The organism is Tatumella sp. UCD-D_suzukii, from assembly GCF_000611875.2.
In the GTDB taxonomy this organism is placed as follows: domain Bacteria; phylum Pseudomonadota; class Gammaproteobacteria; order Enterobacterales; family Enterobacteriaceae; genus Tatumella; species Tatumella ptyseos.
On sequence record NZ_JFJX01000053.1, the window covers coordinates 1 to 57,671 of the forward strand.

The 57,671-nt window shown below is 51.0% G+C and carries 47 protein-coding genes and 3 tRNA genes (1 of these 50 running past the window's edge); 20 read left to right on the top strand and 30 right to left on the bottom strand.

Going from position 1 to position 57,671, the window contains the following annotated elements; genetic code table 11:
- The 4 genes from CG67_RS17485 to uvrC form a co-directional block, all read right to left on the bottom strand.
- The coding region (locus CG67_RS17485; protein WP_200910039.1) for a transposase at positions 1-145 on the bottom strand (145 nt) is incomplete at its 3' end.
- A gap of 209 nt (positions 146-354) precedes the next feature.
- Positions 355-430: transfer RNA gene (locus CG67_RS09945), tRNA-Gly, on the bottom strand.
- 135 nt (positions 431-565) lie between these two features.
- The gene (gene pgsA, locus CG67_RS09950; RefSeq protein WP_025902800.1) at positions 566-1,114 is read right to left on the bottom strand and encodes a CDP-diacylglycerol--glycerol-3-phosphate 3-phosphatidyltransferase; all 549 of its coding nucleotides are present in this window, start codon (positions 1,112-1,114) and stop codon (positions 566-568) included.
- 69 nt (positions 1,115-1,183) lie between these two features.
- Positions 1,184-3,016: an excinuclease ABC subunit UvrC gene (gene uvrC, locus CG67_RS09955; RefSeq protein ID WP_025902801.1), complete on the bottom strand. Its 1,833-nt coding sequence runs from the start codon at positions 3,014-3,016 to the stop codon at positions 1,184-1,186.
- A gap of 551 nt (positions 3,017-3,567) precedes the next feature.
- Here uvrC and CG67_RS09960 point away from each other — a divergent pair.
- The gene (locus CG67_RS09960) at positions 3,568-3,792 is read left to right on the top strand and encodes a DUF2594 family protein (protein WP_025902802.1); all 225 of its coding nucleotides are present in this window, start codon (positions 3,568-3,570) and stop codon (positions 3,790-3,792) included.
- Between the two features lie 303 nt (positions 3,793-4,095).
- Positions 4,096-5,487: a D-serine/D-alanine/glycine transporter gene (gene cycA / locus CG67_RS09965; protein ID WP_025902803.1), complete on the top strand. Its 1,392-nt coding sequence runs from the start codon at positions 4,096-4,098 to the stop codon at positions 5,485-5,487.
- 53 nt (positions 5,488-5,540) lie between these two features.
- On the opposite strand, the gene CG67_RS09970 is transcribed toward cycA, so the two are convergent.
- From CG67_RS09970 to CG67_RS09985, 4 genes are all read right to left on the bottom strand, one after another.
- Entirely contained in the window at positions 5,541-6,449 is a 909-nt protein-coding gene (locus tag CG67_RS09970) for a DMT family transporter (RefSeq protein ID WP_025902804.1), read from the bottom strand.
- 199 nt (positions 6,450-6,648) lie between these two features.
- Complete coding sequence (gene agp, locus CG67_RS09975) at positions 6,649-8,151, bottom strand: bifunctional glucose-1-phosphatase/inositol phosphatase (protein WP_025902805.1); 1,503 nt, start codon at positions 8,149-8,151, stop codon at positions 6,649-6,651.
- Between the two features lie 252 nt (positions 8,152-8,403).
- Positions 8,404-8,491 (bottom strand) — tRNA-Ser (locus CG67_RS09980).
- Positions 8,492-8,553: 62 nt separating this feature from the next.
- A tRNA-Ser gene (locus CG67_RS09985) sits at positions 8,554-8,641 on the bottom strand.
- Positions 8,642-8,869: 228 nt separating this feature from the next.
- On the opposite strand from CG67_RS09985, the gene yccA reads away from it, so the two are divergent.
- Together yccA and CG67_RS09995 are read left to right on the top strand one after the other, a co-directional pair.
- Entirely contained in the window at positions 8,870-9,526 is a 657-nt protein-coding gene (yccA, locus tag CG67_RS09990) for an FtsH protease modulator YccA (protein WP_025902806.1), read from the top strand.
- Positions 9,527-9,677: 151 nt separating this feature from the next.
- Positions 9,678-10,004, top strand: a complete 327-nt coding sequence (locus tag CG67_RS09995) for a TusE/DsrC/DsvC family sulfur relay protein (protein WP_025902807.1) — start codon at positions 9,678-9,680, stop codon at positions 10,002-10,004.
- Between the two features lie 6 nt (positions 10,005-10,010).
- Here CG67_RS09995 and CG67_RS10000 read toward each other — a convergent pair whose 3' ends face one another.
- The gene (locus CG67_RS10000) at positions 10,011-10,286 is read right to left on the bottom strand and encodes an acylphosphatase (RefSeq protein WP_025902808.1); all 276 of its coding nucleotides are present in this window, start codon (positions 10,284-10,286) and stop codon (positions 10,011-10,013) included.
- Between the two features lie 84 nt (positions 10,287-10,370).
- Between CG67_RS10000 and rlmI the strand changes: the two genes are divergently transcribed.
- From rlmI to CG67_RS10020, 4 genes are all read left to right on the top strand, one after another.
- Positions 10,371-11,561: a 23S rRNA (cytosine(1962)-C(5))-methyltransferase RlmI gene (gene rlmI / locus CG67_RS10005; RefSeq protein ID WP_025902809.1), complete on the top strand. Its 1,191-nt coding sequence runs from the start codon at positions 10,371-10,373 to the stop codon at positions 11,559-11,561.
- A gap of 63 nt (positions 11,562-11,624) precedes the next feature.
- Entirely contained in the window at positions 11,625-11,939 is a 315-nt protein-coding gene (hspQ, locus tag CG67_RS10010; protein WP_025902810.1) for a heat shock protein HspQ, read from the top strand.
- A gap of 440 nt (positions 11,940-12,379) precedes the next feature.
- A complete protein-coding gene (locus tag CG67_RS10015) occupies positions 12,380-12,961 on the top strand; it encodes a DUF2057 family protein (protein ID WP_025902811.1) in 582 nt (193 codons plus the stop codon).
- 68 nt (positions 12,962-13,029) lie between these two features.
- The gene (locus CG67_RS10020) at positions 13,030-13,509 is read left to right on the top strand and encodes a methylglyoxal synthase (protein WP_025902812.1); all 480 of its coding nucleotides are present in this window, start codon (positions 13,030-13,032) and stop codon (positions 13,507-13,509) included.
- Between the two features lie 4 nt (positions 13,510-13,513).
- On the opposite strand, the gene helD is transcribed toward CG67_RS10020, so the two are convergent.
- The gene (gene helD / locus CG67_RS10025) at positions 13,514-15,568 is read right to left on the bottom strand and encodes a DNA helicase IV (protein ID WP_025902813.1); all 2,055 of its coding nucleotides are present in this window, start codon (positions 15,566-15,568) and stop codon (positions 13,514-13,516) included.
- Between the two features lie 123 nt (positions 15,569-15,691).
- Between helD and CG67_RS10030 the strand changes: the two genes are divergently transcribed.
- A complete protein-coding gene (locus CG67_RS10030) occupies positions 15,692-16,135 on the top strand; it encodes a YccF domain-containing protein (protein WP_025902814.1) in 444 nt (147 codons plus the stop codon).
- A 14-nt stretch (positions 16,136-16,149) separates the two neighbouring features.
- Positions 16,150-18,294 (top strand): YccS family putative transporter, encoded by a 2,145-nt coding sequence (yccS, locus tag CG67_RS10035; RefSeq protein ID WP_038024771.1) that lies wholly within the window; start codon positions 16,150-16,152, stop codon positions 18,292-18,294.
- Here the strand turns inward: yccS and CG67_RS10040 are convergent.
- The gene (locus CG67_RS10040; protein ID WP_025902816.1) at positions 18,291-18,929 is read right to left on the bottom strand and encodes a TfoX/Sxy family DNA transformation protein; all 639 of its coding nucleotides are present in this window, start codon (positions 18,927-18,929) and stop codon (positions 18,291-18,293) included. The genes yccS and CG67_RS10040 overlap by 4 nt on opposite strands.
- A gap of 206 nt (positions 18,930-19,135) precedes the next feature.
- On the opposite strand from CG67_RS10040, the gene sulA reads away from it, so the two are divergent.
- Both sulA and ompA read left to right on the top strand, forming a co-directional pair.
- Positions 19,136-19,639, top strand: coding sequence for an SOS-induced cell division inhibitor SulA (sulA, locus tag CG67_RS10045; protein ID WP_235501126.1), 504 nt, complete (start codon positions 19,136-19,138; stop codon positions 19,637-19,639).
- A 347-nt stretch (positions 19,640-19,986) separates the two neighbouring features.
- Positions 19,987-21,042 (top strand): porin OmpA, encoded by a 1,056-nt coding sequence (gene ompA, locus CG67_RS10050; RefSeq protein ID WP_025902818.1) that lies wholly within the window; start codon positions 19,987-19,989, stop codon positions 21,040-21,042.
- A gap of 88 nt (positions 21,043-21,130) precedes the next feature.
- On the opposite strand, the gene matP is transcribed toward ompA, so the two are convergent.
- The gene (matP, locus tag CG67_RS10055) at positions 21,131-21,592 is read right to left on the bottom strand and encodes a macrodomain Ter protein MatP (protein ID WP_025902819.1); all 462 of its coding nucleotides are present in this window, start codon (positions 21,590-21,592) and stop codon (positions 21,131-21,133) included.
- 170 nt (positions 21,593-21,762) lie between these two features.
- Here matP and CG67_RS10060 point away from each other — a divergent pair, with 170 nt between their 5' ends.
- Complete coding sequence (locus CG67_RS10060) at positions 21,763-23,511, top strand: Lon protease family protein (protein WP_152975055.1); 1,749 nt, start codon at positions 21,763-21,765, stop codon at positions 23,509-23,511.
- A gap of 69 nt (positions 23,512-23,580) precedes the next feature.
- Positions 23,581-24,099 (top strand): bifunctional 3-hydroxydecanoyl-ACP dehydratase/trans-2-decenoyl-ACP isomerase, encoded by a 519-nt coding sequence (fabA, locus tag CG67_RS10065; RefSeq protein WP_025902821.1) that lies wholly within the window; start codon positions 23,581-23,583, stop codon positions 24,097-24,099.
- Between the two features lie 35 nt (positions 24,100-24,134).
- Here the strand turns inward: fabA and CG67_RS10070 are convergent, their stop codons facing one another.
- From CG67_RS10070 to rlmKL, 7 genes are all read right to left on the bottom strand, one after another.
- The gene (locus tag CG67_RS10070) at positions 24,135-25,454 is read right to left on the bottom strand and encodes an IS4 family transposase (RefSeq protein WP_371190683.1); all 1,320 of its coding nucleotides are present in this window, start codon (positions 25,452-25,454) and stop codon (positions 24,135-24,137) included.
- 348 nt (positions 25,455-25,802) lie between these two features.
- The gene (gene rmf / locus CG67_RS17495) at positions 25,803-25,970 is read right to left on the bottom strand and encodes a ribosome modulation factor (RefSeq protein ID WP_071780140.1); all 168 of its coding nucleotides are present in this window, start codon (positions 25,968-25,970) and stop codon (positions 25,803-25,805) included.
- Positions 25,971-26,260: 290 nt separating this feature from the next.
- Entirely contained in the window at positions 26,261-26,836 is a 576-nt protein-coding gene (gene pqiC / locus CG67_RS10075; RefSeq protein WP_025902822.1) for a membrane integrity-associated transporter subunit PqiC, read from the bottom strand.
- Complete coding sequence (gene pqiB, locus CG67_RS10080) at positions 26,833-28,476, bottom strand: intermembrane transport protein PqiB (protein WP_025902823.1); 1,644 nt, start codon at positions 28,474-28,476, stop codon at positions 26,833-26,835. The genes pqiC and pqiB overlap by 4 nt, the downstream gene beginning before the upstream one ends.
- Entirely contained in the window at positions 28,463-29,746 is a 1,284-nt protein-coding gene (gene pqiA / locus CG67_RS10085) for a membrane integrity-associated transporter subunit PqiA (RefSeq protein WP_025902824.1), read from the bottom strand. The genes pqiB and pqiA overlap by 14 nt, the downstream gene beginning before the upstream one ends.
- Positions 29,747-29,751: 5 nt before the next feature.
- Positions 29,752-31,668: an ABC transporter ATP-binding protein gene (locus tag CG67_RS10090; RefSeq protein WP_025902825.1), complete on the bottom strand. Its 1,917-nt coding sequence runs from the start codon at positions 31,666-31,668 to the stop codon at positions 29,752-29,754.
- Positions 31,669-31,674: 6 nt separating this feature from the next.
- Positions 31,675-33,789, bottom strand: coding sequence for a bifunctional 23S rRNA (guanine(2069)-N(7))-methyltransferase RlmK/23S rRNA (guanine(2445)-N(2))-methyltransferase RlmL (gene rlmKL / locus CG67_RS10095; RefSeq protein ID WP_025902826.1), 2,115 nt, complete (start codon positions 33,787-33,789; stop codon positions 31,675-31,677).
- A 105-nt stretch (positions 33,790-33,894) separates the two neighbouring features.
- Between rlmKL and CG67_RS10100 the strand changes: the two genes are divergently transcribed.
- Positions 33,895-35,013, top strand: a complete 1,119-nt coding sequence (locus CG67_RS10100; RefSeq protein ID WP_025902827.1) for a YcbX family protein — start codon at positions 33,895-33,897, stop codon at positions 35,011-35,013.
- Here the strand turns inward: CG67_RS10100 and CG67_RS10105 are convergent.
- From CG67_RS10105 to pepN, 3 genes are all read right to left on the bottom strand, one after another.
- Positions 35,010-35,552 carry a cell division protein ZapC gene (locus tag CG67_RS10105; RefSeq protein WP_025902828.1) on the bottom strand — a complete coding sequence of 181 codons (543 nt, stop codon included), beginning with the start codon at positions 35,550-35,552 and terminating at the stop codon, positions 35,010-35,012. The genes CG67_RS10100 and CG67_RS10105 overlap by 4 nt on opposite strands.
- Positions 35,553-35,715: 163 nt before the next feature.
- Entirely contained in the window at positions 35,716-36,726 is a 1,011-nt protein-coding gene (gene pyrD / locus CG67_RS10110; RefSeq protein WP_025902829.1) for a quinone-dependent dihydroorotate dehydrogenase, read from the bottom strand.
- A 190-nt stretch (positions 36,727-36,916) separates the two neighbouring features.
- A complete protein-coding gene (pepN, locus tag CG67_RS10115) occupies positions 36,917-39,532 on the bottom strand; it encodes an aminopeptidase N (RefSeq protein ID WP_025902830.1) in 2,616 nt (871 codons plus the stop codon).
- A 267-nt stretch (positions 39,533-39,799) separates the two neighbouring features.
- Between pepN and pncB the strand changes: the two genes are divergently transcribed.
- From pncB to CG67_RS10135, 4 genes are all read left to right on the top strand, one after another.
- On the top strand, positions 39,800-41,005 hold the full coding sequence (pncB, locus tag CG67_RS10120; RefSeq protein ID WP_025902831.1) for a nicotinate phosphoribosyltransferase: 1,206 nt from the start codon (positions 39,800-39,802) through the stop codon (positions 41,003-41,005).
- Between the two features lie 151 nt (positions 41,006-41,156).
- Positions 41,157-42,557 carry an asparagine--tRNA ligase gene (asnS, locus tag CG67_RS10125; RefSeq protein ID WP_025902832.1) on the top strand — a complete coding sequence of 467 codons (1,401 nt, stop codon included), beginning with the start codon at positions 41,157-41,159 and terminating at the stop codon, positions 42,555-42,557.
- A gap of 296 nt (positions 42,558-42,853) precedes the next feature.
- The gene (gene ompC, locus CG67_RS10130; RefSeq protein WP_025902833.1) at positions 42,854-43,933 is read left to right on the top strand and encodes a porin OmpC; all 1,080 of its coding nucleotides are present in this window, start codon (positions 42,854-42,856) and stop codon (positions 43,931-43,933) included.
- Positions 43,934-44,169: 236 nt separating this feature from the next.
- Entirely contained in the window at positions 44,170-45,360 is a 1,191-nt protein-coding gene (locus tag CG67_RS10135) for an amino acid aminotransferase (RefSeq protein ID WP_025902834.1), read from the top strand.
- 86 nt (positions 45,361-45,446) lie between these two features.
- Here the strand turns inward: CG67_RS10135 and CG67_RS10140 are convergent, their stop codons facing one another.
- From CG67_RS10140 to cmoM, 7 genes are all read right to left on the bottom strand, one after another.
- Complete coding sequence (locus CG67_RS10140) at positions 45,447-46,076, bottom strand: MBL fold metallo-hydrolase (RefSeq protein WP_025902835.1); 630 nt, start codon at positions 46,074-46,076, stop codon at positions 45,447-45,449.
- A gap of 38 nt (positions 46,077-46,114) precedes the next feature.
- On the bottom strand, positions 46,115-46,666 hold the full coding sequence (locus CG67_RS10145; RefSeq protein ID WP_025902836.1) for a YcbK family protein: 552 nt from the start codon (positions 46,664-46,666) through the stop codon (positions 46,115-46,117).
- A 171-nt stretch (positions 46,667-46,837) separates the two neighbouring features.
- Positions 46,838-48,679 carry a L,D-transpeptidase gene (ldtD, locus tag CG67_RS10150; RefSeq protein WP_025902837.1) on the bottom strand — a complete coding sequence of 614 codons (1,842 nt, stop codon included), beginning with the start codon at positions 48,677-48,679 and terminating at the stop codon, positions 46,838-46,840.
- A 145-nt stretch (positions 48,680-48,824) separates the two neighbouring features.
- The gene (mukB, locus tag CG67_RS10155) at positions 48,825-53,279 is read right to left on the bottom strand and encodes a chromosome partition protein MukB (RefSeq protein WP_025902838.1); all 4,455 of its coding nucleotides are present in this window, start codon (positions 53,277-53,279) and stop codon (positions 48,825-48,827) included.
- Positions 53,276-54,016, bottom strand: coding sequence for a chromosome partition protein MukE (gene mukE / locus CG67_RS10160; RefSeq protein ID WP_025902839.1), 741 nt, complete (start codon positions 54,014-54,016; stop codon positions 53,276-53,278). Before mukE ends, mukB begins: the two co-directional genes overlap by 4 nt.
- Positions 53,997-55,319, bottom strand: coding sequence for a chromosome partition protein MukF (gene mukF, locus CG67_RS10165; RefSeq protein WP_025902840.1), 1,323 nt, complete (start codon positions 55,317-55,319; stop codon positions 53,997-53,999). The genes mukE and mukF overlap by 20 nt, the downstream gene beginning before the upstream one ends.
- Positions 55,316-56,101 (bottom strand): tRNA uridine 5-oxyacetic acid(34) methyltransferase CmoM, encoded by a 786-nt coding sequence (gene cmoM, locus CG67_RS10170; RefSeq protein ID WP_025902841.1) that lies wholly within the window; start codon positions 56,099-56,101, stop codon positions 55,316-55,318. Before cmoM ends, mukF begins: the two co-directional genes overlap by 4 nt.
- A 124-nt stretch (positions 56,102-56,225) precedes the next feature.
- Here cmoM and elyC point away from each other — a divergent pair, with 124 nt between their 5' ends.
- A complete protein-coding gene (gene elyC / locus CG67_RS10175; RefSeq protein ID WP_029991128.1) occupies positions 56,226-56,981 on the top strand; it encodes an envelope biogenesis factor ElyC in 756 nt (251 codons plus the stop codon).
- Between the two features lie 15 nt (positions 56,982-56,996).
- On the opposite strand, the gene CG67_RS10180 is transcribed toward elyC, so the two are convergent.
- Positions 56,997-57,671, bottom strand: the 3' portion of a protein-coding gene (locus tag CG67_RS10180; RefSeq protein WP_025902842.1) for a phosphotransferase. Its footprint extends 219 nt past the window's final position; 675 of the gene's 894 nt are visible here — the last part of the coding sequence; its start codon lies off the right edge, out of view; it ends in the stop codon at positions 56,997-56,999.

Genomic DNA, 57,671 nt, shown 5'->3' on the forward strand with positions numbered 1-57,671 from the left:
TTTTCCATTCACACAGCTTTCTTAAAATGCTCCCTATTGCCCTTCGCCGCTCTCCATAAAAGACCTGCCTTCGGTACTTAGGTGCGAAAACTATGTGATATTTACAGTTCCATCGGGTATGCGCTAAGCTCTTTTCGTCCCTCATTGGGACCCCCTTTTGATTTCCTGTTGAACCTTTGCAGTTGCCAGACCGCAAGGTGTTTTAACAAATCAAAAGGGGTTTTTATATACGGCCCAAAGCTGAAAGCTTTACGGAACCCCCAGCCTAGCTGGGGGTTTTCTGGATACAACAAAAAAAGGACCCGGAGGTCCTTTTCTGATAGGCAGATAACCTGAGAGTTACCGGCCTGAAACTGGAGCGGGAAACGAGACTCGAACTCGCGACCCCGACCTTGGCAAGGTCGTGCTCTACCAACTGAGCTATTCCCGCAATGCATTTCCTGCTTTCTGTAAGCACTGAACCACAGGTAATGTCTTGATGTGCAGCATTTTACTGTCCCGCACGTATCCGTCAACCTGTTTATGCCGGGGGACGGTGCGATTGCTGATATTTACGCCGCTTTGCTTACTGATCGAACAAATCTTTACGCGCAGCACTCAGATACTGGAACATCGACCAGAAAGTCAGTACCGCTGCAATATACAGTGCCAGGAAACCAGCCACTTCCACCAGATGATTAGGCCGCCATAACAATGCCACCAGCGCCATCATCTGTGCCGTTGTTTTAACTTTACCTATCCAGGAAACCGCGACACTACTGCGCTTACCGATTTCGGCCATCCATTCACGCAATGCAGAAATAATAATTTCACGGGCAATCATGGTTGCCGCCGGCAGCGTGATCCACCAGGAATGAAAATGTTCAGCCACCAGCACTAATGCGATAGCCACCATCACCTTATCTGCTACCGGGTCGAGGAAGGCACCGAACGCCGTGGTTTGTTTCCAGCGACGCGCCAGGAAGCCATCAAACCAGTCGGTAATGGCCGCAATCACAAAAAGTAATGCGCAACACGCCGGTGCCCACTGAAAGGGCAGATAAAATGCCAGCACGAAAAAAGGGATCAGCACAACCCTGAATAACGTGAGGTATATCGGTATATTAAATTGCATAGGGCATTAACAGCCTGGAAAGGGTGATGTTTGACACTATGTTCCTACATTGCCCCCCCCGTTTCAATGCTACTGTTTGAGAGAATGGAATATTTTTTCTGCCAGCGCCCGCGATATGCCAGGAACTTTGGCAATTTCATCGGCCGTGGCATTTTTCAGTGGCTGTAATCCTCCCATATATTTTAGTAACTGCTGACGCCGTTTAGGGCCGACACCTTCAATCCCTTCCAGGCTGCTCGCCGATTTTACCTTCGCCCGTTTCTGCCGGTGACCGGTTATTGCATGATTATGAGATTCATCACGGATATGCTGAATAACATGCAATGCCGGTGAGTCAGGGGGTAAGGACATCCCTTCACCTTCAGGCTCCAGAAACAGCGTTTCCAGCCCGGCCTTGCGGTCACTGCCCTTGGCGATCCCCAGTAATAAAGGATGTGCTTTATTCCAGTCAACCTGCAACGAGGCAAATACCTCTTTAGCCTGCCCCAGTTGCCCTTTACCTCCGTCGATAATAATGACATCCGGGATATTCTTTTCTTCCAGTGCTTTTCCATAGCGCCGTTCGAGAACCTGATGCATCGCTGCATAGTCATCGCCGGGCGTGATCCCATTGATATTATAACGACGGTATTCCGCCCTCACCGGACCATTGGCATCAAACACGACGCAGGAAGCCACCGTCTGTTCGCCCATGGTATGGCTGATATCGAAGCATTCCATTCGCCGGATCTCCGGCAGATGCAGAAACCCCGCCAGTGCTTTCATTCGCTGATGCACGGTAGATTGCTGTGCCAACCGGGAGGTCAGGGCCGTTGCCGCATTGGTCCGGGCGAGCTTCAGGTAACGCGCCCTGTCCCCGCGGGGCTTACTTTGCAACGCAATCTTGCGCCCTGCCAGCCCGGACAGAGATTCACTCAGCAAACCGGTTTCAGGCAGTTCAAAATCCAGCAGGATATCGCCGGGTAAGGTACGTAATTCACTGCCCTGCAGATAAAACTGCCCGACAAAGGTCTGGATAACCTCGGCCAGTTCAGTATTTGCAGGCACTTTAGGAAAATAGCTGCGGCTTCCCAGCACTTTCCCCTGGCGGATAAACAACACATGCACACAGGCCATCCCGGAATCATAGGCAATACTGATGGCATCAAGGTCATCACCCTGATTCGAGACAAACTGTTTCTCGGTGATCCGTCTGACCGCCTGAATTTGATCCCTGAGAAGTGCTGCCTCTTCAAAATTAAGGTCGGCACTCGCCTGCTCCATACGGGCGACCAACTGACGCAGTACCTGGTCATCTTTTCCGGAAAGAAACAGCCGCACATAATCTGTCTGTTGCCGGTAATCCTCTTCTGAAACCAGCCCGCTGACACAGGGGCCGAGACAGCGCCCTATCTGGTATTGCAGGCAGGGACGCGAACGGTTCCGGTAAACATTGTTTTCACATTGCCGGATAGGAAAGACCTTCTGTAATAACGCCAGAGTTTCCCGTACCGCTCCTCCGTTCGGAAAAGGCCCGAAATACTCCCCTTTCGCGTGTTTAGCCCCCCGGTGGTAAGCCAGCCGCGGATGCTTATCACCGCTGAGAAAGATAAACGGGTAGGACTTATCATCACGCAATAACACGTTATAGCGCGGCTGATAAAGTTTGATGTAGTTGTGTTCAAGCAGCAGTGCTTCTGTCTCACTGTGGGTCACTGTGACATCGATGTGTACAATGTTCGCTACCAGCGCTTCGGTTTTACGGCTGCTGACCTGTTTGCGGAAATAGCTGGTCAGACGTTTTTTCAGGTCTTTCGCTTTACCGACATAGATCACCTCATCGGCGGTGCCATACATTCTGTAGACGCCGGGCTGATGGGTCACGGTGCGGAGAAAATCCGCTGGGTCGAACGTATTATTCACTTCATTCACTGCGCGTTACCGGGTTGAGTAGACAGAAAAAGTGCCTTGCGGAAGGATACTCTCCCGGCAAGTGGCAAACTGCAAATACCACAGGAAGTCTGTGATCTTCCACGACATCTCTGATATTGAATTGTGATTCACTGCCGTTATTTCAAGTATCCTGGCCGGGGATAACAAAAAAAGAAACCTATGGAGGCTGCAGGACTCTGTGACTTCTTTACGGCAGAGAGAAAGACTCAACGTTCCGGAAGTCCTGTCCTCCGGCCCCTGCCGGAAGATGACGGCACCGGTGGGTCGGGCTGCAAAAATCATACGAGTGGCCGGGCAGTTAAGTATAAGCGATTCTGTGCAGAAAGCCGGTTTCCTGGCGGAACAGGGCACAAACCGCGATGTCCTCTGTTTTCAGCGACTTCACCCTCTGCTCCTTTGCTGATGGCTGTTCTGATACTAATTATCCGGTCAGAGGTCTGAAAATAATGAACCCTGTATTATGATTCTGATATAATCTGCGCATTATGGCGATAAAATGCCGTTTAACGGAGTCGGAAACAATGAACTACGCAGAATTTTCTACTGAAAAAAGCCCTGAAGCGTTATCCCGTGAAGTCACTTGTCTGAAAATGATGGTGACCATGATCCTGCAGTCCATGAGCCAGGTAGATTCAGGCAAAGCTATCTTAAAAATGGAACGTTATCTGGCGACGGCCGGTGACAATGAGGATACCGCATTACTGGCTGAAACACTGCGCCAGATTAAATCAGGGTATCTGCAATAACGTTGAGTTGTTCTGCCTCAGCCTGAGGCAGAACGATGCTATCCCCGAAGTTCCCCGGCCATACTTCCCTTTGCTTTTGTCCGCAATAATATTGCCAACCACAACAGGGTTTTCCGGTAATTCCGCTGAAAAAAGTGCGGTTGGCAGGCATTTCCGGCAAGCGGTTTCTCCGGCAACGCAGAGTATGATAAAAGAGGCCTGAACTATTAACAGATCCTGACACGGGTAGCCCGTTCATCAGGCTGTCAGGAAACAACTTTCAGATAACAACAATAAAGCTACTGCAATCACAGGAACAGATGCATGACACAACATTCTGACAATGATGTGACCAGTGAAGGTTCACACAAGCTGCGACGAAACCTTCATAATCGTCATATACAGTTAATCGCTATCGGCGGTGCTATCGGTACCGGATTATTTATGGGATCCGGAAAGACAATCAGTCTGGCCGGTCCGTCCATCGTCTTTGTCTATATGCTGATAGGCTTTGTCCTTTTTTTCGTCATGCGGGCAATGGGTGAAATCTTACTCTCTAATCTGAACTATAAATCGTTCAGTGACTTTGCTGCCGAATTACTGGGGCCCTGGGCGGGATACTTTACCGGCTGGACCTACTGGTTCTGCTGGGTAGTTACCGGCATCGCAGATATCGTCGCCATCACTTCTTATCTTCAGTTCTGGTTGCCGGATTTCTCCGTCTGGATGAGCGCATTGTTGTGCATCGCTACCTTCCTGATCCTGAATATCGCGACCGTTAAGCTGTTCGGTGAAATGGAGTTCTGGTTCGCTATCATCAAGATAGTCGCCATTATTGCCTTAATTATGATTGGGATCGTACTGGTTGCCGTGCATTATCATGCCCCGGGACGACCGGAAGCCGCCCTGAGTAATATATGGACCCATGGGGGTCTGTTCCCGAAAGGTCTGAGTGGTTTCTTTGCCGGCTTCCAGATTGCCGTCTTTGCCTTTGTGGGTATCGAACTGGTGGGCACGACGGCCGCAGAAACACGCAATCCGCAGAAGGTATTACCCAGGGCGATTAACGCGATCCCCCTGCGCATCATCATGTTTTATGTCTGTTCTTTACTGGTGATCATGGCCGTCACCCCGTGGAACGAGGTCGTCCCTTCGCGTAGTCCGTTTGTCGAGATGTTTGTACTGATTGGTTTACCTGCTGCCGCCGGCATTATTAATTTTGTGGTTCTGACCTCAGCGGCGTCTTCAGCCAATAGCGGCATCTTTTCTACCAGCCGTATGCTGTACGGTCTGGCAGGTCAGGGGGTAGCGCATAAGCGATTTTCGCGGCTTTCTGCACGTGCAGTCCCGGTGAATGGCTTACTGTTTTCCTGCTTTTGTCTGCTGGCGGGCATAGCGCTGATTTACCTGATCCCGAATGTGATGACAGTATTTACGCTGGTCACGACAGTATCAGCCATACTGTTTATGTTCGTCTGGTCAATTATTCTGTGCAGTTATCTGGTCTATCGTAAAAAACATCCGGAACTGCATGCCGCCTCTGTCTTCAAAATGCCGGCCGGAAAACTGATGAGCTGGGTGGGACTGCTGTTTTTCGCCTTTGTGCTGGTTCTGCTGAGTCTGCAACCGGATACACGACAGGCTCTGATGGTGACCCCGATCTGGTTTATCCTGCTGGCTATCGGCTGGAAATTCCGGCAGCGTAAATCATCTTAACGCCATAACATCGGGTACGACATCTCCGCTTTCCGGTGTCGTACCCGGGCTTGTCAGGCGTCCGCCTCCGTCTGTTTTTTCTTTTTCCAGCGCAGTTCACTGATCAAAACCGCACAGACAATCAGGCAGCCCCCGGCAAGTGCCGATAAAGGGAGCCTTTCTCCGGCAATTCTGCCAACAATACCCGCCCATACAGGCTCTCCCGCATAGATAATGGTGGCTTTTGTCGGTGATACACTCCGCTGTGCCCAGTTCATCGTCAGCTGGATCACCGCACTGGCAAGCCCCAGACCACAGGCACTCGCGAGCACCGTCATATTCATCTCCGGAACACCCTCTCCGGCAGGCAGCATAAACAGAAACGAAAAAAGTGAGGCCATCAAAAGCTGGATCAGTGTCAGACGCCGGGTTTCGGTATTCCCTGCAAAATAGCCTATCAGTAAAATCTCAGCCGCAATCGCCAGCGTACTGATCAGCGTCACTATTTCGCCGGTCGAAAACCCTGCCGTGGAATGGGCTGAAACGCCGGACAGCAGTAATAGTCCGATAAACGCCAGCACAATGCCGCACCAGGACATAATACCCGGCGGGCGGCGGAAGAATAACCATTGCAGTAACGGCACCAAAGGCACATACATCGCTGTGATAAAAGCGGACTGGCTGCTGCTAATCGTTTTCATCCCCAGGGTCTGTAACCCATAGCCTATCGCTATCGCCAGCCCGATACTGCCCCCGGCTATCCAGTCTCTGAGGCTGGCCCCACGCAGTGTTTTCAGGGAAAACAGTGAAAGGATCAGCGCTGCGGTACCAAAGCGTAAGCCAACAAAAAAGAATGCACCGGACACCTGAACCGCATGGTGGACAATAAGAAATGTCCCTCCCCACAACATAGTAATAAAAATTAATATCAGTACAGGCTTTGAGAACAACGGGTCAGAAGTATTGTTTGCAACAGATGACATAATTGGAATAACCAGTAGCAAATAAAGGATAGAGACCGGCCGCGTTATTGCCGGGAGAACTGCTTATACCGCGCCCGGGGAAAAGCTCTGCAGAAAAGCGCCGGGGTCTCAGAAAAAAAACAGCTCTGCATCACTGCAAAGCTGTTTACATACTCATGGGCGATCCCGCACAGCAAAATCGCACGATGCTGATAACAGATTACCGGCTGGCCGAATGACCTGCGCCTGCCCCGTCACCGTTCTTATCTCCTGACGGGGAATGCCCGTTATCTTCCGCAGATTTCCCCTTTGAAGATGACGCTGCCGCATCCGGGGCTGCCGGGGCTACGTCTTTTGGACCCGATGACGCGGCGTTACCTGCGACGGCTGATCCTGACGTTGCAGGGGCTGCGGCTGCCGGAGGGGTATTTGCCGCGGCAACAGGTTCTGTCGGGGCCATATGCGGCTGCATTACGGTACCCAGTAATGCATCGTTCAATACATTGGTAAAATCACTCCAGGAACAATAGCCGTTACTGTCGATCGGACAACCGGTTAACTGCAGGGTGACCCGCTCTGGCGGATGCGCAAGGCTCAGAATATCCGCCTGACGAAGCTGCTCTGTGCTCTGATAGACATATTCCATCTTCAGCAGATCTTTATTCGTTTTATTGTCATGCCAGCGTTCAAAAACCACCTGACCACCAATGGGTGTTTGCTCATACTGTCCGGGGAGCTGATATGGCTTCACTTTCAGTGCCGCCAGTAACGAGGCGATATTCGAATCGTGCCCCACCATAAAGGTAAAGGCTGGCGCGGCCGATTTATCCTGATCAATTAACTGACTGCGAATGTAGTCGACCAGCGGCGCTGCCACGTCGTGTGCCACTGCCGGTGTGGTAAATAACACATCCTGGTAGGCATTTTTAATCGCTGATAATGCTTTCCATTGGTCCGGTGTGGTGATTTTCCCCCACGCAACCTGGTCTGCAGGGAACCCCTGGTAATACTGCAGGGTGAAAGCGTCCACCAACGCATTACCGGTCTTCAGCGGCCCTTCCACCGACGGTTCTTTGCCTTTGACCAGGCTGAATTTATTATCCGTCCCCGTGAGACTGCATTTATCTTTGCCTTTACACTGAGGCGAGTTGGCATAGCCCACCACATCTGCCAGTTGCTTGTAAGCGGCCTGCAGTGACTGCTGTTTTTCTTCCTGCGCCATTTGTTCGGCTGCAGTTTTCCTGAAGTCTTCACTGTCACTGTTAATGATCGGGTTGAAGACAGGATCCATGGTTCCCATATCATCCTGATGAGTTACAGCAATATCACACCCCGGGAATGCGCCGGTGACAAAGTACTGAGCCGTGGCGACGGTACGTTGCAGACTGTTAGCGTATATAAAGACAGAATTCGGATCAGGGCATTGGTTTTTACTGAGAACCCCCTGCTGCTGCAGCCAGTCATGGGTATATTTTCCCATATAGACTTCCAGAACCCCACCACGAGTGGTGAGCTCTCCGCCCGGTACCTGCCACTGGGGCCATTTTTTATCAGAAGATTGTTCAAGGATACTGCCGCCATTTGCCAGCGGTGCCCGGAGATTATGACGGCTGAGGATTAGTACCTGCTCCAGCTGCATACCATCGTCAGCGGCCAACGCGTTCAGACTCACAGGCAGTGCTGCCAGGACAGCGAGTGTACACAAGCTCAATTTCTTAATCATTGTACCTATTCCATGAATTCTGAGGGTATGAGGAAAAAATGTTTCTGGCTTCATCCGGCTATCAATTTGCACCCGCTCAGCAACACTGACGGGGGAGTGAACCGGATCAAAGACTTTCTGTCACTATATCAAACTTCCCGGACGACGTAAGGGGGAATCGGCTGAATGCCTGCATGAGGTTAAACGCTGTGACCGGGAGAGTTTACTACAGATAAAAAAAAACCAGCCATCAGGCTGGTCTTTTTCAGAATTTGGCGGAGGAGGAGAGATTCGAACTCTCGGATGGTTTCCCATCGGCGGTTTTCAAGACCGCTGCCTTCAGCCGCTCGGCCACCCCTCCGTTAAGGGCCAGAATAAAATTACTCTTATTCTGTAAAGCAAGTTATTCACTGCGTGAATAGATGGCGGAGGAGGAGAGATTCGAACTCTCGGATGGTTTCCCATCGGCGGTTTTCAAGACCGCTGCCTTCAGCCGCTCGGCCACCCCTCCGCAATGAGGCGCACTATAAACATCCCCTTCTGTGTTGTAAAGCCCCCTTTGTATCATTTGCCTGAAAAACAGCCGATTAGGTTCTGAGTGCTGGCTAAATCAACAGATTGTGCAGCTATTCAGCAATTTACCGGGTAAAGATGGGTAAAACAACTTCATACGCCCCCCGGCGGACGGTATCCTCCTTTTATTCAATAAATGATCCATCAATATAATTAAGGAGTCTGTATGGACAGAATTCTTGCCCCTGGCCGACACAGTAGCTTGCTCAGTACCCATAAAGTCCTGCGGAATACCTATTTTCTTCTGGGGCTGACGCTGGCGTTCTCTGCCATAACGGCCACCGCCAGTACCCTGCTCAGTTTACCCGCACCAGGGATGATCCTGATGCTGGCCGGTTTTTACGGACTCATGTTTTTAACCTATCGTCTGGCTGATCGCCCGGCAGGGATCCTGGCGGCCTTCGCCTTTACCGGATTTTTAGGCTACTGCCTGGGCCCGCTCCTCAACAGCTTTCTTTCAGCCGGAATGGGTGAGGTTATCGCTTTCGCGTTAGGCGGTACGGCACTGGTATTCTTTTGTTGTTCAGCCTTCGTCCTGACGACCCGTAAAGATATGTCCTTCCTGGGCGGTATGATGATGGCAGGGTTTGTCGTGCTGCTGGTCGGGATGATCGCAAACATCTTCCTGCATCTTCCGGCCTTACAGATGGCCCTGAGTGCATTGTTTATCCTGTTCTCTGCGGGTGCCATCTTGTGGGAGACCAGTAATATTATTCAGGGCGGCGAAACCAATTATATCCGCGCCACCGTTAGCCTGTATGTGTCTCTGTATAATATCTTTGTCAGCCTGCTGAGCTTACTGGGCTTCTCGCGCAGTAACTGATGTTTCCTCACCGGCATAATACCTGCCTGCGGGCGGGTATTTTTTTGTCCCTGGCAAGCCCTTCCCCGGTATTCATTACACTGCATTCATTGCGCAGCATTTGTTACACTGCTTTTTTATACTGCGCGCCACATCACGGAGAGAAATAAAAGTGAATTTTGCAGGAAAAAACATTGAGACTGACGGCGAAGGCTACCTTAAACATCCGGCAGACTGGTCTGCCGAACTGGCGCCGCACATCGCCGCTCTGGAAGACATCACGCTGACAGACGCCCACTGGGAAGTCGTCAACTTCGTGCGGGAGTTTTACCTGGAATTTAACACTTCTCCGGCTATCCGCATGCTGGTGAAAGCGATGGCAAAAAAATACGGGGAAGAGAAAGGGAACAGCCGTTATCTGTTCAGACTGTTCCCCGACGGGCCGGCAAAACAGGCAACAAAAATTGCCGGCCTCCCCAAACCTGCAAAATGCCTGTAAGCCGGTTTAGCGCACCGTAAATCCCCCGGTCTCCTGTAACGCACAGGAGACACAGGTGACGCTGTCCACGCGGGCCGCTGGCGGCCCGCCCGCTTTTATCCAGAACAAGACTTTTTCAACGGCCTCCGGTTCTCCCTGAAGTAAAATTTCGACAGAACCGTCATTGAGGTTTGCAGTATAGCCGGTAAGCCGCTGAGTTTCTGCCTGCTGTCGGGTGCTGTCACGAAAAAATACGCCCTGTACCCGCCCCGTCACTCTGATTTTCTGCGCTATTTTCTCCATGAATGTCTCCTTTTACTCTGCTGTTTGCTTTTTTCCGATACCGGGCCGACAATGTCCCCCTTTATTTTCTGGTATCCAATTATTATGACTGCACGTTTGATTCTTTCCAGAGGACGTGAAAAATCTCTGTTACGCCGCCACCCCTGGGTTTTTTCCGGGGCTATCAGCCGCATTGAAGGCAATGCTATCTCCGGTGAAACCGTTGATGTCTGTGACCATAAAGGCCAATGGCTGGCCCGTGCTGCCTATTCCCCGCAATCCCAAATCAGGGCACGTGTCTGGACCTGGCAGGCTGACGAGAATATCGATATTGAATTCTTCGTCCGGCGTATCAAAAAAGCCGGTCAGTGGCGTGAATGGCTGGCCCGTGCCGATGACCTGGATAGCTATCGCCTGATTGCCGGGGAGTCTGATGGCTTACCGGGTATCACTATTGATAAATTTGCCGGTTATCTGGTGGTACAGCTTCTGTCCGCCGGTGCCGAATATCAGCGCCCTGCTCTGATCACTGCGTTACAGCAGTGCTACCCGGAATGTTCGGTCTACGACCGGTCAGACGTTTCCGTACGCAAAAAAGAGGGGCTGCCTCTGACTCAGGGTTTTATTTCCGGACAGCAACCGCCTGAACTGTTACCGATCACCGAACATGGTATGAAGCTACTGGTCAATATTAAAGAAGGCCATAAAACCGGCTATTATCTTGATCAGCGTGACAGCCGGTTTGCCCTGCGTCGTTATTCAAAAGATGCACGGGTCTTAAACTGTTTCTCCTATACCGGAGGGTTTGCGGTTTCTGCCCTGCTCGGGGGCTGTAAAGAGGTGATCAGTGTCGATACCTCTGAAGCCGCACTGGACGTCGCCCGTCAGAACGTTGAGCTGAACAACCTTCCCGGGGATAAAGCTCAGTATATTCGTGACGATGTGTTCAAGTTACTGCGGACTTACCGGGATACCGGCGAGAAATTTGATGTGATCGTCATGGATCCACCAAAGTTCGTCGAAAATAAAAACCAGCTGACCGGTGCCTGCCGTGGATATAAAGACATTAATATGCTGGCGATGCAATTGCTCAATCCGGGCGGGATCCTGCTGACATTTTCCTGCTCCGGGCTGATGACGGTGGAACTGTTCCAGAAAATTATCGCCGATGCTGCTCTGGATGCAGGCAAAACAGTTCAGTTAGTTGACCAGTTGCGCCAGGCAGCCGACCACCCGGTCATTTCCACCTATCCGGAAGGGTTATATCTGAAAGGATTTGTTTGCTACGTCGAATAGCTTGAAAAAATGCCTCCCGTCCCCATCTCTGTAGGGATGAAAAAAATCAGCGGGAGGTGTTTTATGATCAGTAGCAAATTTGGCATCGGGCAGCAGGTCCGTCACAGGTTATCCGGCACTCTGGGTGTCGTGGTGGACGTTGACGCTGAATTTTCTCTCAGTCAGCCGGAAGCCGAAGCCCCCGGCGATGATATTCCCGGAGAAACGCCCTGGTATCACGTGGTGATGGAAGATGAATCCGGCGAAACCGTCCACACTTATATCGCCGAGCTTCATCTGACAGGCGAGACGTATGAAGAGCACCCTGATCAACCGGTCCTGGATGAGCTGGCGGAGAATGTACGTCAGCAGTTACGTGTTCCTCACCGGTATCATTGATTACAGCCACACCCTTATAACGCTTCTGAAAGCCCGGGACGCGAAACGTTAATTTTCGGGCATCATTCCATCACTCCCTGCCGTCAATAATATTCCCGGCCACTTTGGTCCCGACAGGGGGCATTTCGTAACCTTGTTATGTCAGCCCCCTCATCAACTGCCAGCAGACATTTCGGGGTTCACTTGCCCCTGCCACCGCAATATGACGTAGCCTCATTGTCTCTTTTATAAAGCATGGCCCGAAGCAAGGCATTCTGCATTTCCATCCTTTAACGCCGATGACAAACACGGCCCTCCTGCAGAATAGTGACGCGCTGGCAGAAAAAATCTGCGTTCTGTACCCATTCGGGCCACAATAAATATGACAAAATGTAAATTTTAATGCCATAATGAGATTCTGATGCTTTTCTGACCCTTTACTTAGCCACTCCGGAGCCAAAATGAAGTTTGTAGCTGCAGTTTTCTGCCTGCTGCTGGGTATGTACACCTCTGCCACCATGGCTGTCAGCTTCAGGATAAATCCGGAAATCAATTTGCTGGTGCTCGATGGTAATAAATTGCCAGGCAGCCTGCTGAAAGGCGCGGAAAGCATTGAACTTGAACAAGGACAACATCAGATACTTTTTACGCGGGTATCCGCTCCCCGTTCCCCGATGTTTATTCTGACCTTTACGGCAGAAAGTCATAGCGTCAGTATGGTATTCCCTCCTGCTTCATCACTTTCTGAATGCGATACCTCAGAAAACCTGCCATTACGGTTAGTGGATGAAAACGACGAGAATATCGCTGCCCTCCAGGATCATTTGTCAGAAATACCGGACGATGATTATGTCCGCGCAGTGAGCAGTTATAATCTGCAGAACCGCAAAGCCTCAGTGAAAAAGTTCAGTCTTCCGTCAGAGACTAACGATGCGCGGGCAGAAAAAGTGTCTGACAGCACTGTACCGGTTGAGGCCGCTCAGCCATCCCGTGGCTCCTTACAGGCTATTCTGCTTTGGTTACGTGAATTCCGAACCAGTTGAACCCCGGTAAGCCACCGCGCTACACTGACATGACACAGAATATGAGTTTTGAATAATAAGGGGCGGGGATGGAACAGACGGTCAGGACATTGGGGCAGAAAAAACATATCGCTCTGGTGGCTCATGATAACTGCAAATTATCGTTGCTGGAGTGGGTCAAAGCGAATCAACAGTCACTTGCCCTGCACAGCCTTTATGCCACAGGGACAACCGGTAACCTGATTAATGCTCACTGCGGTCTGCAGGTTAATCCGCTGTTAAGCGGCCCGTTAGGCGGCGATCAGCAGGTCGGAGCAATGATCGCGGAAGGAAAAGTGGATATGCTGATTTTCTTCTGGGATCCGTTGAACGCCGTCCCCCATGACCCGGATGTTAAAGCACTGTTACGGCTGGCCACGGTATGGAATATCCCGGTCGCTACTAACCGTTCCACCGCCGATTTTATTATTCATTCGCCACTTTATACACAGAACGTGGAAATCGCGATCCCTGATTATCCGCGCTATATGGCCGAACGGCTTCAGGAACCGCTGTCAAAAGAGCCGTGAGGGGTCAGGGTTTCCTCACCCGGGGAACCCCGAGTTTTACCAGTTCTTCCACGAAATCTGAAGGCGCCGCTTTGTCATACAATAACCATAATTGCTTTCTCGCCCGGGTCATTGCGACATAAGCGAGCCTTCGTTCTTCCGCATCGGGGAAACTCTCCGTTTCCGGCAGCAGTCCCTGCTCAATGACCGATTCCGGCGTTCGTGCAGGAAACCCGTCACTACCGCCACTTAGCCCGGTAACTATCACATAGTCAGCTTCCTTACCTTTGCAGGCATGGAATGTCATGAATGATAAGTTCAGCCGCGGCCAACGGGTGGCAGCAATATCCAGCAGTGCCGGACGGAGGTAGTGATAACGCCCAAGGATCAGGATGGTTGCATCATCTTCCGCATATCCGCTCATTTTATTCACCAACGCTTCCAGTTGCTCTTCCGGCAGCAATGAAACCGACTTTTTGTTACCTTTATCCTGACTATTAAGCTCTTTTTTCAGTTGCGCAGGATTCTGCTGTATAAAACGATTCGCAACATCCCCGATACGCTGGCTAAAGCGGTAGGTCTGGTCCAGCACACAAACATCGCCTTCGCCGAAGATGTCATGAAAGCGGGTGGTCAGATCGATTTCTGCCCCGGCAAAGCGATAAATGGCCTGCCAGTCATCCCCGACCACAAATAATCCGGTATGCTTGTTCTGTTTTCTGAGCGCATGAAGCAGGCCAGCGCGCTGAGCCGAGATATCCTGAAACTCGTCCACCAGGATATATTTCCACGGGCTGATAAAACGACCTTTTTCCAGCAAGGCGATAGCCTGCCGGATAAGCCCGGAAAAATCGACGGCACCTTCCTCTTTAAGATGTTGTTTCCAGGCCTTCAGCAGAGGGGCCAGAAGTTTCAGCCGTTTGCCGAATAGCGTACGGATAGCTTCAGGCGCTTCCTCCGTCATCACGGACTGGGATCCACCGTGGGTTCTTATCAGCGAAACCCAGTGTTCCAGACGACCCGCGAGGCGGTTAAGTAATTGCTTATCGTTCCAGAACTCAGTGTCAGCACATTCCCAGGCCAGTTCGTCCTCAATCCACTGCCGCCAGCCATTAGCAAACGATTTTTTCTGAGCGCATTGCTGCTGCCAGGTTTCGGTCAGTAACTTACGACGTAGTGCCGCATCACTTTCCAGCGCACTGATTGTTGGCGGTTTATTGCTGCTTTGCTGAATAATATGCAGGGCCAGTGAATGAAACGTTCTGGCCGTGACCGCGGTGTCGCCGGTACATTGTTGTACGCGCTGATCCATTTCCCTGGCGGCTTCACGGCCAAAAGATAATAACAGTACCTGGTCGGCACTGGCATAGTTACGGCGCAGTAACCAGGCTGCGCGGGCGGCAAGCACCGATGTTTTTCCGCTACCGGCACCGGCCAGCACCAGTAATTGATCTTCACCATTAATTACCGCCCGGCATTGAGAAGGATTCAGCGGACCGGACCCCACCGTCGCAAAAAAATCCCCATAGCGCTCCATCACTTGCTCTGTCCATTGACGGTTACGCTCGATTCTCTGCTGCTCTGCAGACGTCAGCCAGTCCTGACAGAAGAACCAGGACGGACGACAGGACTCAAATTCTGTAATCCGCTCTGCCGGCACGGGTAATGCCGCGAACCTGCTCTCTATTTTATCCCGCACGCCGGAGATGTCCGCGCGGGTCAGCCAGCTATCCCGTTGCAGCAAGCCGAGTAATTCCTGATGCAATGTACTCAATACCTGGTAGCAGACTGCGGCCATCTCACCGGTCCAGTGTTGCCAGGCATTCGTCAGGTGCTGATAAAACTGCTGGGTTTCCTGCCATTCCGTCCCATGTAATCGTACCACCTGATTGTCCGGGAGCTGAAATTCAAGTTCTCCCCATACCATCCCTCGTTTACACTGAATACCCAGTAACTGATTAAAAGGAATAATATATTCATGACGATCACCGCTGACTTCCACACCTGCCGGTAGTAGTCGCACCCGATTGTAAGGATGCTGAGCCAGCCGTTTACCCATTGAGGTTGCTTTAAGTTCCATGCATCACGCCATTATCTGAGTTATTGCTTTTAAGCAGTTTAACTGCGAGACCTTTAGTGCTCCAGACAAAAAACAGGTTACAATTCTGTAACTGTGTCCTACAGACCAACGGAGATAAATTTAATGAGAGCTGTACTGAATATCCTCAATTTCGTTCTGGGGGGATTTGCGACCACCCTGGCCTGGTTATTTGCCACGCTGGTCACCATTGTCTTAATTTTTACGCTGCCCCTGACTCGCTCCTGCTGGGAAATTACCCGTTTGTCTCTGTTCCCGTTCGGTAATGAAGCTGTTCATGTGGATACACTCCGCCCGGAGAACAAGAATAACCTGCGAAATTCAGGCGGCACTTTACTGAATGTGTTCTGGTTTATTTTTTTCGGCTGGTGGCTCTGCCTGGCCCATATCTCTGCAGGTATTCTCCAGTGTGTGACTATTATCGGTATTCCTGTCGGTATTGCGAATTTTAAAATTGCTGCCATTGCCTTATGGCCTGTCGGTCGCAGAGTCGTTTCTGTTGAAGAAGCGAAATTTGCGCGTGAAAACGCGATCCGCGCACGTCACTGAGGATAAGGGTAAAAATGAATTTCGGATCTGACCTGCTGAACCGCTGGCATACGTTTTTAATGAACAAACTATGGCGGGATCCGGCCAGGATATTCTTTGCGATGACCGGTTGTGTGATCCTTTCCTGGTCATTACAAAATATCACCTGGACTATCCCGCTGATCCTCGGGGTTGTCGCCGCGGCACTGGCAGATATTGATGACAGGCTGACCGGCCGTTTACGCAATATGCTGATCACACTGGTCTGCTTTTGTATCGCGACCGTCTCGGTCGAAATTCTGTTCCCTTATCCGCCGCTGTTTATGATTGGCCTTGCCGTCTCCAGTTGGGTATTCACCTTACTGGGAGCGCTGGGGCAACGCTATGCCACAATCTCGTTCGGCGCCCTGCTGATTGCTATCTATACCATGCTGGGGATCCATCTGTTCTCTGCCTGGTATATTCAGCCCGTATTATTGCTGGCAGGCGCACTCTGGTATAATTTCCTGACACTGATCATGCACCTGCTGTTTCCGGTTCAGCCGGTGCAGCAACAACTGGCGGCCACATATACTCAGCTGGCCGGCTATCTTGATGCGAAGGCTAATCTGTTTGACCCCGATACCGGCGACAGTGACGAACCTTCACTGATTGATGCCGCACTGGCTAACAGCCAGCTGGTATCGCAATTTAATATCACCAAAACCGCCATACAGAGTCGTCTGAACGGCGAACGGGCGGCCCGCAATAGCCGTCGTTCGCTGCTCTATTATTTTGCGGCCCAGGAAATTCATGAACGTGCGAATTCTTCCCACGTCCAGTACCACCAGTTGCGCAATGAATGGCGGTACAGCGAAATATTATTCCGATTCCAGCGGTTACTGCATATGCAGGCGAATGCCTGCCGCCAGATTGCACATTCAGTGACCCTGAAAAAACCGTACCAGCATGAACACCGCTTCGAACGGGCATTCTTTCATCTGGATCAGGCGCTGATACGCCTTAAAGTTCAGTATCCGCAGGACCCCAATACCCGTGCCCTGCAGTGGTTGTTACGTAATCTGAAAGCCATCGATGACCAGCTGCTTTCTATCGCCTCGGAACAGGTATTGAATAGTCCGTGGCTGAACAGCGACACTCATCTGTCTCAGGAAGGGCTGACCGGCTGGCAGGATATCCGGATCAGGTTCAGCCGTCATTTAAGCCCAAAGTCGTCGCTGTTCCGGCATGCGGTTCGGGTATCAGTGGTCCTCTGCGTGGGCTATGCCCTTATTCAACTGGCCGGACTGGAACGGGGATACTGGATATTACTGACCAGCCTGTTTGTTTGTCAGCCAAACTATAATGCGACCAAAAAGCGTCTTGCCTTGCGAATTATGGGAACACTGGCCGGGATAATCATTGGTCTTCCGGTGCTGTGGCTGGTTCCCTCTATTCCCGGGGTTCTGATCCTGATTGTGGTGTCCGGGGTGCTGTTTTTTGTTTTCCGTCAGGTGCAATATGCACAGGCTACGCTGTTTATCACCTTGCTGGCGTTACTGAGCTTTAACCTGCTGGGTGAAGGTTTTGACGTTGCCCTGCCGAGGATCGTGGATACTATCCTTGGCTGCGCTCTGGCGTGGATGGCCGTGGCCTGGATATTCCCGGACTGGCGCTATCGTCAATTACCGGCAGTGGCAGATAAAGCCATGGCGGCCAATGCCCGCTATCTGTCAGCAATTGCAGCGCAGTATCATCAGGGGAAGGACAACAGTATGTCATACCGCATTGCCCGCAGGGAGGCACATAATGCAGATGCTGAATTAGCCCTGGTGATTTCCGGAATGAATGACCCGACAGTCAGTCATGATCCCCGTAAAGATCCGGCCTTCCGTATTTCCTGTCTCAATCACAGTTTGCTGAGCTACCTGTCCGCGCTGGGCGCGCACAGGGAAAAAACAGAGCAGAGTGATTTTTTACAACTGATGGATGATGCTGTCAGGCTGACCCGGGATACTTTACAGACCGGTTCTGCAAACATGCAGAATACGCTGGACACACTGCATGCACTCCTTGCAGAAATAACGGTTATTGAAGCCAGTTCTGACAGCAGAGAGCCTGTCATTCTTCAGCAAGTGGGCCTGGTACTGACACTCCTTCCGGAGCTGGTCTCAGTCAGAGAAGAGATAAACCACCTTTAAAAATCGTTACTGCGCTTGCGCGCTGAGTGTACTGAGGTCTGCTCAAACTGCAGATACCAGTGTTTCAGTTCTTCCCTCACCCCGACGGACAGCACCTCCAGGTGTTGTCCGAAGATGGCCCCTTGCAACGCATACAGTGTTTTCAATCCGAGATGTTTATTCTTCTGCCTGAGCAATACCCAGCTCTGCCTGGCTCCCGTCGCACGCAAGTGACTGGCCGAGGCAATACCGACCTCTTTCAACAGTATTTCCAGCCGTAAACTCAGGTTAGGCAGATCTTTCAGCCTCTGCCGGCTGAGTTGAGACTCTCTGAGCGCTCTGGCTTCATTCAGAGAACAGTGTGATAACTCCAGCAAAGCGTCTGACTGCTGCCATAGCACGGGATCAACCTTATAATAATTGAGGCTGACACACTGTCCGCGTTTGTGAAAGATAAAGGGCTGCAGTCGTCTGTGCTGCAGATAAGTTTGCATTTTTTCACTGGCGCGGAGATAAAGCTCCCCTTCACTGACCAGCGCAAAAACCACTTTTTCAACAGATAACGAGTATCCGCCGAACTGGGTGCGGGACTCGATTTTACCGAGTGCAGAAAGCTGTTTCTTTGATTCTTCAATACATTGGCCTGATGTTTTCATCGCGAACCTCCCTTGTTCCGGCAATAGCATAGCTGTCAATAAAATACTATTTATCAACACCTTAGAAGTTAAACAAAAGCGATTACCAGTTCAATGAATAAATGCAGGAAAGACAGATCAGTTTTAGTTTCTGCGATCTGTTTTCAGAAAAATGGTTGATCTTTACCCACGACCGCAATACTGTATATCCATACAGTAAATTGCGGATGGTTAAATTTATGCATACTCAGCGACTGACAGCGAAAACCTTTAAGATGCATCATCAATCGACTCAGGCTTCGTACACCCGTGGTTGTATCAGTGAGTTAAGTTATCAGGGGCAAAACCCTGCCCTGCTGAATATGCTTCTTTTCCCGTTACTCAAACAGCTTGGTGAACAGTCGCGCTGGCAGTTATGGTTAACTCCCGCACATAAACTCAGCCGTCACTGGCTTCAGCAGGCCGGGTTGCCCCTGGAAAAGAGTGTGCAGATCGCCTCAACAGAACGTATCAGTAGTGTCAGTGCCATGATTAAAGCGCTGCGTTCGGGGAATTTCAGTGTGGTCATCGCCTGGCTCCCGGCCGGGCTGAGCGACTCAGAACGTCATGAACTCGAACAGGCTGCGATAGAAGGTCATACTCTGGGATTGATCATGCGTGAAGAAAATACCTTCGATTCTCCCGGCGGACAGGAAAATCGATTGAAAATTCATTCGTCCTTACTACATTAATCTTATTTAAGATTATTCTCATAAAAAATAAGCGGCAGATTATTACATTAGCCGGGTGACTCACCATTCCAGAGCCAGCAATGGGTTACCCGATATTCCAGTTGTCATCCGGGCTCGGAGTTCAGTTTCAATTGTAAGTTAATGTGTCAAAATTACCGTTTTTTTACTGTACAACATCATATCTTACTTGTAACTTTCTAATCTCGTTGTAGACTTTACGTCGCCAGGGTGCTCAATAATCTCCTTTTTTGGCAGAGTATAAATCGAGCGAAATCACCCGGCGAAGGATTACAACCAAGAGCAACATTTTTGCTCATTGCCTATTTTGGATGATAACGAGGCGCAAAATGAAAAAGACAGCTATCGCAATTGCAGTGGCACTGGCAGGTTTCGCTACCGTAGCGCAGGCCGCACCAAAAGATAACACCTGGTACACTGGTGCTAAACTGGGCTGGTCCCAGTACCATGACACCGGTTTCTACGGTAACAACTACAACGTCTCTAACGACCCGCATGAAAATCAGCTGGGTGCTGGTGCCTATGCAGGTTACCAGGCTAACCAATACCTGGGCTTCGAGGGTGGTTATGACTGGTTAGGCCGTATGCCTTACAACGGTACCAACCACGGTGCTTTCAAAGCACAGGGCGTACAGCTGGCTGCTAAACTGAGCTACCCACTGACCGACGATCTGGATGTCTACACCCGTCTGGGCGGTATGGTATGGCGTGCAGATAGCAAAGATTTCCGTAACGGTAACTCCGACCACGACACCGGTGTTTCTCCACTGGCAGCCGTTGGTGTTGAATATGCTCTGACCAAAAACTGGGCAACCCGTCTGGACTACCAGTGGGTTAACAACATCGGTGATGCAGGTACCGTTGGTGCGCGTCCGGACAACGCTACTCTGAGCGTAGGTGTTTCTTACCGTTTCGGTCAGGATGATGTTGCTGCTCCGGCACCAGCTCCGGCTCCGGCTCCGGCACCTGTTGTTGAAACCAAGCACTTCACTCTGAAATCAGACGTGCTGTTCACTTTCAACAAAGCAACTCTGAAAGCAAGCGGCCAGCAAGCGCTGGATCAGCTGTACACTCAGCTGAGCTCACTGGATCCTAAAGACGGCTCTGTCGTTGTTCTGGGCTTCACTGACCGTATCGGTTCTGCTAAATATAACCTGAAACTGTCTGAGCAACGTGCACAGTCTGTTGTGAACTACCTGATTTCTAAAGGTATTCCTTCAAACAAAATCTCTGCACAGGGCATGGGCAAAGCTGATCCTGTTACCGGCAACACCTGTGACAACGTGAAAGGCCGCGCAGCACTGATCCAGTGTCTGGGTCCGGATCGTCGCGTAGAGATCGAAGTTAAAGGTATCAAAGACGTTGTTTCTCAGCCTCAGGGCTAAGTTAACCACGTAATAAAAAACCCCGCGAATGCGGGGTTTTTTTTGACCTTTTTTTGCCGTTGGCTCAACAGGGCTAAGCAAACGTTCTTTATTTTTTCTCCGGCTGGCCCAGAATAGACTCCAGGTCATGTTTCAGCGTCGACATCTGACTGGCATACTTTTCTTTTCGTTCCGCATCTTCAATTAACTGAACGATGGTTTCAGACAACGTACTGTGACGGCGACGGGCCAGTCCTGCCAGTCGTTGCCAGACGAGATATTCAAGATCAATCGACTTTTTACGCGTGTGCTGATGCTCTGCATTAAAGTGGCGTTTACGCCGTGCGCGGATTGTCTGTTTCATCCGGTTTACCAGTGCCGGGTTCATATGCTGGTCAATCCATTGATGAATATCTTCCGGCTGGTGTTCAAAAGAAATAAGCCACCGCACAGCCTCTTGTGCGGCACTGTGCTCCGGATACCGGGTAATGGCTTCCCCCTCCCGATGCTTTTTTACCAGGTAGGCCCATTTCCAGCCGGACTCCAGATTTTCAAGTTGCAGATATTTCATCGGGATCTCATCATCTTCAGGTCACGGATTAAGAATAACAGTTTTTCGTGTTGCTGTAGTAAGGATTAATTTTGCGGATAACCGGCATCGGTGTCTCTATACCGCACTGTTTCATCCTATTATTTTCTGTATAATCGATAGTTTGTTAACTCCGGATAAATGCGATAACTTTGATCAGAACTCAACTCCCCTGGCAAGCCTTGCAGCCGAATACTTCCCGCTATCAGTCTGCTTTCACACAGTCTGTCTCTGATGAAGACGATATTCTGTCATCCCTTCAGCCAAGATTAATGAATGCGCTGGCTTATCTGGTATGCAAGCCACATTCACCGGTACTGATAATCCGTAGTCAGGAAAACAGTGATTACCTTTCCTGTATCGCTCAGGCATATCTGTCGGTTGATGAATCTGCGCAGGGATCCCGGGGCTGGAATTATCGGGCTCAGCCCGGGGGGCAGGTGACTCTTACCCCCGCTCCGGCCGATACCGCAACTTTCAGACAACAGCCCGGAGTACGTTATGCCGAATGGATTGAAAGTGCGCAATTGTTTGGTGTCGTCCGGGGAACACCCGGCCACTGGACGCCGGAACCAGGCTTACTGCATGAAGCCAATGGCGGTGCGTTGATCCTGTCCGTGCGAACTTTACTGGCTCAGCCGCTAATGTGGCTACGACTGAAAACGTTTATCTCCCGGGGCTATTTTGAATGGCTATCCCCGGACGATAAGCGTCCGTTGCCCGCTTCACTGCCGGCCATTCCCCTCAATGTAAAACTGATCCTCTGCGGTGACAGAGATGCGCTGGCTGAATTCAGCGAGCAGGAACCGGAGTTTCTGGAGGATGCGCTTTACTCAGAGTTCGAATCGCAGTGGCGCGTGAATGACGATGAAGACATGGCGCGCTGGTGCGAATGGGTCAGAGACATGGCCTCGGGGCTCGGGCTTCCGGCGCTTTCAGAGGATGCCTGGCCGTTACTTATTATGGAAGGTTGCCGCTATACCGGTGACCAGACACTACTCCCCCAGTGTCCGCGCTGGGTAAGGCGCCAGTTAACCGCAGCCTTCACTTATGGCGGCGATATCACGGCACAGAGCCTGCAGGGAGCTCTGGAGGAAAGTCAGTGGCGTGAAAGCTACCTGCCGGAAAGAATGCTGGAAGAAATCAGCGAAGAACAGGTTTTGATAGAGACCGAAGGCGAGGCCATCGGTCAGGTTAATGGGCTGTCTGTGCTCGACTTTCCGGGCCATCCTCGCCCCTGGGGTGAACCTTCACGTATTACCTGTGTCGTGCACTATGGTGATGGTGAGGTAATGGATATCGAGCGTAAAGCGGAGCTCGGGGGGAACCTGCATGCAAAAGGCATGATGATCATCCAGGCGTATCTGATCTCTGAACTGGAGCTTGAACAACAACTCCCCTTCAGCGCCTCCATGGTTTTTGAACAGTCTTATTCTGAGGTGGATGGCGATAGTGCTTCACTTGCGGAACTTTGTGCATTAATTAGTGCCTTATCCCGGCAACCGATTTCACAATCCATTGCGGTGACGGGGTCGGTTGACCAGTTTGGTAACGTTCAGCCTGTCGGCGGGCTTAACGAGAAAATTGAAGGTTTTTTTGCTGTCTGTGCGCAGCGCAAACTGACCGGTGAACAGGGTGTGATCATTCCGCAAAACAATGTTCGCCATCTTTCATTGAGCCAGGACGTCGTTGATGCCGTTAAAGCCGGCCAGTTTCATCTGTGGGCCATTGACCGCGCTGATGAAGCTGTAGCTATCCTCACCGGTAAAGAGTGGCGTACTGATGAAGACAATGATGACCTGTTATCTCTTATTCAGGAGCGGATTGCCCGGGCGACGCTGCCCGAGCCACGGCCACGTACCGGTCTGCTTCGCTGGCTGAACTGGTTCAACCAGAACTAATCGGACTTGCTCAGCGTACAGGTGTACGCTATTCTCCGTCCTTCATAAATTTAAGGTTAGAAAACTGACATGGTAGAAAAACGCGAATCCTATACTAAAGAAGATCTTGCTGCCTCCGGACGCGGTGAGTTATTTGGCGAGAATGGGCCTCCATTACCTGCCGGTAATATGCTGATGATGGATCGGGTCATCAAAATGTCTGAAACAGGCGGTAATTACGACAAAGGTTTCGTTGAAGCCGAGTTGGACATTACTCCGGACCTATGGTTCTTTGCCTGCCATTTTGTTAACGACCCTGTGATGCCGGGTTGCCTGGGACTGGATGCCATGTGGCAGTTAGTCGGATTTTATCTGGGCTGGCTGGGTGCCGAAGGTAAAGGCCGTGCTCTGGGTGTAGGTGAAGTTAAGTTCACAGGTCAGGTATTACCTACCGCGAAGAAAGTGACCTATAAAATTCATTTCAAGCGCGTCATCAACCGTAAACTGGTGATGGGCGTGGCTGATGGTGAAGTCTTTGTCGATGGCAAACTCATCTATACCGCCAGCGATCTGAAAGTCGGTCTGTTCAAAGATACCGGCGCGTTCTGATAAACCAGGTTTATCAGTGAAAAGGGGCCTGCGGGCTAATGCCGGTCACTTAAGGTGACCGGCATTGTTTTTAAAAGGATATTTTGGCTTTTTAGGCCTGACTTCCCTTTCATACTCGGGGGAAGCTTCAGCATCGCCGCGTTGCTGTAAAAGTGCTTCAGATGCCCCGGTATAGCGCCAGGCGATGACCAGGGCAACCCGATTAACAGCCTGAGTATCTCTGTCAGCGAACCGCTGAAGCTTAGCTGATACGGCAGATAATTACCTTTCAGGCTGAACGCCATTTTCACCATCTGATATCGCACCAGATTATAGGTTAGCAGTATTCCCCAGAGCTCCTGTCTCACCATCCCCGGTAATTTGCTTCTCAGCGTCCAGCGACCGCCACACAACATCTGCTTTGCTTCCCGATACCCCAGCTCTATTTCCCACCGGTGCTTATACAGCTCTGCAACGTCTGCTGCCGGATAACGCATTGCATCCTTCATCGAGGTGAGTACCTGACGTTCAACACCGTTAACCTTACGTCTGATGAGTCGTACAGTGAGTGTCTCCGGCAGTTTTTCCCACTGCTTTCTCGCCTGAGGGGAGGTCTTCAGCATAATCAGTTCATCCTTTTTACCCAGCCTGCGTACCACCTCATATTGTGTTCCTTTTTTCAGTGGCAGCAGCCAGTGACGGTTTTCCCCCGCACAGTGCCATTCATGCAGTAACCCTGCAGACCAGAAGCCTTTGTCGAACAGCGTCACACTGTTATCCGGTACCTTCCCTATCAGCCCTGCTGCCAACCGCATCTCATTAACGTCGTAACGATCCATCACGCTGGCGCGCAGCAGATGGCTGCTCAGTTCCATCAGGCAGACCATGCGAACCTGAGGATAGCCTTTTTCACCGTACTGATTTTCTGCTTTCGCAAAAGCCGCGGCATTCTCTGGTGTGTCCGGTGTTCGCCAGACAACGCCATCAACAGCATTCAGAGTCAGGCCGTGCCAGAGCGGATGCCGGGATTCCCTGTGCCAGTGCTGTTGTGTGAGGTCAAAGAGTACCCTGACAGGGTCTTCACCCAGTTTTTTACGGCGGGCGATTACGGAGCTGGGTGCAGTGAATGACCTGCCGGAGCGGTCAGCAATATCCATCAGATTAACGATATGAGAGAGAGGTTTATTATTGAATATCGCCATACCGATGACCAGCCAGACCATGGACTCAAGAGGTAATTTTCGTTTGCGAAGAGTGACCGTATCGGTGAGAGAAAATGCCTGCTGTATAAGCTCTGGAGGGAGAAGATTGGCAAGGGATTGCACTTCATCCGGAGCGGTAAGGTTAATCATGCCCAGTGCTTGTGAAAGTTCCATTTAAAAAGGGTCCATGTTGAACATGAACCCTTTTTACATCATGCACTGGATCGATCAAGTAGTCTTAAACGATCGGCATTAGCCTGCGGGCCCTTTTTTGTCTCTTGCCGCTGACTCCTGTCAGCCTGCCCCTGAGCTATCCGCAGACCGGTGACTGTCATCATCATCGTTATGCCTGACAGATAATAGCCTGCTGATTTCCGGCATAAACTGTCATCAGTTTGTCATGACTATCGGGTATTAAAAGGAAGGAATGATCAGGAGTGAATAAAAATACTGCCGGAATAACTGTTTTCACCAGGGCTACGGCCAGTATGCAGAAGCCCTGGTTTTCTCAGGTCCTCAGGGTTAAGCAAATACCGAACGCTCGGACATAGCTAATCGCCATCCTCCGAGCCAGTGGGAACGGGTGTCTGTCGTCTGGTAAGGACAGATCTCCTTAGGGCGTCCGGTGATCCCGGCCTGATAGCCGCGTGAATGTGCACGATCTAAGCGGTCTCTTTTTTGTCTCTTCATACCTGCTTTCCCTCATGTCGATTAAGGTGGGACGGGATAGAAAGAATTGTGGTTAATAAGTGTGCAACCACCCCTTATTTCTACCGTCTCAGGTCTGAAAGGTCAATCTCTAAACACGACGGCAATGGCGAGAAATTCGCATTTCTTTTTGCTCATCATTGATAAGACGCGGCTCTGCCCCGCGCTCCGGAATTATCTGATTTAACGCTCTGTAGAAGAAACCGCACCTTACTTCGCCGGATATCCGGCTTTTCAGGTGCGGTTTATGATCGCGTTTTTCTGAGAGGTAATTACTGGTTAATTTTCTGCGCTATCTGCGCGGCTTCCTTTTGCCAGCCTGCGGACAGGGTTCTGACCAGGTCCGCATAACCGTCTTTATCCTGCGAAAGAATAAGAGAAAACGGCTGACGGAGCGTTTTATTATTACTCTGCAGTATCCATGACCCAGTGATCACGGCTTTGCCATCATAACGACCGTGAAAGCCGGTGACATTCACAGACAGCGTATCGTAATCATTACTTCCCGTCATGGTACCACTGACCAGCCAGCCCGGTAATTGCTGGCTGAGATTGCTGACCAGCGATTGCTGTAACTGCTGGTCCAGCGGACTGGCCCAAAGATTATTCGCCGCAATGACATACTGTACATCACTGGTCTGGTAGGCAATTCCGTTACCTGACAGATAGTCTGAGACAGTTACCGGCTCGACCCATAGAGAGCGCGGAGCCATTCCCGTCACCGGGCTGACAGACACTTCACTGCCCGCCGATGGACTGACCACGGGTAACTGATAGTAATGTTTATCCGCATCGCTGCTACAGGCACTGAGCAGCAGTGCAAAGCAAATGGCTAACCCTTTTTTCACTGTTTTGCCCTCTTCGGCTGTGGGTCATGACCCGGTGAGGCCTCAAAAACTAAGGCATTACTTTTGTTATTTAAGGTTTTCAGCACAGGCTGTAGCTGCTGCAGAACCTGATCCAGCCGTTGCATATCTCCCACCAGCTTGTTGTATGCCGGTGAACCTGGCTGTAGTCCTTTCAGGCTACGGTTAAGATCACGTAATGTCTGCTGCATATCTGCAGGTAATGTTTTCATTGCCGGACTGCCGGTAATTTTATTAACATTATCCAGTGTGGTTTGTAACTCACGCAGCGTTTTCCGGCTTTCTCTCAGTGTACCGGTGGCTTCCGTCAGCATCGGCGTCAGTGGAAGTTTATCCACCTTGTCCAGAATGCTCATGACTTTCTGCTGCAACTGGTTCAGCCCCCCTGCGACCGTCGGGATCACTTCATAACCCGCGATTTTGTCAGGCCCGGTAAACTGCGGCACATTATTGTAGAAGTCTAAATCGACATACAGTGCCCCGGTGATCAGATTCGCCGTTTTCAGGCTGGCCCTTAATCCGTGCTGACGTCCTTCCTGCAGGTGCTGCTGCAGATTAAAGTTATCACCGACACTGGCCGCAAAACGATCCGGTTCAATCCTCACAAGCACAGGGATACGGTAATCATTACCCAGTTTTTCGAACTGACCCGGCATGACATACGGTACTTTTGCCACGGTACCCAAACGGATCCCACGGAATTCAACCGGTGCCCCCGCCTGCAGACCGCGAATAGACTCGTTAAAGAACATCAGGAAATCCGTATGACGCGTATACATAGACTCCTGAATCGAGTTATGGTCATCGAACAGATGATATTCCGCGTGATCCTTCGCAGGTTCACCCAGGGTTGCCCCATCCGGAACTTCAAAGCTGACCCCGCCGCTGAACAAGGTCGTCAGTGACCCCATTTCAACCCGCATGCCGGAAGCGGACATATCCACCGCAATACCGCTGTCTTTCCAGAACCGTACATTGGTCGTGACCAGACGATCATAAGGTGCCTGAATGAACAGTTCATAGCTCATCACGCGTTTATCGGTATCAAATTTGCTGGTTTCCACAGTACCGACACGGTATCCACGGAACAACACCGGATCGCCGGCATTAAGCTGCCCGGCTTTCATGCTGTCCAGGGTAATACGGATGCCTTTAGCATCCGGCGGAGCCAGAGGAGGAGCATCGAGCAACTGATACTGTTCCGGCTCGTCACCTTTGGTACCTGCCTGGAGTTCAATGTATGACCCGGAAAGTAAGGTGCCCAGCCCGGTGATACCTTCACGGCCAATCTGAGGTTTTACCGTCCAGAAGACCGAGTCCTGATGCAGCATTTTCTGCGTGCCATTATTCAGACGGGCTTTGATGACGACCTGTTTCAGGTCATCACTTAGCTTTGCACTTTCCACCATCCCGATATCGACACTGCGGCTTTTAATGGTTGTCTTACCAGGAACAATGCCCTCGGCATTGCTGGTGATCAGAGTGACTTCCGGCCCCTGGTGAGAAAAATGGTAAAAGAGTATCCATCCGCCAATCAGCAGCGTGACGATGGGTACAATCCATACCGGTGACCATCTCTTGATATTTTCTATACGAGCTGTTTCGTGATTATTCTGTTTCAACACCAGATTCCTCAACACGATTATCGGTTTCACGGTCCCACAACAAACGAGGATCAAATGTCAGTGCGGCAAACATCGTTAAAATAACAACGGTAGCAAACAATAATGCACCCGGAGCAGGGTAAATATTCATCAGCCCCCCCATGCGCACCAGAGAAGATAAAATTGCGATAACAAACACATCAATCATAGACCAGCGACCAACGAGTTCGACAACATCATAAACCAGGTGCATCTTTTCATTGTCCCGTCGCCCCCTGCCACTGGCATTCCAGCTAAGCCAGCCTATTGCCAGTATTTTCAGGGTCGGTACCATAATGCTGGCGATAAAGATCACCAGCGCCACGGGGTAAGAGCCATCGCTCCAGAGAAGGACAACCCCTGCCATGATATTCGAAGGATAAGTCGACCCCAGCGCACTGGTCACCATAATAGGCATAATATTAGCCGGTACATAAAGCATCACCGACGTTATCAATAATGCCATAGTCCATTGAAGACTTTGTTTTTTGCGAGCCTCCCCCCGGGTGAAGCACCGCGGACAGGTACGCTGATCCACCGGTAAGATGGCGGTACAGCAGGGACAGGCGCGCATCCCCTGAGCCAGTCCGCTGACCCCCGCCACCGGTGTTTTAAAGACCGGCAACTCCGGCTGGATATGCAGCCAGAGTTGCCGCTTATCAACACACTGAAAGGCCCTGAGCTGAAGGATACAGAACAGGCACCAGGGCCAGAAGCTTATCCCCAGGCCAATTTCACCGTAGGCCATCAGTTTCACAAAACTGACCAGTACCCCGGCCATAAAGATTTCAGCCATCCCCCAGTTCCGCAGGTGGAAAAATATCCGCCCCAGTACGACACGTAAACTGTGCGGCATTTTTATCCTGTTGACCAGCAAAAGAAGGATCACCAGACAGCAGGCAGGGATCACCTGTACCAGCATTAAAAACAGGAATGCCAGAGCGCTGAAATCATCGGAAACCATAATATCCGGTATCCGGGTCAGGGAAATTTCACTGTTTATTCCCGCTACATGCATACTGATAAACGGGAATAAATTCGCCAGTACCAGCATGAACAGTGCAGAGATGCCATAGACGGTCGGCCGGACACGAGGGTCCGGCCAGCGCATAGACAATGTGGAATGACAGCGTGGACACACCGCTTTCTTGCCCCTGCTCAGGACAGGCAAGCGGCAGGCCAGGTCACATTGCGGACACAGAACCCATGTGCCTGCATCGCTATGCTGCTCACACCGGGTTATGTTCATGGGGGTTATGCTCCGTTTCTCATATTTTCGAGGGTTTCCCAGCGGGCAAAGGCCTCTTCCAGCGCCTGCTCGGTGGCCGTAAGTTGTTCTGTCGCTGCCCGCACTTTATCCTGCGGCTGAGTGAAGAACTCAGGCTCGCTCATTTGCGCCTGCAGCTCACTAATCTGCGTTTCCAGCTGTTCCAGCTTCTGTGGTAACTGTTCCAGTTCACGCGCCAGGTTATAGCTCAGCTTTGCAGGTTTTGCGGCCTTTTTTTCGGTATTTTTTACCGGTTTATCTGCGCTGGTTGCCGGTTTCGGGCTGACCGTTTTTTTGGTCTGCAGGTAGGCCGCACGCTGTAACTGTGCATCATGATAGCCCCCCACAAAGCGGCCAATCTCACCGTTACCTTCAAAAATCCAGCAGTCTGTTACTGTATTATCCACAAACTGACGGTCGTGGCTCACCAGCAGGATGGTCCCCTGATAGCCGTCGATCAGTTCTTCCAGCAATTCCAGTGTTTCAACATCCAGGTCATTGGTCGGTTCATCCAGAATCATTAAATTGCTGGGTTTCAGGAACAGTTTAGCCAGTAACAGGCGATTACGCTCTCCTCCGGAGAGCGCGCGGACCGGTGTCATCGCACGTTTAGGGTGGAACAGGAAGTCCTGCAGGTAACCCAGTACATGGCGAGGTTTCCCGTTCACCATCACTTCCTGCTTACCTTCTGCCAGGTTATCCATAACCGTGCGGTCCGGATCCAGCTCTGCCCTGTGCTGATCAAAGTAAGCCACTTCCAGCTTGGTTCCGCTATGGACACGGCCACTGTCTGCAGCTAAATCGCCCAGCATCAGACGTAACATTGTGGTTTTACCGCAACCGTTCGCCCCGATCAGCGCGATTTTGTCGCCGCGCTGTACCTGAGCCGAGAAATCGTTAACCAGTGACCGGCCTTCCACCTGGTAGCTGACGTTTTCCAGTTCAAAGACGATTTTCCCGGAACGTGAGGCTTCTTCCACCTGCATGTTCGCTTTACCCATCACCTCACGACGTTCGGTACGTTCACGGCGCAGCGCTTTCAGTGCACGGACACGGCCTTCATTACGGGTACGACGGGCTTTGATCCCCTGACGGATCCAGACTTCTTCCTGTGCCAGTTTGCGGTCGAATTCAGCATTCTGCTGCTCTTCAACACGCAACGCTTCTTCTTTTCCGAGCACAAAATTATCGTAATCTCCGGGCCAGGAAACCAGTTTACCGCGATCCAGATCCACAATACGGGTCGCCATATTGCGGATAAAGGAACGGTCATGGGAGATAAAGACAATACTGCCACTGAAGGTTTTCAGGAACGTCTCAAGCCAGTCAATGGTTTCGATATCCAGGTGGTTGGTCGGTTCATCCAGCAGTAAGACTTTCGGGTTACTGACCAGCGCACGGCCGAGGGCTGCTTTACGCAACCATCCGCCGGATAACGAAGACAGCTCTGTGTCCGGGCTCAGACCGATATTCTGTAAAACATCGTTAATCCGGCTTTCCAGCTGCCATAGGTTATGGTGATCCAGCAGCGATTGTAACCGGGCCATTTCGTTAAGATTTTTCTCGCTCGGATCCTCCATGACCCGATGAGAAATGGCATGGTACGCTTTCAGGTATTGCGCCTGATCCGCAACGCCTTCCGCCACAAAGTCATAGACTGAACCGGTAATATTACGTGGCGGGTCCTGTTGCAGACGGGCAACCACCAGATCCTGCTCGTACACAATACGGCCATCATCCAGCGCGATTTCCTGGTTGATGATCTTCATCAGTGTGGATTTACCGGCACCGTTACGGCCGACCAGACAGACACGCTCATTTTCTTCGATGTGTAACTCAGTGTTATCCAGTAATGGCGCATCACTGAACGATAACCAGGCATTATGTATACTGATTAAAGACATAACTATTTATTCCTTACCCGTGCCAGTGATCAGCCAGCAGTTATGAATATGTTTATTTCTGGCAAAATCCTGAGAGAGGGTTTTTTGCGTAATTTCCTGCGCCTGAAGACCCAGTGCAGACAGAGCGTCATGATCCATTTTGAATCCGCGCTTATTGTTAGAAAACATAATAGTGCCCCCGCGACGCAGCAATCGTTTCAGAGACCGCATCAGTTCCGGGTGATCGCGCTGAACATCAAAACTCTCATCCATACGTTTGGAGTTCGAGAAGGTCGGCGGATCGATAAAGATCAGGTCAAACGTCTCGGTCGCATTTTCCAGCCAGCTGAGACAGTCTGACTGTATCAGCCGATGTGCCCGCCCGGATAACCCGTTCAGCTGCAGGTTGCGTTCAGCCCACTCCAGATAAGTCCGTGACATATCCACCGTGGTAGTTGACCTGGCACCGCCCAGCCCCGCATGGACACTGGCGCTGCCGGTATAGGCGAACAGGTTGAGGAAGTCTTTCCCCTGACTCATTTCACCCAGCATATGACGTGCAATACGGTGGTCAATAAACAGTCCGGTATCCAGATAATCCGTCAGGTTGACCAGGAAACGGGCATTATATTCTTTGACTTCGAAGAACTCGCCTTTATCAGAAAGTTTCTGATACTGGCTTTTCCCGCGCTGACGTTCACGGGTTTTCAGCACCAGACGGTTTGCCGGAATATCCAGCACATGCAATGTTGCGCTGATCACATCGAATAAACGCTGTCTGGCTTTCTGTGCATCCACGGTTTTCGGCGGCGCATATTCCTGAATCACCACCCGGTCGGCATAGCGGTCGACTGCGATATTGTATTCCGGCAGATCAGCATCATAAATCCGGTAACAATCAATGCCTTCCTGTCTGGCCCATTTATCCAGCTTTTTCACGTTCTTACGCAGGCGGTTGGCATAATCTTCAGCAATCTCGCCCTGGCGTGCAGAAGCACCGCTCATTAGCTGGTAGTTTTTCTGTATACAGTCAAGGGGCCCGTTTTTCGCTTTAAACTGACGTTCCGCGCGAAGTTGCAGGCAGCTCAATAGCTCCGGCGACCCGCTGAAAAGCGATAATTTCCAGCCCCCGAACTCGTTCTTCACGATACGTCCCAGTTGACTGTGCAAGGCTATCAGTGCCGGTTCGCTTTCCAGACGTTCCCCGTAGGGAGGGTTGCTTAACAGCGTCCCCTTCTCTTCTTCAGGCAGAGTATTTTTCAGCTGTAAAACATCCTGCTGCTTAAATGTAATAAAAGCATTCATCCCCGCTTTACGGGCATTCGCCTGGGCCCGCTGGATCACGGACGGGTCGTTATCATAACCATAAAAACGGACTTTTTTCCCCTGCATCGCCCGACCAGCGCGCGCACGGGCTTCGCTCACCACTTCCTGCCACAGAGCATCGTTATGCCCTTTCCAGGCAAGGAAACCCCAGTGTTCACGGTTGAGGCCAGGTGCGCGATCTGCCGCAATCATTGCGGCTTCAATCAGCAGTGTGCCTGAGCCACACATCGGGTCGATCATCGGCGTGCCTGGCTGCCAGCCTGAACGCATCACGACAGCCGCGGCCAGGTTTTCTTTCATGGGCGCCTGCCCCGTCTGCTGGCGATAATTACGCTGATGCAATGCATCTCCGCTCAGATCCAGAGAGATACTGACTTTATCTCTGTTCAGCCAGGCGTGGATACGGATATCCGGATTATCGCGGTTGACATCCGGGCGCGGAAGATTTTTACGGGTAAAGCTATCGACAATGGCATCCTTGATCCGCAGTGCGCCGAACTGGCTATTACGGATAACCTCATTGGTGCCGTTGAAATGCACGACAAAGCCCTGGTGACTGTCAAACAGTTCAGTCCAGGGGATCGACTGGGCCCCGACGTATAAGTCGAGATCGCTCCACAGGCCAAACTCTCCTAATGGCAGCAGGATCCGCGATGCAAGGCGACTCCACATCAGGCTCTGGTAAAGCGTTTTATCATCGCCCTGATAGTGAACACCACCCGGCACCAGCTGGATATCCTGAGCACCCAGCGTTTCCAGCTCAGTTTTTAATAGTTCTTCCAGCCCACGGCCTGTACTGGCAAAAAGAGAATTCATAATTTTTAGGTCTGCTTAATTGAAAATAGTTGCGCATTATAGCGAATCACAGCGCTATGTCATAAAGTTAGCTTCTTTTTGAAAAGTTACCTCACGGGTTCCCCTATGATTAGTTTATCGCGGCTATTTATTCATCCGGTTAAATCCATGCGTGGCACGGCGGTTTCCCAGTCGCTGGTCCGTCCCGCCGGGCTTGCCTGGGATCGGTTGTTTATGATCACTGATACCGAAGGCACGTTTATTACCGCACGCCGTTTTCCTGAGATGGTCCTCTTTACGCCGCTTATAGTGGCTGAAGGTCTCTTTTTACAGGCAAAAGACGGCAGTCAGGCTCTGGTCCGGTTCGATGAATTCAGCGCCAGCGGAGAAACGACCGAAGTATGGGGATCGCGCTTTGATGCTTATATTGCCCCGGAAAGTATTAACCGCTGGCTAAGTACGTTTTTCCCTCATCCGGTCCAGTTACGCTGGATTGGCGAAAACCCGGCTCGTCGCGTTAAACGTGCCCCGGACGTTCCGCTGGGATTTGCCGACGGCTATCCTTTCCTGCTGATTAATGAACGTTCATTCCATGATTTACAGAATCATTGTCCTGCCGGGATCCGTATAGAACAATTCCGTCCTAACCTGGTCGTTAGCGGTGCCCCGGCCTGGGATGAAGATGAATGGTCAGTCATCCGTGTCGGCGAGGTGACGTTTGATGTCGCTAAACCCTGCAGTCGCTGTGTACTGACCACGGTCAGCACTGAACGGGGAGTGGCTCACCCGGCCGGAGAGCCGATGAAGACCCTGAAAACGTTCAGGCAGGCTGCTGATGACAGCGGTGACATCGATTTTGGCCTGAATTTGATCGCGCGCAACAGCGGGGTTATCCGCTGTGGAGATAACGTTGCCGTTCTGGCCCGCAAACCGGCACGCCTCTATGCCGACACTGTTCCGGAAACAAGTACCGCGACAGGCGGATCGCCCGCAGCGGCGATCGACATTACCTGTCAGGGCAAAACATTCCGGGGAAATAATCAGCAGATTTTGCTGGAGCAGCTTGAAAATGCCGGATTAAGGATCCCTTATTCCTGCCGGATGGGGTCGTGCGGCTGTTGCCGACTGACATTAGAAAGCGGAGAAGTCACTCCGCTGAATGCAGGGGCCATCGACGGTAATACGATCCTGAGTTGCAGTTGTATTCCGCAAAGCCCGATCGTGCTCGGGGAAAACCGGCGTTAAACCGCCTGATCGAAGCAGAGTGCACCGACAGGTTCATAGGGACGTAACCTGTCATTCATGATTTTAATCGCTTCACCCAGTAACAGCGTCTTACCGGCCAGTACCAATGACGTCTGAGCAAGGACACACAGTGTGGCGTTGCTTCCAGCTTCCACAACCAGAAAACGGACAGGTTCCCGGGTTTGAGATAACAGTGCCTCCACCAGTTGCCCTGCTTCCGGTACACAGCCCGCATGACAGGCGGTAAAGTGCCAGCTTTTTGGCATCAGCGGTTTCAGGAAACGCCCGGCCACCAGCGCATTCAGAACCAGTTCCGCCCGTTGCTGATGACTGAAATCCGCGTCCCGGCAACGTTCTTCGAAATTAAAAAATCCGGCAGCATCATCAACACAAAATTGCTGCGATTCGAAAGCATCAGGAGTCAGCATTTTTTTGGAAAAACGCGAACGGAAATGCAATCCTTCGGTTAAATCCAGCATTAATCTGTCCTGCTTTTCATCATAATACCAGTGCCAGCGATCGTCAGGTTTCAATGTCATTGATGTTGCCTCTTAAATTTACGGCAAATTTACCGTTGCCTGAATATCCTTCTTTCAGGACTGAATAATAAACCGCCAGGCAGGCCATCCCTGACCTGAACAAAATATAAACGAGCCAGCGGCGTAAATAAACCCCTCTGGCTAAATAACCCGCTTTTTTTGGTTAAATATTCTTCACGATATCTTTAATCAGACCTGGTCCTTTATAAATAAACCCGGAATAGATTTGGATAAGCGATGCACCGGCGGCTAATTTTTCTTTCGCAGCCATTAATGAATCAATACCACCGACACCAATAATCGGCAGTCGTCCCTGTAATTCCTGGTTCAGTCGGTGAATAACCTCTGTACTTTTAAGTTGTACCGGACGACCGCTCAGGCCACCACTTTCTCCGGCATGTTTCAGCCCTTCCACCAGCGATCGATCCAGCGTCGTATTTGTGGCAATCACACCGTCAATATTATGTCGGACCAGACTGTCCGCCACCTGGATCAATTCTTCTTCCGACAGATCCGGTGCGATCTTCACCGCCACCGGGACATATTTCAGATGCCGTTTCTGAAGTTCCTGCTGTTTATTTTTAATCGCCGATAATAGCTCATCCAGCGCTTCGCCATACTGTAACGTACGCAAGCCCGGAGTATTCGGAGAGGAAATATTTACCGTAATATAGCCGGCATGCGCGTATGTCTTCTCCATGCAGATCAGATAATCATCTTTGCCCTGCTCTACCGGGGTATCTTTATTCTTACCAATATTGATACCAATGATGCCTTTAAAACGCGCTTTTTTAACGTTCTCTACCAGATGATCTACCCCGAGATTATTAAATCCCATCCGGTTAATAATCCCTTCGGCTTCGACTAAACGAAAAAGACGGGGTTTATCATTACCGGCTTGCGGACGCGGCGTTACGGTTCCTACTTCAACAAACCCGAAGCCCATCATGCCGAAGGCATCAATACATTCGCCATTTTTATCTAATCCGGCGGCCAGGCCCAACGGATTATCGAATTGTAACCCCATACAACTGACCGGACGCGATGGCACACGCTGATGCACCAGGCGTTCAAACGGTGTACCACGGATAAGTTTCAACTGGCTGATAGTCAATTCATGGGCCCGTTCGGGATCGAGCTGAAACAGGGCAGGACGGATGATTGGATATAACATGCACTCTCCTGGAAACAATGGTCGCGCGCAGGGCTATCACCTGCGCTTATTTTGCGCCGGAATGGTAATGAGCTTTCGGGGAAAAGTAAATTTCCGCTGAAAACCCGCAGTAACGCTAAAATCAGAACATTTGCTGAATGAAAAAAAACCACCCGGGGTGCAGGTGGTTTCAGGATCATTTCATCATTGATTATGCTGCCAGCGCCTTAGTGATTTTTTCATATAAATCACGGGAGAGATCCTCCAGACCTTTCAGCTCTTCAAGCGCTTCTCTCATCAGTTGCTGGCGCTGACCGTCATAGCGTTTCAGACGGATCAGGGGTTCGATAAGCCGTGCCGCAATTTGCGGGTTACGTTTATTGAGATCTTTCAGCATACGGGTGAGGAAGCGATATCCGCTACCATCGGTCGCATGAAATGCTGAAGGGTTAGCCGAAGCAAACGCACCGATCAGTGAACGTACACGGTTCGGGTTAGTCATGGTAAATGAACGGTGGTTAAGCAGCCCTTCCACACGGTCCAGTACATCCGCAGCAGGGCTGGTCGCCTGCATAACAAACCATTTATCCATCACCAGGCCATCCTGGTGCCAGCGCTCGTCCCACTGTCCCAACAGTTCATCGGCACACGGTAACTGTGCACTCACTGCCGCATTCAATGCAGCCAGTGCATCTGTCATATTATTAGCCTGCTGATACTGCTGGCGCACCAGAGTGTCAGCCTCCTCCGGCTGACCAAAGGCCAGATAACTCAGACAAACATTTTTTAGCGCACGCTTACCGATATCTTCCTGGACCACCCGATACTCACCGCATTGGTTTCCATGGTAATTTTCCAGAAACTCTGATTGCAGTTCTTTCGCCAGCGTTCTGATAATCGCTGTCCGGACCGAGGCAATCGCTGCCGGATCAATGAGTTCAAACCATTCCGCCATCTCATTTTCAGAAGGCAGGCTCAGGATCAGCGCCGTCAGCGCCGGGTCCCCCCCTTTATCGGCCAGCACTGCGCGGAAAGCTTCTGCGACATGTTGTGGCAAAGAAAGCGGCTGCTTCTGACTGAAACGTAAGACATTCAGTTTCACATAGGTGGACAGCAGGCTTTGTGCCGCATCCCAGCGTGAAAAGTCATTTCGTGCATGACGCATCAGGAACGTCAGCTGGGCATCACTCCACTGATAATCCAGTTTAACCGGGGCTGAAAATTCCCTCAGTAACGAAGGGACCGGCCGGGCGCTGACGTTATCAAAGATAAACGTCTGCTCACTTTCGGTCACATCCAGCACGGATGACACTGGCTTGCCCTGGTACTGCAGCGGAATAATATTACCTTCAGCGTCATAAAGCTCAATATCCAGCGGAATATGCAAAGGCAGCTTTTCTTTCTGATCCGCTGTGGCCGGTGTGTGCTGCCTGACATGCAATTTATAGACGTCATGCTGCGCATCGTATTCATCGCTGACGGTCAGTACCGGAGTACCGGACTGACTATACCAGCGGCGGAATTGTGTCAGACTGACACCGGAAGCATCTTCCATCGCCTGCACAAAGTCATCACAGGTGGCGGCGCTACCGTCATGACGCTGAAAATAGAGTTTGATGCCTTTCTGGAATTTTTCTTCGCCCAGCAAAGTGTGCATCATGCGGATCACTTCCGATCCCTTTTCGTAGACGGTCAGGGTATAGAAATTATTCATTTCCATCACCTGATCCGGGCGGATCGGATGAGCCATCGGGCTGGCATCTTCCGCGAACTGAGCACCGCGCATCACTCTGACATTTTCAATACGGTTCACCGGACGCGATCCCAGATCAGAGCTGAATTCCTGATCACGGAAGACGGTCAGGCCTTCTTTCAGACTTAACTGGAACCAGTCACGGCAAGTCACACGGTTACCGGTCCAGTTATGGAAATATTCGTGACCAATGACAGCTTCAATACCGAGATAATCTTTATCGGTAGCCGTTTCGGCTTTAGCGAGTACGTATTTGGAGTTAAAGATATTCAGACCTTTATTCTCCATCGCGCCCATATTGAAGAAGTCGACGGCAACAATCATGAAAATATCCAGATCGTATTCGAGGTCAAATCGCTCTTCATCCCACTTCATACTTTGCTTCAGCGAAGTCATCGCCCAGTCAGCCCTGTCGAGGTTGCCCTGATCCACAAAGATTTCTAAAGCGACATCACGGCCTGAACGCGTGGTGAAGGTGTCGCGTAAGACATCAAACTCACCCGCCACCAGCGCAAACAGATAACAAGGTTTTGGGAACGGGTCCTGCCATTTCACCCAGTGACGGCCATTTTCGCTGTCACCTGAAGCAACACGGTTACCGTTTGATAGTAAATACGGATATTTCTTCTTATCGGCTTCAATAGTCGTAGTGAAACGCGCCAGTACATCCGGACGGTCAGTATACCAGGTGATATGGTGGAAACCTTCGGCTTCACACTGAGTACATAACGCCTCACCGGATTTATACAGTCCTTCCAGTGCCGTATTTTGATCCGGGTGAATAGTATTCACTATCTGTAAGGTAAATTCTGCCGGGACGCCCCGTACCGTCAATAAACCTTCATCAATGCTGTAGTCTTTCCACGCTTGTCCGTCGATTTCCAGGCTGTCCAGCGTCAGAGATTCCCCTTGCAGGACCAGGTCAGTCGCCTGCTCATTCAGACGTTTCACCTGGCTGACAGCCGTTACGCGGGTCTGTTGCTCATCGAGAATAAATGAGAGATCAATATCGGTGATAGTGAAATCCGGCGCGCTATAATCGTGGCGATATTTAATTTGTGGTTGATCTGTCATAAATTTTTCCCGGTCATCGTCATCAAAGAATTTATTCATCCCGAGTTTATGCTTCTTAGCGGGCCGTTTCCAGATACAAAGCGCTTGCAGGTAAATTCTCTGCATTTATTGACCACTGAGTCCGTTCGGGTCCCGACCGGCAGGAGAAGGATCACTGTGTTCTGATTCACTTTTCATCAGATAACGTTATACTGGGATCGTTGTTTAATATTCTTAACACTCTCTGACCAGGCCTGGCGCCGCAGACTTAGGATGCAGGTACGCACCATGAAACGACATGATCCGCCGATAATCACTTCATTGCTGGATACGGATGCGTATAAACTGCATATGCAGCAAGCGGTTTACCACCATTACCGTGATGTCTCGGTCACTGCCGGGTTTCGTTGTCGCGGGGACGACGTGCCAGGCCATTACGCCGGCGAGTTACGTCAGCAGATAGAGCAGATGCAATCACTGGCGCTCAGTGAAACTGAATATCTCTACCTGGCCGGTTTACCCTTCTTTACTGCAGACTATCTGCAATGGCTGAAAACCTTCCGCTTCAAACCTGAGCAGGTGGATGTCCGTAACCAGCACGGCAAACTCAGCATTACCTTAAGCGGCCCCTGGGTTGAAGTCATTCTTTGGGAAATCCCGTTGCTGGCAATGATAAGCGAGCTTGTACACCGGGATAAAACACCGTTCATTGGCGTGGATCAGGCCCTGAGCACTCTGGACGAAAAACTCAGTGCCTTCCGTCGGGCCTCGGCCGGTATCGATACCTCACGCTTCAGACTGATGGATTTTGGTACGCGCCGGCGCTATTCGCGTCAGGTTCAGCACGCGGTCGTGGAAACCCTTCAGCAGGAAGTCCCCTGGCTTTCAGGGACCAGTAACTATGATCTCGCCAGGCGCCTGAATATTTCTCCGGTCGGTACACAGGCACACGAATGGTTCCAGGCCCATCAGCAGATCAGCCCCGAGCTAGCCATTAGCCAGCGGGTCGCTTTACAGGCCTGGCTGGAGGAATACCCTGACCAGCTGGGTATTGCATTGACGGATTGTATTACTACGGATGCCTTCCTGCGCGATTTCGACCTGAATTTTGCCAGCCGCTATCAGGGTCTCCGTCACGATTCAGGTGAACCGGTCGAATGGGGTGAAAAAGTGATCGCCCATTACAGAAAACTGGGAATTGACCCGCAAACCAAAACTCTGGTGTTCTCTGATAACTTAACCCTGGATAAAGCGCTGGCACTTTACCGGTATTTCGATCCCAAAGTCAGGGTCGCCTTCGGTATTGGAACCCGTCTGACCTGTGACATCCGGGGCGTATCACCGCTTAATATCGTGATTAAGCTGTTAAGCTGTAACGGTAAACCGGTGGCTAAATTATCAGACAGTCCGGGCAAAACGATTTGCCATGACCCATCATTTGTCAAAGCGCTTCAGAAAGCCTTTGAGCTCCCCCCGGTCAGACAGGCCAGCTAATGATAACCCCGGGCGAACGAACTCTCTCCTTCCTTCGCCATGAAATCTGATAGCTGAGCGTAATTTTTCTTGTTTCCTGTGAACTCACAAGTAACATATCCGTCATCCCCGCCAGGGGCATTTATAAACATTATTGAATAGAGAGATAATTATGAGCGTAGTGCCTGTAGTGGACGTACTGCAAGGCCGGGTTGCTGTTGACAGTGAAGTCACAGTACGCGGTTGGGTCCGTACCCGTAGAGATTCCAAAGCCGGTCTTTCTTTTATCGCCATTTATGACGGTTCCTGCTTTAATCCTGTTCAGGCTGTTGTTAATAATTCGCTTAATAATTATCAGGACGAAGTATTACACCTGACCACCGGCTGTTCTGTCATTGTCACCGGTAAAGTCGTGGAATCCCCGGGACAGGGGCAGGCCTTTGAAATTGTTGCCACTGCCATTGAAGTCACCGGGTGGGTGGAAGATCCGGACAGCTATCCGATGGCAGCAAAACGTCACAGCATCGAATATCTCCGTGAAGTGGCGCACCTTCGCCCGCGTACCAATCTGATCGGTGCGGTCGCCCGTGTACGTCATACCCTGGCACAGGCTATCCATCGTTTCTTTCACGAGCAGGGATACTTCTGGGTATCAACGCCGCTGATCACCGCTTCGGATACTGAAGGTGCCGGTGAAATGTTCCGCGTGTCGACGCTGGACCTTGAAAACCTGCCACGTACCGATAAAGGCCAGGTGGATTTTAGTGAAGATTTCTTTGGTAAAGAATCTTTCCTGACAGTCTCCGGTCAGCTGAACGGCGAAACCTATGCCTGTGCTCTGTCAAAAATTTATACTTTCGGCCCGACGTTCCGTGCAGAAAACTCAAATACCAGCCGTCACCTGGCTGAGTTCTGGATGATCGAACCGGAAATTGCCTTTGCTTCTCTGGATGATGCCGCAGGCCTGGCAGAAGCCATGCTGAAATATGCTTTTAAAGCCGTCCTTGCAGAACGTGCTGACGATATGGCTTTCTTTGCAGAACGTGTCGATAAAGAAGCTATCGAGCGACTGGAGAAGTTTGTTTCAGCCGATTTTGCACAAATTGATTATACCGATGCTATCGATATTCTGTTAAAGAGCGGTCAGAAATTCGAAAACCCTGTCTCCTGGGGTATCGATCTTTCATCCGAACATGAACGCTTCCTGGCAGAAAAACATTTCTGTGCGCCAGTGGTCGTGAAAAACTATCCGAAAGACATCAAAGCCTTTTATATGCGTCTGAACGATGACGGAAAAACCGTGGCGGCAATGGATGTCCTGGCGCCAGGCATTGGTGAAATCATCGGTGGTTCACAACGTGAGGAGCGTCTGGATGTCTTCGATACTCGTCTGGAAGAAATGGGGCTGAATAAAGAAGATTACTGGTGGTATCGCGATCTGCGTCGCTACGGTACGGTTCCGCATTCAGGATTTGGTTTAGGCTTCGAACGTTTAATCGCCTATGTCACCGGTGTACAAAATGTAAGAGATGTTATCCCTTTCCCGCGGACTCCACGTAACGCCAATTTCTAAATGTCAATTAATCAATAACAATTTCATATAGATAATAAAGCCGGCAAATGCCGGCTTTATTACTTTATGAAATATTGATTCATCTCATAAAGTTCCCCGTTTTTTACATTCAGAAACACATATTTTCTATTTGAAACCAGAACTATGGTTTTGTAGCATATTCGCGCTAGAAATAGCACCGTATGAATGGAAAGATGCCTCAGACACATAAGGACACCAAACTTCATCAATGGTTTCGTAAAGAATTATTGACAGAAGTGAGAGTAGTCTCTAATAAACTCCAACGAGGGTAATAAATGATGAAGCGCAACATTTTAGCAGTTATGATCCCGGCTCTGTTAGTTGCAGGCGCAGCTAATGCCGCAGAAATTTATAATAAAGACGGCAACACGGTGGATCTGTACGGTAAAGTCGACGGAGTGCACTACTTTTCAAAAGATACCGGTAACGATGGCGACCAATCTTATGCCCGCCTGGGTTTCAAAGGTGAAAGTCAGATCAACAACTGGCTGACCGGTTATGGCCAGTGGGAATACGCCCTGCCAGCAAATAACTCAGAAGGTAGTGACGCGAATACCGGTGTTCATACCCGTCTGGGCTTTGCCGGTCTGAAAGCAGGTCAGTATGGTTCATTCGACTACGGTCGTAACTACGCTGTCGCATACGACGTTCTGGGCTGGACCGATATGCTGCCAGAATTCGGTGGTGATTTCGGTTACACCGACACCATGACCGGTCGTGCTACCGGTGTTGCGACCTACCGTAACACCAACTTCTTTGGTCTGGTTGATGGCTGGGATTTCGCCGTTCAGTACCAGGGCAAAAACGACCGTTCAGAAGTTCAGCGTGCTAACGGTGACGGCTACGGTATCTCTACCAGCTATACCTCTCCAATCGGCGTAGCAGTAACAGGTGCATTCTCTTCTCAGGACCGTACCGCTAAGCAAAATGCAGCCGCTCTGGGTAAAGGCGACCGCGCTCAGGTGTGGGCGACCGGCCTGAAGTATGATGCAAACAACGTTTACCTGGCAGCAACCTATGCTGAAGGCCTGAACGCAACACCTGTCTCAGGTACAATTAACGGTAATTCAGTCTCCGGTTTCGCTGACAAAACTCAGGATATTGAGCTGGTTGCTCAGTATCAGTTCGATTTCGGTCTGCGTCCTTCTCTGGCATACGTCCAGACTAAAGGTAAAGACATCGGGAACCTTGGCGATGTCGACCTGGTTAAATACATTGAAGTGGGTGCGACTTACTACTTCAACAAAAACATGTCTACCTATGTTGATTACAAAATCAACCAGCTGAATGACAACAACAAACTGGGTCTGGCGACTGACAACATCGCTGCTGTAGGTCTGGTTTACCAGTTCTAATCCATGCCGGTTTAGTCCTGAAACGGGGTCTTCTGACCCCGTTTTCTTTTTTTAGCCCCTGTTATTCTCCCCCGTTTGATCCGTCCGCAACTCCCCTGCGATTTCTGAGCCCGGCTCATTGTAAAACTTTGATCCCCCGCGGATAAAATTCCCAAACAACTGTTGGCAATTTCCGTCTATCGGGATAACCTTGGATTTACGCGCAAACGTTTATATTTATCAATCGGATCTCACTCATGTTTGAATCAATTTCTGCTGCACCTGCCGACCCTATTCTGGGACTGGCCGATCTTTTCCGGGCGGATAACCGGCCTGACAAAATTAATCTGGGTATCGGTGTTTATAAAGATGAGACCAGCAAAACCACTATTCTGACCAGTGTAAAAAAAGCTGAGCAATTCCTGCTGGAAAATGAAACGACGAAAAGCTATCTCAGTATTGATGGCTATCCGGAATTTGCCCGACTGACTCAGGAGCTGTTGTTCGGCAAAGAGAACCCGATTATCACCGAAAAGCGTGCCTGCACGGCGCAGACACCGGGAGGCACCGGAGCACTGCGCGTGGCGGCTGACTTCCTGACCCGCCAGACTAACGTTAAACGTATCTGGGTAAGCAACCCAAGCTGGCCAAACCACAAAAGTATTTTCACTGCCAGCGGGCTGGAAGTCTGTCATTATGATTACTATGACGCGGCAACCCACCAGCTGGACTTCCCGGCCATGCTGAATTCTCTGGAACAGGCCGTTGCCGGCGATGTCGTCCTGTTCCACGGATGCTGTCATAACCCTACCGGGATTGACCCGACGCCGGAGCAATGGCAGCAGCTGGCAGATCTGTCTGTTTCCCGTGGCTGGTTACCTTTATTCGATTTTGCCTATCAGGGGTTCGGACGCGGACTGGATGAAGATGCTGAGGGGCTGCGTATCTTTGCCAGGCAGCACAAAGAGCTTATGGTGTGCAGTTCCTATTCCAAAAACTTCGGACTGTATAACGAACGTGTAGGTGCTTTCACGCTGGTGGCAGAAAATGCAGATATCGCTACTGCCGCATTCAGCCAGGTGAAGTTTGCAATTCGTGCAAACTATTCTAACCCGCCGTCACACGGTGCGGCGGTGGTCGCGACGATCCTGGGTGACGATACCCTGAGAACACTGTGGGAACAGGAATTATCGGACATGCGTCAGCGTATTCAGCGTATGCGTCAGCTGTTTGTGAATACCCTGACAGAGAAAGGCGCGAGTAAGGACTTCGGGTTTATTCATCAGCAAAGTGGTATGTTCTCTTATAGCGGACTGACCACTGAACAGGTACACCGCCTGCGCAATGACTATGCTATCTATGCCGTTGACTCAGGTCGCATCAATATTGCCGGAATGACGCCTGATAATATGTCCGTACTCTGTGAATCAATTATCGCCGTGTTGTAATTGATCTCTGTGCATGAAAAAAGCCATCCCGACGGATGGCTTTTTTGTGGGGCATTTTCCGAAACAGTCAGCGCTGGCGCGGGAATTCACTGTAAAAACGGATTAGTGATACGTTCTATCCCCAGCGTGGATGACGGCCCATGCCCGGGGATAAAAGTAATGTTATCCCCTAAGGGTAAAAGTTTTTCTCCTATCGAAGTCATTAACTGCTGATGATCGCCCTGTGGAAAATCACTTCGGCCCACCCCGCCTTTGAAAATCACATCTCCGGAAAATAACAGTTTATTTTTCCGGTCGAGGAAGACGATATGTCCGGGGGTATGACCGGGACAATGTAATATATCAAAGGTAACCTGCCCTAAAGAGAGCGTTTCTCCTTCCTCCAGCCACTGGTCGGGCTGCAAAGGCGCGCAATAAGGGAAACCAAACATCTGACTCTGCTGTGGTAAAGCATCCAGCAGAAATTTATCCCGTAACTGAGGGCCGATAACCGGAATGCCGTAAAATACGGCCAGTTCGGCGGCAGCCCCGACATGATCAAGATGACCGTGGGTCAGCAGAATTTTTTCCGGAGTGCGTTGCAGATCGCTGAGGGCCTTTTTTATCACTTCGGCATCCCCGCCGGGATCGATAAGTGCAGTATTCCCCTGTTCTCCACACCAGACGACGGAACAATTCTGGGAAAACGCCGTGACGGGAATAAGGGTGTAATTCAACTGACTCAATACCTGAACCTCTTTTTCTGAGACACCGGTTACTGCCAGTGTCTGACCGGCCCGGTATCGATATGAACAAAATTACTTTTCGGATAGTAGCCTACCCCACCGGCACGCATTTTCAGGGCTGCAGAACGTACCATCGCCAGCTGCACACCTTCAATATGAAAGTCCATTGCCTGGCCCAGCGTATGGTAACTGTGTTTTGCCACTCCGCTACCGGACGCACGTAATTTGTTATTGGTCGCCAGCGATCGGTAGCCGGAGATCAGCTGAACCGGTTTCCGGGTGCCCAGCATAACCTGTAACCGGTAGAGCTGGTCAAATAAATGCGGATCAATATCCTTTACCTTATTCGCCCGATAATCACGGAAAAAATGATTCAGGCGGGTCAGTTCGCTCTGATTATAGGTTTCACCATTGAAAAACTCGGTTTTCAGCGTTTCACCGGTATGCATATTACTCAGCGTGAGTATACGGGGGCGGGTTGCCGATAATGATGCTTCTGCCAGGCCAGGCAGTAACGCCAACCCGGCGACGGCACAACCCGACAATAGAATTTTTCTGCGTTGGGGATCAAATTTATCCATGGTGATCTATAACCTGAGTGACAGCGGGACAATAAACAGACGGTGGCACATTAACCAGATGTCTCAGTCACGTCAATACAGACCTTTTGAATATCAACGCCAGCCCGCAGATAAAGAAGGAAACTGTCATCCTGCTGGCTGGCAGAGGATGACTGCGCTTTCTTTCTCAGGTTAAAGGATCAATTTCTCTGCCGGGCCGATACTGCTTTGTCCCTGGCGAACCAGATTATCGTAATTATAGATATCAGTGCGGAATCGCGGCTGCCCGTCTTCACCCACCCAGGCCGTCAGATAATACAGATTGACCGGAATACGATGACGGATAGCCAGATAGCGGCTATTTCCCTCCTGCAGGGCACTGGCTATCCGGCTGCTGTCCCAGCCCACATTTTTCAGCAGGATCCCTGCCAGTTCAGCCGCCTTATTAATACGAACACAACCGGAGCTAAGCGCCCTGATATCACGCTGGAACAGCATATGATTCGGTGTGTCATGTAAATAGATGGCATCAGAACTTGGCATATTGAATTTATAACGGCCGAGAGCATTCTGTGGTCCCGGCGCCTGACGTACCCGGTAAGGGAATGTCGCCGGATCCACCGTTGCCCAGTTAATGCTGGCCGGATTAATCACCTGAGCATCTGCACTCCAGCCGGATAATAATGTGAAGCCATGTTTCATCAGATAATCCGGATCACTCTTGGCTTTCGGGACAATATCGCCCCGGACCAGACTGGTCGGTACATTCCATGGCGGATTCAGCACAACATCATTCAGTGCGCTGCGCATCAATGGCGTTTTTTTATCCGGACGTCCGACGATCACCCGTGAACTGAGGATCGTTTTTCCATCCTCATAGTAAGTCATGGAAAAATTAGGGATGTTCACCATGATGCCATTGTGCATATCATCAGGCAGGAGTCTCAGACGCTGGATATTTAATGCCAGTAAACCCGCACGCATCCGTGGCGTGACGTTTAACCATTCACGGGTCCTGGGCCCGATGACACCATCGGATGCCAGGCCCTGCCACTGCTGGAAACGTTTCACCGCATCCACCAGCTCAGGACTGTAAACATCCTCCGGGTTCACCGCCGTTGTCAGTGCAGATGACGTGGTCCCCGTGTCCGCCGGGGAATTAGCCTGTGCAGGCGGCGTGCCCGCAAGGGTTTTACCCGGCAGTAAGGCACTTTGACTGCCTGCCGATGTCGTCGACGCTACCGGTTGCTGCTGAGCAGGCGTATCCGCCGACGGATGTACCGGGGCCGACACCGGCGCATTCGCACTGAGCATACCACTACGGATTAAAATCGTGCGTAGTGTCGGGATCTCCGGACTGCTTTCACCCGGTCTGATAGAAATACGATTGGTCAGATACGGCCATTGCTGATTTTCTGACAATAACTTTTTCAGTGCTGCCTGCATCGGCAGATACTCAGGATGACGAGGCATCAGAGAATCGATAAACACCCGCTCATTACGGGTGGTTATAGAGGTTTGCCAGCGGGCAATATCACCGGATGGCGGTAATGAGAGACTATAAGGTGTATCCCCGTAAAGCCAGCTTTCCCCTTTCACCGGGGCGCCGGCAGCAAACTGCAAATATCCCAGCATCGCATCTGATAACAGGACATCACGTTCCATACCGGTGATATCACTGCGTGAAAGCCAGCTGACCCACTGACCGAACTGTGGCTGAACACCGGATAAGGCAACTTCAGCAAGCTGCTGCTGAAATTTTTCTACCGCTACCGGATCCTGCCACATCGGCTGCATATGCCGGGCCTGATAAAGAGAGGCTAATGTGGATGAATAATAAAGATGAACGCCGGCAGGTAACGCCGCGATGACCGCATGAAAATTGTGTCGCACCGGTGCGGAATGTTCACCGGACGTATGCACCGGATGGCCGGAAAGTGTCTGCGCAGCAAACAGCGATGTTACCGGTGCCAGCATCAGTGAAAAACCACACAATATCGTTACAGGCCGTAATTTAAGACCATTATTCAACATCCCTGCCCCCTTATGTCTTATCGTAATAATTACATTAGCCCGGATTTTTCTTCTTTACACGAATAAGCAGCACTAAAACAATAAAACGGTATTTGCTGAAAAACAAATACCGTTTTATGTCATTTATTTACCGGACTTTCGATACTCAGTGTTGAGGTCCCGGGTCGCCCGATGATGCACTTACGGAAGGCTCGGGAACAAATCCCCGCAAGCCGACAACATGAACGTGCTCGGTGTTATTCACCACTTTACGAACCAGTTTATACGTGGTGCCTTTCTCCGGACTGATATTTTCCGGTGCGGCGATCACCAGCTGCATATCCAGACGTTCGCACAGCTCGAACAGAGTAGCTATCGAGCGGCCATCCAGTCGGGCTGCTTCATCCAGGAACAGCAAGCGGCAAGGGGAAATATCCTTACCACGCAGACGACGGGACTCTTCTTCCCAGCTCTGCACCACCATTACCAGGATGGACATCCCGGTACCGATAGCTTCCCCGGTGGACAGCGCACCGCTTTCTGCACGTAGCCAGCCATCTGATCCACGGTTCACCTCAACTTCCATTTCCAGATAGTTACGGTAATCCAACAGTTCTTCACCAATCACCTGCGGTGTCCGTTGTCCCATATCAATCTGCGGGTTCAGACGCTGATACAGTTTGGCCAGTGCTTCTGAGAAAGTCAGACGCTGGCTGTTAAACAAATCCTGGTGCTGTTCATGATCATTCGCCAGCGTTTCCAGTAATACGGAGTGAGCTTCACGCACATTCACGTTCAGGCGCACACTGTTGACCTGACCAAAACTGACGCCCTGTAGCCCCTGGTTGAGCTGACGGATACGGTTCTGCTCACGCTGGATGGTTTTACGCAGAATATTTGCCGCACTCCGTGAGCTGATCGCCAGATGCTTCTCACGGGCTGTCAGTTCTTCTGTCAGACGGTTCAGTTCAATTTCCATCTGCTCAATGGCTTCCACCGGGTCATCGGTACGGATGATATCCTGTCGGATACGCTCACGCAGATGCTGGTAAACCGCGATAAAGAAACGGATCTTACGTTCAGGGTATTTCGGATCTTCAGATAACCTCAGTACATCGCGCAGATGTTCATTATCCGCTACCGCCAGACGTAACGCCCCCAGCGCCTTATCCGACATAGAACGTAATTCATCACCGCCCAGATAGGCCAGTTCTCGGCGATGCAGGCGGCGCTCGATACCGTTATCCTTCACCAGACGCATCACAGTGCACCATCCGGCCTTCGCTCGTACGACCTGTTCACGCTGCTGAGCATAATCCCGCTCAAGTTTACGCAGGCGCTTCTGCAGTGCATCCATCTCTGCTTCACAGAAAGAAATCTGCTTTTCAAGCTGATTACTGCGGGTGCGGTTACGGCTCAGTGACTCATAAAGCTCATCACGGCGTGATTTTGCCCGTTCTTCTGCACGTACATCTGCAGTCACACCGATCGCCTGCATTTCAAGGTGCAGCTCTTTCAGCATGTCCTGTTTCGCTTCGTAAGAACTTTTGAGCGATGCCAGCACCTGAGTATATTGGGTCAGCATCGCCTGATGCTCACGCAGCCTTTCGCGGGCATGCGCTCGTTCACCTTCTGCCTGTTCCAGTTGCTTACGCAGTTTATTACTCAGATCACTGTTGCCGTCCACCATGCTGCCGGAATCAGAGTAGCTAAAGTGAGCGCGGCGCTGAATAACTTCGGTCAGTGCGAACGACTGCTGACTGTATTCACGCTGCTTTCGTTGTGCGGTCTGATAATCGGCCTGCAGTTGTTCGTGCTGCTGCGGATCGTTTTGCAGCACCGATAACATTGACTCAAGTTTGTTAATCCGTACACCGTGCTGATGCAGGAACCGGGAAGCTTCCTGCGCTTCTTCCACCTGCTCGCGGATCTCTTCATAACGATCTGCCAGCGTTTCGTCCATCAACAGGCTGACCCGCGGAAGAAGCCGGTTAAGTTTTGCCACCCCGTCTTTCGCCGATTCATACTGCTGACGCTGCTGAACCGTCTCACTTTCATGCTGACTCAGTGCGCGTTCAACATCCAGACGACGTGCATTCAGTTCGCGGATCTGCTGTTCCGGATCCTGCTCAAAGGCAATGGCCAGATGGCTGCCGATAAAGCGGCTGAACGACTGATGTAACCGCTGAGTTTTCTGAACATCAAACGACAACGTTGCATAGGTTTCAGCCAGCTTATCCCGCTCGTTGTACAATAGTTCCAGCTGATTTTCGCGCGCAGCCCGGCCAAAAAGCGGAACTTTCGGGAAACGGGAATAACGCCATTGACGGTCGGCCACTTTCACAATGACAGCGCCGTCAAGCTCATCCGCGCTGAAGACACTGTCATCAAATGATTGCGGATCCCCTTCGATAAGGTACAAATCTTCCGGACAATCTTCGAGTCCGTCCAGTTGTTCCTGGATCAGCGAGAGATCAGGGACGACAATCGCATGACGGGATGGCCCGTAGAGTGCCGAAAAGTACGGCGCATCATCCAGGGTAACATCGTCATAGATTTCAGAAAGCAACACACCGCCGAAACGTTCAGCCAGCTGTGTCAGTCGGGCATCTTCTGCACCGCCTGGCTGGCTAAGGCGCTCAATTTGTTGTTCCGCGTCACGCTTACGGGCAGCAATGGCATCACGTTCGACCGTCGTTTCACGCTCTTTCTCCAGCAGTTGCTGCATGTAACCGGTCACCTGCTGACTGCTGGTCAGCGCCTGGCCGGTCTGCTCGCTGAGCTGAGTCAGAATTTCCTGAGCGGCCAGCCAGTGTGGTGCTTTGCTGGTCAGTAACGTGATCTTTTCACGGATCTGGCTCAGCGTCTGACGCAAGGTCAGACGGTGTTCTCCGGCGTCAGCCACCCGGTCGGACAGAGATTCAATCTGCGCTTCCAGTTCGCGGTGCAGGCCTTCCAGAGCATCGGCATCGTACTGACGCCCCTGACTTTTACAAAATTCAGCCAGTAAACGCTCCGCGTCATGCTGTTCGCGTAAACGTTGCTCCAGTTCAGAAAGGCGTAACCGCAGGGAAGATAATTCATCGGCATAATGGCGCTGATTCGCGGCGTCGCGAATGATTTCACGACCGGTTTGCCAGGCTTCATGACGCCCGACCGGGCCGGCAATTTGATTGACCAGTGCCAGTGCCTGCTCGAACTGACTATGCGCCGCATCAGCAACACTCAGTTTCTGTTCCAGCGTCAGTAACAGCTCTGTCGCTTCTTCTTCTCTGGCGCTGAAGCGCTGCTGCCACTCTTCGGCATTCTCCAGGGAAAGATCGGAAATTCCGCACAGCTCACGGGCACGCTGCAATGCCTGAATGGCTTGCTGGTACTGGATCGCACGGGTTTGCTGAACATCCAGGGCCTGCTGGAAATCCGCTAACTGGCTCTTCAGCTCATCCACTTCCAGTTCAGCATCTTCTGCGCGCTGCTGGTTATCTTCATGGATCTCTTCGGCTTCAGCCACCACTTCCTGCTGTTCTTCCAGGCGATAACTGAGTTCCTCCAGTTCGCCTTCATAGCGCGTGATCTTTTCCTGCTGACGAACAGCCGTCTGAACCAGGTTGAGATGATCACTGGCGGCCTGATATTCCGCTTCAGATTCTTTCTCTGAGCCGGACAGTTCGGCAAGTTCACGCGCCATTTCCACATGACGGTACTGCCCGCTTGCCAGTTCCTGACGGCCGGTAAATAACTCATTACGCAGTAACAGCGCACCATCGAGATGGGTACGTCGCTCATTGGCATGACGCATATAATCGGCGGCCACATAATCGGTCGCTTCAGTGATCAGGTGTTTAAACAAATTACGATCAGACTGAGTCACCCGTATAGCTTCGAGCGTCATCCTGTTTTCACGTAATGCGGCTTCCATGTCCTGGAAAGCCTTACGCACACCACCGTTTTCAGGTAACAGATAATCACGTAGTGAGCGGGTGATGGCACTGGAAATACCGCCATATAACGAGGCTTCAAGCAGACGATAGAATTTACTGCGGTCACCCTGGGTGCGCAGACGGCGGGCAACGATACCTTGCTCGAACATCATGCTGTGATAGTCGGTCACCGAGTTATACTGACGGAAGGTGATCTCTTCCTGCAATTCCAGGCGCTCTTTCACTTCGTTCAGCGACAATACTTTTGCCTGGCGTGAGTTAACCACCTCGGTCAGCAACTCTGTCGGGTTTAACTCTGGCGGCACATCGTGCAGGCTGAAAGGCCGGATATCGACTTTCTTATCACGACCGGTCACCTGCTGCAGGCGCACGCCGGCAATGACCCGCTGCCCGCGTGAGTTGCTCACATCCAGGATGGAATAGCAGACACCGGCCCGCAGTTTTCCGTGCAGGCCTTTATCACGGGAGCCACTGGTGGCCCCCGCTTCGGTGGTATTACGGAAGTGCAGCAGGGTCAGGTCCGGAATTAACGCGGTCACAAATGCTGCCATAGTGGTGGATTTACCTGCACCATTACCGCCGGATAACGTGGTTACCATATTATCGAGATCAAAGGTACGGGCAAAAAAACCGTTCCAGTTAATCAATGTCAGCGATCGAAACTTTCCACGTTCAATCATTCCTCGTCATCCTCCCCGCGTTCTGCGGAATCTTCACTGAACTGCTCATTTTCTGCCTCCGTGCTGCTTACCGGAACGTCTGCTGTCTCCGTCTTCTCCAGAGATACGGCTTCACCGTCACGGATTAAACGCAATTGGGCTTCACGGGGTTCATCACCGCTGCGAACTTCAGCACCAAAGCGGAACACTGACTCCATAATGCGAAATTTAGAGTTGTCACTCCCCATGAACCAGACCATTCCCAACCGGCGGAGGCGGTTCAGGGAAGCCCTGACCTTCTCCTGCAGTCGCGTACGATCCAGATCAGACCCGGTCGACCGCTGGTTCACAAAGCGAAGCAGTTTGCTTTCATCTGCCAGTGCCAGCAACTCATCGTAAAGTTCCTGCTGGGTAAAAATACCCTCATTCGCCAACCGTTCCGGGCTCAGGTAGAGGTAGCACAAAATTTTACCGACCATCATATCCAGCTCAGACAACACTGAGCGGGCAATCAGGGTGGTAGAGCGCGGACGCAGATAGAAAAAACCTTCCGGGGCACGGACTAATTCCACGTGGTACCGGGCATAAAATTCTTCCAGTTCTGCCTGAAAATCCATCAGGAAGGCATGATTATCTAATTCTTCGAATCCGATATGACGCCCGGCCCGTAACTGGCTATCCAGCGCGGGAAAAACCGGGTTTGCCAGTGCCTGTGCCAGCTTAAGCGGCATCACTTGTTCAATATTTGTCAATGACATGTGCCTGCACCTTGGCTCCGTAATCATTAATAGACTGCCACTGCGCAGGTAACCCTGCTAAGTCGGCTTCAGAAACGCCCAGACTGACTGCCTGATCGATAATAATTCTGGCTAAATCAAAATGTCGCGCCCGTGGATACTGAGCCAGATAGTCCCGCATAACGGTCGCCAGATTCAGCGGTATCGCCTGTTCCTTGTAGACACGTAAGGCTTCTTCAATCATGGCTATCAGTTGTTCCCTGATCTCATTGAACTCTTCAAATTCAAGTTCATTCGGCAGTTCGCCGGTAACTTCATCATTGCGTAAGATCAGTTCATCTTCACGGGTATCAAATAAACGATCGGCGCTGGCATAGCTCAGCCCCCATGGCGCATCAAAATAGCCTTGTATCGATTGTCTGAGTCGCTGGGCAAATACGCGATTTTTGTCCATATCAATCGCCGTACGAATAAATTTATGAACGTGCCGATCATATCCAATCCAGAGATCGATCGCCTGCTGACCCCAACTGGTGATACGGTCCAGTTTGTTTTGCAGATCAAACACCAGTTTATCCACAAAACCCAGATCCGGGCTGTTCAGCGTCGCATCCTGGATCCGCAACAGGTTTGCTTGTAACTTATCGCCCGCAGCTTCCAGCGTATCCTGCAATTCGCGCAGAATACCGGAGGTTTCAGACAACAGGAGTTCACAACTGGATATGGCCGCCCGCCAGTCTTTATTCAGCAATGCCGCAATATCTTCCTTTACGCCCTGCTGCTGTTCATCCATCGAGCGCTGTGTCAGATCAATACTGTCAAAGATTTCCGCAACAGAGTATTTCAGCGGAGCAAAAACATTCCTATGCCAGTGGAATTCATCCCCATTTTCTTCTGCCGCATCCGCAGCCCGTTTGAGTTCATTGGCGACGATAGAGAGCTGCATCGACAATCGTAACGTTGAAAACTCACGTTGCCGGATATAATAGTCAGTAATACCGATACCCAGTGGGGTCAGACGGTAAATTGCGTGGCCGTCTGCCTGTTCGCTGGTGAAACGGTTTAACAGCCGCTGGCGGACCATGTCATTAATAGCGTTATTCGCTCTGGCCTGAACGGTTTCTTTGGTTTGTTCAAAGGCTTTACTGACATGACGGAAACCGTCGATCAGTTCGCCTTCGCTCAACTCACCATCCATCCGTTCGCCATTTAATGTCGCGATTGTCAGCAGGAAAGCCAGACGCTCCGTAGGCAGCGAAATTGAAAAATCGCTTTTACGGGCCCAGGAGACCAGTTCCGGGATCGTCTGGGAGAAATCACTCATAATTGATCCTTCTGCAGTGGTTTGCGCGCAGTGACGTGAATATAGCGCCCCAGACTCAGGAAAGGTTCCTGCCGACTGAAGCGTCTTTCCATTTCAAGGATCCCGTCAAAGCCATTAGCACTGGGGGGCATATCACGAATAAAATCACTGAACACACGGATCCCTGCCCGTTGTTCAATAATAAATCCGCATTCGGTTAACCAGTGATACACCTGTACGGGGTCACGGGGATAGTCCGGAGAGAGTGTCCGTTTTTTACGTTTTTTCATATCTGCCCGTAAATAGCCAAAATTCCCCAATGTCAGGTTCTGCATCACCAGACCATTCTGGTTATAAAACATCAGCGATAACACCCCGCCGGGGGTCAGCGCATCATAGATTGCCTTCAGCGCCGTTTCGGGTTCAGCAACCCATTCAAGTACAGCATGAAACAATACCAGATCCGCAGGTTTATCCAAATGGTCTGCAATATCCTGTACCCGCATTTGTTTAAAAACCATGTTACCGCTAACGCCCAGATGCTGAGCATTTTCTTCTGCCCGCTCCAGCATCTTTCCGGACACGTCCCCCAGCAGGACATGGTGACCGCTGGCGGCCAGTCCGCTGGAGATTTGTCCCATCCCGCCCCCGGCATCGACTATCGACAACGGGCCCGCAGGAAGGGTCGGTAAAATCTCATCGAGTTCATCGCGAAGAATTGCCTGGCGGATCTGCCCTTTCGCAGTGCCATAAATATTTTGAGAAAACTTCTCCGCAAGATCATCGAAATTACGATCCTTCATGACAAAAGCTCCGGATGGGTCACGTAAGAAATATGCTATTTTGTCACAGGTCTTGTAAGAATGAATCTTTCATCCTTTATATTGCTACCGGCTGCTGTTTTTTCAGACAAAACTGGTGATATTTATGCTTTTTATGCTTAAAAAAGTGATCGGGGGAATGCTGCTACCCCTGCCGCTGCTTCTCATCTGCATGGGGCTGGCGCTTTTATTATTATGGTTTACTCACTGGCAAAAAACCGCCCGGACATTACTTTCCGCCAGTTGGGTGATTTTATTACTGCTAAGCCTGCAACCTGTCGCCGATCACTTACTCGCGCCACTGGAGTCACAGTATCCGACACTGCGGGACGGACGCCCCGGTGACTATATCGTCGTTCTGGGGGGCGGATATACCTACAATCCTCACTGGGCTCCCGGGTCGAATCTGATTGGCAACAGTCTGCCGCGGGTGACCGAAGGTGTCCGGTTGTGGCGCCTTTCTCCGGGAGCGAAGATGATCTTTACCGGAGCCAGAGCTGAGGGAAATCCGCGCAGTAATGCCAGTGTGGCTGCAGAAGTCGCTGAGTCACTGGGGGTCCCGGCACAGGATATCATTCAACTGGATAAGCCCAGAGACACCGCTGAAGAAGCGGCGGCAGTCCGGCAGCTTATCGGAAATCACCCGCTGATCCTGGTCACGTCCGCTAATCATCTGCCAAGAGCGATGCAGTTCTTCCTCAGGGAAGGATTAACGCCAGTCCCTGCACCGGCGAATCAGATGGCGATCACCAGCCCCCTGAATTTTTGGGAGGAATTAACCCCTTCTCCGCTCTGGCTGTCTCACAGCGAGAGAGCATGGTATGAAACGCTGGGTCGGGGGTGGCAGCGCCTGACAGACTAGCCACGACTGCGGTTGTTATTCGAGCCAGGGAAGAAGGCTGTCCCTGGCCTGACGATATAACTCCGTCGAAAACGGACGATTATGAATTAAATGATCCACCTGGTCCCAGAGGCGATAGAGCGAACACCGCCATATAAAGCCTTCATCAACACCGTATTTTTTCAGATAACACTGTAACAGGCTCTGTTCCTGTGGCGAATTCTGCAAGCGAAAAAGTTCATACTCTGCCGGAGCCCAGAGCATTCTTCCGGGTTGAACCATCGCCAGCAAATGACCGGTGTGCGGATCTTTAAGGATGGTGTTCAGGGTCAGATTGCCATGCACCATCACATTCGGTGCGTTAAGATCAGCAAATAATGTGGCATGGCAGAGCTGGCTCCGGGACAGCAGTTGCTGGTCGTCTGAAGAAATCACCGTTTGATGTTTCTGCCGCAGCAGCGCAAGGAGCACTGAGGTGTGTTGAAAATACCAGTCGGACCAGCTGATTTTCTGAGTGCTGTCGACATAGCCACTCATCCCGTCAGCAGAGTGTGAGTGCCACGCTCCCAGCCCTTCCGTAATTTGCTGTGCCAATGTTTGCCATTGTTCAGCCGAATGGGCCGGGGCTTCAGCAGAGATGCCTCCGATGCGCCCCACCAGCAGTAATTCATGAAACGGCAGCCGTTCACTGACCACAACACCATAGACGAC

Bases quoted from the DNA above. Each gene is read 5' to 3' on its own strand.
- ompA (WP_025902818.1), top strand. From the start codon at position 19,987: ATGAAAAAGACAGCTATCGCAATTGCAGTGGCACTGGCAGGTTTCGCT.
- ompC (WP_025902833.1), top strand. From the start codon at position 42,854: ATGATGAAGCGCAACATTTTAGCAGTTATGATCCCGGCTCTGTTAGTT.
- CG67_RS10100 (WP_025902827.1), top strand. From the start codon at position 33,895: ATGATTAGTTTATCGCGGCTATTTATTCATCCGGTTAAATCCATGCGT.
- rlmKL (WP_025902826.1), bottom strand. From the start codon at position 33,789: ATGAATTCTCTTTTTGCCAGTACAGGCCGTGGGCTGGAAGAACTATTA.
- pgsA (WP_025902800.1), bottom strand. From the start codon at position 1,114: ATGCAATTTAATATACCGATATACCTCACGTTATTCAGGGTTGTGCTG.
- hspQ (WP_025902810.1), top strand. From the start codon at position 11,625: ATGATCAGTAGCAAATTTGGCATCGGGCAGCAGGTCCGTCACAGGTTA.
- CG67_RS10040 (WP_025902816.1), bottom strand. From the start codon at position 18,929: ATGAAAACATCAGGCCAATGTATTGAAGAATCAAAGAAACAGCTTTCT.
- asnS (WP_025902832.1), top strand. From the start codon at position 41,157: ATGAGCGTAGTGCCTGTAGTGGACGTACTGCAAGGCCGGGTTGCTGTT.
- yccS (WP_038024771.1), top strand. From the start codon at position 16,150: ATGAATTTCGGATCTGACCTGCTGAACCGCTGGCATACGTTTTTAATG.
- CG67_RS10070 (WP_371190683.1), bottom strand. From the start codon at position 25,454: ATGGAACTTTCACAAGCACTGGGCATGATTAACCTTACCGCTCCGGAT.
- ldtD (WP_025902837.1), bottom strand. From the start codon at position 48,679: ATGTTGAATAATGGTCTTAAATTACGGCCTGTAACGATATTGTGTGGT.
- agp (WP_025902805.1), bottom strand. From the start codon at position 8,151: ATGATTAAGAAATTGAGCTTGTGTACACTCGCTGTCCTGGCAGCACTG.
- yccA (WP_025902806.1), top strand. From the start codon at position 8,870: ATGGACAGAATTCTTGCCCCTGGCCGACACAGTAGCTTGCTCAGTACC.
- CG67_RS10020 (WP_025902812.1), top strand. From the start codon at position 13,030: ATGGAACAGACGGTCAGGACATTGGGGCAGAAAAAACATATCGCTCTG.
- mukF (WP_025902840.1), bottom strand. From the start codon at position 55,319: ATGAGTGATTTCTCCCAGACGATCCCGGAACTGGTCTCCTGGGCCCGT.
- rlmI (WP_025902809.1), top strand. From the start codon at position 10,371: ATGACTGCACGTTTGATTCTTTCCAGAGGACGTGAAAAATCTCTGTTA.
- CG67_RS10135 (WP_025902834.1), top strand. From the start codon at position 44,170: ATGTTTGAATCAATTTCTGCTGCACCTGCCGACCCTATTCTGGGACTG.
- CG67_RS10090 (WP_025902825.1), bottom strand. From the start codon at position 31,668: ATGTCTTTAATCAGTATACATAATGCCTGGTTATCGTTCAGTGATGCG.
- CG67_RS10015 (WP_025902811.1), top strand. From the start codon at position 12,380: ATGAAGTTTGTAGCTGCAGTTTTCTGCCTGCTGCTGGGTATGTACACC.
- pyrD (WP_025902829.1), bottom strand. From the start codon at position 36,726: ATGTTATATCCAATCATCCGTCCTGCCCTGTTTCAGCTCGATCCCGAA.
- pncB (WP_025902831.1), top strand. From the start codon at position 39,800: ATGAAACGACATGATCCGCCGATAATCACTTCATTGCTGGATACGGAT.
- pepN (WP_025902830.1), bottom strand. From the start codon at position 39,532: ATGACAGATCAACCACAAATTAAATATCGCCACGATTATAGCGCGCCG.
- elyC (WP_029991128.1), top strand. From the start codon at position 56,226: ATGCTTTTTATGCTTAAAAAAGTGATCGGGGGAATGCTGCTACCCCTG.
- helD (WP_025902813.1), bottom strand. From the start codon at position 15,568: ATGGAACTTAAAGCAACCTCAATGGGTAAACGGCTGGCTCAGCATCCT.
- rmf (WP_071780140.1), bottom strand. From the start codon at position 25,970: ATGAAGAGACAAAAAAGAGACCGCTTAGATCGTGCACATTCACGCGGC.
- mukE (WP_025902839.1), bottom strand. From the start codon at position 54,016: ATGTCATTGACAAATATTGAACAAGTGATGCCGCTTAAGCTGGCACAG.
- pqiA (WP_025902824.1), bottom strand. From the start codon at position 29,746: ATGAACATAACCCGGTGTGAGCAGCATAGCGATGCAGGCACATGGGTT.
- cmoM (WP_025902841.1), bottom strand. From the start codon at position 56,101: ATGAAGGATCGTAATTTCGATGATCTTGCGGAGAAGTTTTCTCAAAAT.
- CG67_RS10105 (WP_025902828.1), bottom strand. From the start codon at position 35,552: ATGACATTGAAACCTGACGATCGCTGGCACTGGTATTATGATGAAAAG.
- CG67_RS09960 (WP_025902802.1), top strand. From the start codon at position 3,568: ATGAACTACGCAGAATTTTCTACTGAAAAAAGCCCTGAAGCGTTATCC.
- CG67_RS10145 (WP_025902836.1), bottom strand. From the start codon at position 46,666: ATGGATAAATTTGATCCCCAACGCAGAAAAATTCTATTGTCGGGTTGT.
- mukB (WP_025902838.1), bottom strand. From the start codon at position 53,279: ATGATTGAACGTGGAAAGTTTCGATCGCTGACATTGATTAACTGGAAC.
- CG67_RS09970 (WP_025902804.1), bottom strand. From the start codon at position 6,449: ATGTCATCTGTTGCAAACAATACTTCTGACCCGTTGTTCTCAAAGCCT.
- sulA (WP_235501126.1), top strand. From the start codon at position 19,136: ATGGTTAAATTTATGCATACTCAGCGACTGACAGCGAAAACCTTTAAG.
- cycA (WP_025902803.1), top strand. From the start codon at position 4,096: ATGACACAACATTCTGACAATGATGTGACCAGTGAAGGTTCACACAAG.
- CG67_RS10030 (WP_025902814.1), top strand. From the start codon at position 15,692: ATGAGAGCTGTACTGAATATCCTCAATTTCGTTCTGGGGGGATTTGCG.
- CG67_RS10000 (WP_025902808.1), bottom strand. From the start codon at position 10,286: ATGGAGAAAATAGCGCAGAAAATCAGAGTGACGGGGCGGGTACAGGGC.
- matP (WP_025902819.1), bottom strand. From the start codon at position 21,592: ATGAAATATCTGCAACTTGAAAATCTGGAGTCCGGCTGGAAATGGGCC.
- fabA (WP_025902821.1), top strand. From the start codon at position 23,581: ATGGTAGAAAAACGCGAATCCTATACTAAAGAAGATCTTGCTGCCTCC.